The organism is Enterobacter sp. RHBSTW-00593 (assembly GCF_013784105.1).
Lineage (GTDB): Bacteria > Pseudomonadota > Gammaproteobacteria > Enterobacterales > Enterobacteriaceae > Enterobacter > Enterobacter ludwigii.
The window spans coordinates 4,074,232-4,131,220 of record NZ_CP056393.1 but is presented as its reverse complement, the minus strand read 5'-3'; the positions used below and the strand labels follow the sequence as shown (position 1 = coordinate 4,131,220).

Sequence of the window (56,989 nt, the reverse complement as noted above, 5' to 3'; positions counted from 1 at the left end):
ATTATCAAACCCGTCGCGGCGATAGTGGTACGGAATGTCCCGCCCGTTTTCGCCGTCATTTAATATCATCTTGCCGTCGGTGGCGTAGATGGCGAAGGCCAGCGCGTCGTCATCCAGACGACCGTGCTTCGCTTTTTTGGGGATCTCACGCATCCGTTCGGGGGCCCGGATCTCATCCAGATCCATGGTCAACAGCCGTTTGGCAAACAGCATCTGCTGCGTATCGAACAGCTTATCCAGCGTGTGGGTGGTCTGCTGCCAGGCGACCAGGCTTGCGGCAAACCACGCCGTCAGCGACAGCACTAAAAAGAGGAGCGTCAGGCGCAGCTTCAGGCTCAGGCGTTGGGTCAGTTTCATGCGTCACCCAGGGTATAGCCGATACCGTGCACGGTGCGGATAAATTCGCTGCCCAGTTTACGACGAAGATGGTGGACGTGGACTTCAACGGCGTTGCTGGAGACGTCGTCGTCCCAGGTGTAGAGCTTTTCCTCGATCAGCTTGCGCGGCAGCACGCGGCCCGCGTTACGCATCAGCAGCTCCAGCAGGGCGAACTCTTTCGGCTTGAGCGTCAGCGTTTCGCCGTCCAGCGTGGCCACGAGACTGGTGGGATCGAGCGTGACCTTTCCGTGGTGCAACTCGCTGCGGGTCTGGCCGTGGCTTCGGCGCACCAGCGCCTCAAGGCGGGCAGCCACTTCGATCAGTGCAAAGGGCTTGCACAGGTAATCATCCGCCCCCAGACGCAGCCCTTCGACACGCTGGTTCAACGCATCCCGCGCCGTCAGAATCAATACCGGCTCGCGGCGTCCGCTTTCGCGCCAGGCGCGCAGAATCTCCAGTCCGTCGATTTCCGGCAGCGTCAGATCCAGCACTACGGCATCATACGGTGCAGAATGAAGCGCGGTCTGGCCGGTTTTTCCGTCGGTGAACCAGTCCACGCTAAAGCCCATTTTGCTTAACCCCGCTTTGATGCCATCGCCGATCAGCTTGTCGTCTTCAACCAGTAAAATGCGCATGTTCCCTCCTTGATAACGTCAGTAAACCCTCTGCATCAGCCTGCTGTACAGTAATAATAAATAAATTTTTCCCTTAAGAAGTTGTTAAGGTTTACCCTGTTAAATGGACTGCGAAACCACATTAAAGGGAGAGTTAATATGAAAAAATTCGCTGCGATTGCCGCCTTCATGATGATGACCACTGCCCCTGTTTTTGCTGCACAGGGCGGATTTAACGGCCCCTCTGCCGCACAAACCCAGGCCCAGACGCAGGCGGGCGGTTTTGTCGATAATGACGCGAACCTCACCACCGCGGTGAAAGTGAAGGACATGAAGGACGACAGCTGGGTGAAGCTGCGCGGGAACATCACTCAGCGCCTGTCTGATGACCGCTACACCTTCCGCGATGAGACCGGTACGGTTAACGTGGAGATTGACCACAAGCGCTGGAACGGCGTGACCGTAACCCCGCAGGATAAGGTGGAAATCCAGGGTAAAGTTGATAAAGAGTGGAACGATTTTGAAATCGACGTGAAGCAGGTTATCAAACTGAACAAATAACCCCGAAAGGGCCGCGGATGCGGCCCTTTTTCTTTGTGACTCAACACGCCAGATAAGGTAGTATCTGCGGCAATATTGCCTGAAACCTTTCGGTTTCTGAGTTGAGGAATCACACATAATGAGCGATATGGCAGAGCGCCTCGCGCTACATGAATTCACGGAAAACGCCTACCTGAACTACTCCATGTACGTCATCATGGACAGGGCGTTGCCGTTTATCGGGGATGGCCTGAAGCCCGTTCAGCGCCGCATCGTCTATGCGATGTCCGAGCTGGGGCTGAATGCGACCGCCAAGTTCAAAAAATCCGCCCGTACCGTCGGTGACGTACTGGGTAAATACCATCCGCACGGCGACAGCGCCTGTTATGAAGCGATGGTGCTGATGGCACAGCCGTTCTCTTACCGTTATCCGCTGGTGGATGGTCAGGGGAACTGGGGGGCGCCGGACGATCCGAAATCCTTCGCAGCGATGCGTTATACCGAATCCCGTCTCTCCCGCTATGCTGAAGTGCTGCTGGGCGAGCTGGGTCAGGGAACCGTGGACTGGGTGCCAAACTTCGACGGTACGATGCAGGAGCCGAAAATGCTGCCTGCGCGTCTGCCGAACATCCTGCTGAACGGCACTACCGGTATCGCGGTGGGTATGGCGACGGACATTCCGCCGCACAACCTGCGTGAAGTGGCGAAAGCCGCCATCACCCTGATTGAACAGCCGAAAACCACGCTGGACGATCTGCTGGATATCGTGCAGGGGCCGGACTACCCGACCGAGGCCGAAATCATCACCTCGCGCGCGGAAATCCGCAAAATCTACCAGAACGGCCGCGGCTCCGTGCGCATGCGTGCGGTGTGGACCAAAGAGGACGGCGCAGTGGTCATCACCGCGCTGCCGCACCAGGTCTCCGGCGCGAAAGTGCTGGAACAGATTGCCTCCCAGATGCGCAATAAAAAGCTGCCGATGGTGGATGACCTGCGCGACGAATCCGACCACGAAAACCCGACGCGTCTGGTGATCGTGCCGCGTTCCAACCGCGTGGACATGGAGCAGGTGATGAACCACCTGTTTGCCACCACCGATCTGGAAAAAAGCTACCGCATCAACCTGAACATGATCGGCCTCGACGGTCGTCCGGCAGTGAAAAACCTGCTGGAGATCCTGAGCGAATGGCTGACGTTCCGCCGCGATACCGTTCGCCGCCGTCTGAACTATCGACTGGAAAAAGTGCTTAAACGCCTGCACATCCTTGAAGGTTTGCTGGTGGCGTTCCTCAATATCGACGAAGTTATTGAGATAATCCGTTCCGAGGACGAGCCGAAGCCGGCGCTGATGTCGCGCTTTGGCATCAGTGAAACCCAGGCCGAAGCGATCCTTGAACTGAAACTGCGTCATCTCGCCAAACTCGAAGAGATGAAGATCCGCGGTGAGCAGAACGAACTGGAAAAAGAGCGCGATCAGCTGCAGGCGATCCTCGCGTCCGAACGCAAGATGAACAACCTGCTCAAGAAAGAGCTGCAGGCTGACGCCGATGCATTCGGTGACGACCGTCGTTCTCCGCTGCATGAGCGCGAAGAAGCGAAGGCGATGAATGAGCACGACATGCAGCCATCTGAGCCGGTCACCATTGTGCTGTCTCAGAGCGGCTGGGTGCGCAGTGCTAAAGGTCACGATATCGACGCGCCAGGGTTGAGCTACAAGGCGGGCGATAGCTTTAAGGCCGCCGTGAAAGGTAAGAGCAACCAGCCGGTCGCCTTTATCGACTCGACGGGGCGCAGCTACGCCATCGACCCGATCACGCTGCCTTCTGCCCGCGGACAGGGCGAACCGCTTACCGGTAAGCTGACGCTGCCGCCGGGTGCGACGGTTGACCATATGCTGATGGAAGCCGATGACCAGAAACTGCTGCTGGCGTCTGACGCGGGGTACGGCTTTATCTGTACCTTTAACGATCTTGTTTCCCGCAACCGTGCCGGTAAGGCGCTGATCAGCCTGCCTGACAACGCGCATGTGATGCCGCCGCTGGTGGTGGAAAACGATAGCGATATGCTGCTGGCGATCACTGCCGCCGGACGTATGCTGATGTTCCCGGTCAGCGACCTGCCGGAATTGTCAAAAGGCAAGGGCAACAAGATCATCAGCATCCCGTCAGCGGAAGCGGCGAAAGGGGTAGATGGTCTGGCGCACCTCTTTATTCTGCCGCCGCAGAGCACGCTGACCATTCATGTCGGCAAACGTAAAATCAAGCTTCGACCGGAAGAGTTGCAGAAAGTGGTGGGCGAGCGCGGTCGACGCGGCTCGTTGATGCGCGGCCTGCAGCGTATTGACCGCGTGGAGATTGACTCTCCTGCGCGCAGTACCGCGGGCGACAGCGAAGAGTAACGCCGTTATCTCCCCCTCTGTTCCGGAGGGGGAATTTCAATAAAATTTCCCGTAAAATCGTTGTTAATTCGTGCGTTGCGATTAACAATACGCGCTCGTAATAAAGTCCTTACCTGGCCACAGGTGAAGTATAATTGTCAGCTGTCAGGGCTTCAGAGGTCGCTATGCTATTCATTGTTCGTTTAATTCTTACCATTATTTACTGCATTCTGGTCTGTATTTTCGGCTCTATTTATTGCCTGTTCAGTCCGCGCAATCCGAAACATGTCGCCACCTTTGGCCATATGTTCGGCCGCCTTGCGCCGCTGTTTGGCCTGAAGGTTGAAAAACGCCTGCCGGAAGGGGCTGAGAACTTCGGTAACGCCATCTTTATCGCTAACCATCAGAACAACTACGATATGGTGACGGCCTCCAACATTGTTCTGCCACCGACCGTGACCGTGGGCAAAAAGAGCCTGCTGTGGATCCCTTTTTTCGGCCAGCTGTACTGGCTGACCGGTAACCTGCTGATTGACCGTAACAACCGCGCGAAAGCGCACAGCACTATTGCTGAAGTGGTTAATCACTTCAAAAAGCGCAGGATCTCAATCTGGATGTTCCCGGAAGGGACGCGCAGCCGTGGTCGTGGCCTGCTGCCGTTCAAAACCGGTGCGTTTCATGCTGCAATTGCGGCAGGTGTTCCAATTATTCCTGTGTGTGTTTCCAATACTTCTAATAAGATTAATCTTAACCGCCTGAATAACGGGCTGGTGATTGTCGAAATGCTGCCGCCGGTGGATACCAGCAAATACGGTAAAGATCAGGTTCGCGAGCTGGCAGCACACTGCCGTGAACTGATGGCTCAGCATATTGCGCTGCTCGACAAAGAAGTCGCAGAGAGAGAAGCCGCCGGTAAGAAGTAAGCCGGCGTTAAAAGGGAAAACGAATTCCCGCGTTGTTAGTCGTTTCAGATGGAGCTTATATGTCATTCAGTCGGCGTCAGTTTATTCAGGCTTCCGGGATCGCCCTTTGTGCGGGTGCGCTGCCGCTGACAGCCAACGCCGCCGGGCAGCAACAGCCGCTGCCCATTCCGCCGTTAATAGAATCCCGTCGCGGGCAGCCGCTTTTCCTGACGCTACAGCGCAGCCACTGGTCCTTTACCCAGGGCACGCGTGCGCCGGTGTGGGGCATTAACGGGCGTTACCTTGGGCCGACCATACGCGTGTGGAATGGCGATGACGTTAAGCTGATCTACAGTAACCGTACGACAGAAAATGTCGCCATGACCATCAGTGGTTTACAGGTGCCTGGCCCGCTGCTTGGCGGCGCGGCGCGCATGATGTCGCCTAACGCTGACTGGGCGCCCGTTCTGCCGATTCGTCAGAGCGCGGCGACGCTCTGGTATCATGCCAATACCCCTAACCGCACGGCCCAGCAGGTGTATAACGGCCTGGCCGGTATGTGGCTGGTGGAAGATGAAATCAGTAAATCCCTGCCAATCCCGAACCACTATGGCGTGGATGATTTTCCGGTCATTATTCAGGACAAACGGCTGGATAATTTCGGTACGCCGGAATACAGCGAGCCGGGCAGCGGTGGCTTCGTTGGCGATACGCTGCTGGTTAACGGCGCGCAAAGTCCGTATGTCGAAGTGTCGCGCGGATGGGTACGTCTGCGTCTGCTGAACGCCTCTAACTCGCGCCGCTACCAGCTGCAAATGAGCGATGGCCGTGCGCTACACGTCATCTCCGGCGACCAGGGCTTTTTACCGGCCCCGGTTTCCGTGAAGCAGCTGGCGCTGTCGCCAGGTGAACGCCGCGAAATCCTTATTGATATGACCAACGGTGATGAGGTGTCGATCACCTGTGGCGAAGCGGCCAGCATTGTGGACCGCATTCGCGGTTTCTTTGAGCCGTCGAGTATCCTGGTCTCCACCCTGGTGCTGACCCTGCGTCCTACCGGCCTGCTGCCGCTGGTGACCGACAGCCTGCCGATGCGCCTGCTACCGCAGGAGATCATGAGCGGTTCGCCGGTGCGCAGCCGCGATATCAGCCTGGGCGACGATCCGGGGATCAACGGCACGCTGTGGGACGTTAACCGTATCGATATTACCGCGCAGCAGGGTACCTGGGAGCGCTGGACGGTTCGCTCGGACATGCCGCAGTCGTTCCATATCGAAGGGGTGAGTTTCCTGATCCGCAACGTCAATGGCGCGATGCCGTTCCCCGAAGACAGGGGCTGGAAGGATACCGTCTGGGTGGATGGGCAGGTCGAACTGCTGGTCTACTACGGACAGCCTTCGTGGCCGCACTTCCCGTTCCTGTTCCACAGCCAGACGCTGGAGATGATGGACAGGGGTTCCGTCGGCCAGATGCTGGTCAACCCGGCACCCTAAACCACGATACGATTCCCGGTTCGCCGGGAATTTTTATGCCCGCCAGAAAAAGCGTGAGCACAGGATCAGTACCGGATAAATTTCCAGACGCCCCATAATCATCGCCGCACACATCAACAGCTTGGCCTCGTCTTTTAACGTCCCGAAGGTTGATGCCGTTTCGCCGAACCCCAGCCCCATATTGTTAATGCAGGCCGCAACGGTGGCAAATGACGTGAACAGATCGTATCCCAGCAGGTTCAGCGCCCAGACGAAAAAGCCCGTTATCATCACGTAGAGAAAAAAGAAGCTCCACACCGAGCGCAGAACGCGTTCATTCACGACGCTTTTGCCGACCTTAATACTCAGCAGCGCGCGCGGATGCGCGAGTTGATTCATCTCCTGAATACACTGTTTAAACATGATGAGAAAACGCAGCGCTTTGATCCCGCCGCAGGTAGAGCCGACGCAGCCGCCAAAAAAGCTGGCGCTCAACAGCAGGAAAATGGTGTGGGGAGGCCAGTGAGCGTAATCGGCCGTCGAAAGACCATTGTCGGTCATCATGGAGCTGGCCAGAAAGAAGGCATGTACCAGGCTGTCGGTACCGTTGTACATCCCCGCGTGCCACACCTGCCAGGCGGTGATGGCGATAATGACGGTGGCGGCACCGAGAAAGAATTTCACCTCCGGGCTGCGCCGAATCGGTTTCAGCGTGCGGCGCGCGATGACGACATACCAGAGGGTAAAGTTAAACGCGGAAAGCAGTGAAAAAGCCCCGGCGACAAGCTCAATCGCGTGGCTGTCGTAAAACCCGATGCTCTCACTTCGGGTTGAAAACCCACCCAATGAGACGGTGGAAAGCCCGTGACAGACGGCGTCAAAAAAGGGCATGCCCGCCAGCCAGTACGCCAGCGTGCAGACCAGTCCCAGCGCCAGATAGGTTACCCACAGCGTACGCGCGGTATCGGCGAGTCGGGGCGTCAGGCGCTCCTCCTTGAACGGCCCAGGCATTTCCGACTGATACAGCTTCATGCCACCGATACCGAGCAGCGGCAGGACCGCGACGGCCAGTACGATGACCCCTAATCCGCCAATGAAATTGAGCTGAGCGCGGTAATAAAGGTACGACTTCGGCAGGGCACTGACGTCTCCAATCACCGTCGCCCCGGTGGTGGTGATCCCTGAGACCCCTTCAAAGAGCGCATCGGAAAAGGAGAGTTGCAGACCGTCATCCATCCATAACGGCATGGCGCTAATCAATGAAAACAGCAGCCAGAACAGAACGATAATCACGAAACCGTCACGGGTGCGCAGCTGTATACCGGAATGACGTGTTGCCCGCCAGGTGAGTCCGCCAAGGGTAAAAAAGGTCAAAAAGGTGGTTAAAAAAGCAAAGTAGGTTCGCTCTTTATTCAGCAGGGCGATAACCATCGGCGGCAGCATGGACAGGCTGTACAGAAGAACCAGAAAACCGCAGAGGTGAAGCACAACCCGCAGCTGGGACACATGTAACGAATCGTTGAACTTCACAAAGAAACTCCGTGCCAGAATGCATCCCGGTAACTGATTACCGCAAGATATAGTGGATATTATGATCCAAAATTAACAGTGCGCTGTATTTTAACGGCTTCCAGGATTTTCTGTTTACTTCTTGCATCCTTTTCTTCAAATCCGGCGGACTAACAGCGTATAATCCCGCTCCTTTTGTCTATTTTTTCTTCGGAAGCACTATGAGCGCAATTTCCCTGATCCAGCCGGATCGTGACCTCTTCTCCTGGCCCCAGTACTGGGCGGCCTGCTTTGGACCGGCACCGTTCCTGCCGATGTCCCGGGAAGAGATGGACCAACTGGGCTGGGACAGCTGCGATATCATTCTGGTGACGGGCGATGCCTATGTCGACCACCCGAGCTTTGGCATGGCTATCTGTGGCCGTATGCTTGAAGCGCAGGGCTTCCGGGTGGGGATCATTGCCCAGCCTGACTGGAACAGCAAAGACGACTTTATGCGTCTGGGGAAACCCAACCTGTTCTTCGGCGTGACCGCAGGCAACATGGACTCGATGATCAACCGCTATACCGCCGACCGTAAGCTGCGTCATGACGATGCCTACACGCCGGATAACGTCGCGGGTAAACGTCCTGACCGCGCGACGCTGGTCTACACCCAACGCTGCAAAGAAGCCTGGAAAGACGTGCCGGTTATCCTGGGCGGCATCGAGGCGAGTTTGCGCCGTACCGCGCACTATGACTACTGGTCAGACACCGTGCGCCGTTCGGTGCTGGTGGATTCCAAAGCCGATATGCTGATTTACGGTAACGGCGAACGTCCGCTGGTGGAAGTGGCGCACCGTCTCTCACAGGGTGAGCCGGTGAGCAGCATCCGCGACGTGCGCAACACGGCTATCATGGTGAAAGAGGCGCTGCCGGGCTGGAGCGGGGTGGATTCCCGTATCATTGATATGCCGGGTAAAATCGACCCGATCCCGCACCCGTACGGCGACGATCTGCCGTGTGCGGATAACAAACCGGTAGAGCCAAAGAAAGCCGAAACGAAAGCTATCGTTGTTCAGCCGCCGCGCCCGAAACCGTGGGAAAAAACCTACGTGCTGCTGCCTTCCTTTGAGAAGGTCAAAGCCGATAAAGTGCTCTACGCACATGCGTCCCGTATTTTGCACCACGAAACCAACCCGGGCTGCGCGCGTGCGCTGATGCAAAAGCACGGCGAGCGCTTTATCTGGATCAACCCGCCGGCAATCCCGCTTTCCACCGAAGAGATGGACAGCGTCTTCGCGCTGCCGTACAAACGCGTGCCGCATCCGGCATACGGCGAGCGCCGAATCCCGGCGTATGAGATGATCCGTTTCTCAATAAACATCATGCGCGGCTGCTTCGGCGGCTGCTCTTTCTGTTCCATTACCGAGCATGAAGGGCGCATTATTCAGAGTCGCTCCGAAGATTCGATCATCAATGAGATCGAAGCCATTCGCGATACCGTGCCTGGCTTCACCGGGGTGATCTCCGATCTGGGCGGTCCGACTGCCAACATGTACATGCTGCGCTGTAAGTCACCGCGCGCGGAACAGACCTGCCGTCGTCTGTCGTGCGTGTACCCGGATATCTGTCAGCACATGGATACCAACCATGAACCGACGATCAACCTTTATCGTCGTGCGCGTGACCTGAAAGGGATCAAGAAGATCCTGATCGCCTCCGGGGTACGTTACGATATCGCCGTGGAAGATCCGCGCTACATCAAAGAGCTGGCGACGCATCACGTGGGTGGCTACCTGAAGATTGCCCCTGAGCATACCGAAGAAGGCCCGCTGTCCAAGATGATGAAGCCGGGTATGGGCAGCTACGATCGCTTTAAAGAGCTGTTTGACACCTACTCGAAGCAGGCGGGTAAAGAGCAGTATCTGATCCCATACTTCATCTCCGCGCACCCTGGCACGCGCGATGAGGACATGGTGAACCTGGCGCTGTGGCTGAAACAGCGTCGCTTCCGTCTGGATCAGGTGCAGAACTTCTATCCATCACCGCTCGCAAACTCAACGACCATGTATTACACCGGCAAGAACCCGCTGGGTAAAATTGGCTATAAGAGTGAAGATGTGGTGGTGCCGAAAGGGGATAAACAGCGCCGTCTGCATAAAGCACTGCTGCGCTACCACGATCCGGCTAACTGGCCGCTGATCCGTCAGGCGCTGGAAGATATGGGTAAAAAGCATCTGATCGGCTCGCGCCGCGACTGCCTGGTGCCTGCGCCTACGCTTGACGAGATGCGTGAAGCGCGCCGCCAGAACCGCCACACGCGCCCGGCATTGACCAAGCACACGCCGATTGTGCATCAGCGTTCAAACGGTAACGCCAGTGCGAAGAAACCCGTGAAACGTAAAGCGTAAAAAATAAAAACCCCGGCGAGCCGGGGTTTTTTTATTCACCCGCCAAACTGATCGGGATCCGGACCTAAACGCTTGCCCTTGTCCAGCTTCGCAATTTCACTCAGTTCATCTTTATCCAGGCGGAAATCCCAGACGTCGAAGTTCTCAGCGATACGCGATGGCGTGACCGATTTCGGGATCACCACCAGGCCGTTATCCAGATGCCAGCGAATAACGATTTGCGCCGGCGTCTTGCCGTATTTATCCGCGAGATCGCGAATAATTTTCTGGTCGAACACCCCTTCACCGCCCTGTGCCAGCGGGCTCCAGGACTCGGTCTGGATCTTGTGCGTGGCGTTCCAGGCGTGAAGCTGACGCTGCTGCATCAGCGGGTGCAGCTCAATCTGGTTGATAACTGGCGCGACACCCGTCTCGTCAATCAGGCGCTGCAGGTGGTGAACCTGGAAATTACACACGCCGATGCTTTTCACCAGCCCTGCCTGCTGCAGCTCAATCATCCCTTTCCAGGCGTCAACATAGTGATCGATAGCCGGGACTGGCCAGTGCATCAGATAGAGATCGACGAAATCGAGCTGGAGTTTGTCCAGACTCTCCTGCAGGGCTTCGCGGGGGCGTTTTTGATCGTCGTTCCACAGTTTGGTGGTGATGAAAAGGTCGTCGCGGGGCATGCCAGCGCTGGCCAGTGCCTTACCCACGCCGTCCTCATTTTTGTACGCGGCGGCGGTATCAATCGACCGATAGCCGACTTCCAGTGCTTTATGAATGGCGGAGACGACCTCGTCGTTACCGGCTTTCCATACACCTAGCCCCAGTTGGGGCATCACGTTGCCATCCTGCAGCTTGATTACGGTTTGGTTTGCCATTTTTCCTCCTTCAGGTGCTCATCGTCGGAGGGAACCCCCGACGATGTGATGTGCATTAAGTCTGGACGAAATGTCAAAAAACGAAAGTCGGGATGTCAAAAACGCTTAGCGTGCCGCTTCGTAGATACGACGGCTCACTTCCAGCGTAATGTCGCCGTGCTCGCCCAACTGGGTCATACCGTGTTCTTCAAGTTTCGCCAGCAGGGCAGGGATGGAGCTGCCATCCAGACCATAGCCGGACAGACGCGTTGGCACGCCCAGACCTTCAAAGAAGCTGCGGGTTGCTTCGATAGCCGCGTCGATACGCGCATCGTCAGAACCTTCGGTGATGTTCCACACGCGCTCAGCGTATTGCAGCAATTTAGCGCGTTTGGTATCACGTTTTTCGTTCCACAGTGCAGGCAGGACGACGGCCAGCGTTTGTGCGTGATCCAGACCGTGCATGGCCGTCAGTTCGTGGCCCAGCATATGGGTTGCCCAGTCCTGCGGCACGCCGGCACCGATCAGACCGTTCAGCGCCTGGGTTGCCGCCCACATCACGTTGGCGCGCACATCGTAGTTTTCCGGCTCTTTCAGCGCTGTCGGACCGTCTTCAATCAGCGTCAGCAGAATGCCTTCCGCGAAGCGATCCTGAATTTTGGCATCTACCGGGTAGGTAACGTACTGCTCAACGGTGTGCACAAACGCATCGACCACACCGTTCGCGACCTGACGTGCAGGCAGGGTGTAGGTGTAAACCGGATCGAGGATGGCGAATACAGGCTGAACGTGATCGTTCATAAAGGCCTGCTTATCACCCGTGGTTTTACGGGAGATAACGGCACCTTTGTTGGATTCAGAACCGGTCGCAGGCAGGGTCAGCACGGAACCCATTGGGATCGCGCTTTTGATATCGCTGCCGCGGGTTTCCAGAATGTGCCACGGGTCAATACCGTCCGCGTAGTGCGCCGCAGCGGCGATGAATTTGGTGCCATCCAGGACGGAGCCGCCGCCGACTGCCAGCAGGAAGGTGACTTTTTCATCACGGGCGATCTTGACCGCGTTCATCAGTGTTTCATAAGACGGATTAGGCTCGATACCGCCGAACTCACGCACGTCCAGACCTTCCAGCGCGCTGTAAACCTGATCCAGTACGCCGGTTTTTTTCACGCTGCCGCCACCGTAGGTGATCAGTACGCGGGCGTCAGCGGGGATCTGTGCGCGCAGGTCGGCGATAGCGCCTTTACCAAACAGAATGCGGGTTGGGGTGTGGAGATTAAAATTATTCATTGCTCGTTCCCTTATGTGGGTGAAAAACCGTGGTGGCGCTGAAGGCTACCTGATGCTGCACATTGTGGCCGTCCGGGGCTATCCTCTCAATGCACATTCCTGCCGATGTCTTGCCCATTTCTACAGAGCGCTGGAGAAAACACGGTAAACTGCGCACACTGTTAACGTCGGAAACCGTAGCCGGAGTAACGTAAAATGAACCGTGAAGCGATCTGCCTCCAGCTTACTGCGCAGATTAAAAGACTGATTGATAAAGAAAATGGCGTCGGTGACATGTTGCCTGACATTCGTCTTCTGTATGGGACGCAGCCAGGGACACGCACACCGGTCATGTACCAGCCGGGCATCGTTTTTCTCTTTTCAGGCCATAAAATTGGCTATATCAATGAGCGCGTGTTCCGGTATGACACCAATGAATATCTGCTGCTCACAGTACCTTTACCCTTCGAATGTGAAACTTTCGCGACAGAAGCGGTACCGCTGGCGGGCATTCGTTTAAATGTCGATATCCTTCAGCTGCAGGAGCTGCTGATGGAGATTGGCGAGGACGCATTGTTCCGGCCGTCGATGCCCGCGAGCGGGATTAACTCCGCGACGTTATCCGAGGAGATCCTCTGCGCCATTGAGCGTCTGCTCGACGTTATGGAACGGCCACTGGATGCACGCATCCTGGGCAAACAGATTATCCGCGAAATTCTTTACCATGTGCTGCTGGGGCCGGGCGGTGGGGCATTACTCGCGCTGGTCAGCCGCCAGACACACTTCAGCCTGATTAGCCGCGTGCTCAAGCGTATCGAAAGCCAGTACACGGAAAACCTGAGCGTTGACCAGCTGGCGGCGGAAGCAAACATGAGCGTCTCGGCGTTTCATCATAATTTTAAGTCGGTGACCAGCACCTCGCCGCTGCAGTATCTCAAAACCTATCGGCTGCATAAGGCTCGTATGCTGATGATCCACGATGGCATGAAGGCCAGCGCGGCGGCGATGCGGGTGGGCTATGAAAGTGCGTCGCAGTTTAGTCGGGAGTTTAAGCGTTACTTCGGCGTCACGCCGGGGGAAGATGCGTCGCGCATCAGAATGATGCAGGGGACCTGAGGGGAGAGTCCAGCCGGGTAAGCGTAACGTCACCCGGCTTTTTTATATCACGCGCTGCAGTATTTCTTCTTAATCACGACCGCAATCGTCCCGAGCAGTCCCGCGACCAGCAGGAAAAGCGGGAGAATCATCAGGAAGGTCATTACCTGGTCTTCGTGGTGTTTCACAAAGGGGATCATATTCAGCGCGTAGCCAAGCGTGGTCACCACGCCTACCCACAGCAGGGCGCTCAACCAGTTGAAGAACTGGAAGCGGCGGTTTGACAGCCCGGAAATGCCTGCCATGGTCGGCAGCAGCGTGCGAACAAACGCCAGAAAACGCCCGGCCAGCAGCGCCAGCAGACCGTGGCGGTCAAACATGCAGGTCGCACGTTGATGATATTTATGCGGTAACTGCGCCAGCCAGCCTTTCACGACGCGCGTATTGCCGAGCCAGCGGCCCTGCAGATAGCTCAGCCAGCAACCGAGGCTGGCAGCGGAGGTAAGTATGACCATCGTCGGCGTGAAGTCCATGACGCCTTTACCGATTAACGCCCCGGCCAGTAAAAGCAGGCTGTCACCGGGTAAAAATGAGGCTGGCAGTAATCCATTTTCCAGAAACAGGGTTGCGAACATCACGAAATAGACGATACCTACAACGTGAGGGTCCGCCAGCGCGGCAAAATCGTGTTGCCAGAGCGCCGCAATAATATCTTGAATAACAGCCATGGACTTTCCTGTGGAACAGCAGATGCAGATATAGCGCTATTGTACTCCCTAATTCGCCCGTGGGGTTTGATCGCGGGCGCAACTAATGCAGACTTTTCTGGTGGCAGTGTTCACAAAAGCGTCCAGGGAGTACATTTTCAGCATGCACTCTACACGATACGTTCAAACCCTGCCGCTAAATCCGCAATTAAATCGTCAACATCTTCTAAACCAATATGCAGTCGGATCAGCGTGCCGCTGAAATCCACTTCTCCACCGGGGCGCAGGGCCGCAATTTGCTCCGGCTGGTTAGGCAGGATCAGGGATTCAAACCCGCCCCAGGAGTAAGCCATGCTGAAAAGGGTAAAATGATCCAGGTAGTTCGCCAGTTCGTCGTTACTGAGCCGTTTTTTAAGAACAAATGAGAACAACCCGCTACTGCCCGTAAAGTCACGTTGCCAGAATTCATGGCCTTTGCTGCCCGGAAGCGCCGGATGATTAACGCGCTCGACCTGCGGGTGCCGGGCCAGCCATTCGGCCACCTTCAGACTGCTTTCATGGTGCTGACGCAGGCGCACTCCCAGCGTACGGATACCGCGGCTGGTCATATAGGCCGTATCCGCATCCACCATCTGGCCCATCAGGTAGGCATTCTCCCGAAGTTGATCCCAGCAGCGCGCGTTGGATACCGCAGTACCGATCATGCCATCAGAGTGGCCAATCAGATATTTGGTCGCTGCCTGAATAGAGATATCAATGTCGAATTCCAGCGCCCTGAACAGCACGCCCGCCGCCCAGGTGTTGTCGATCATGATGATTGCCTCGGGGGCTTTGCTGCGCACTGCTTTCACAATAGCCGGGACGTCGTGCACTTCCATGGTGATAGAGCCTGGGGATTCCAGAAACACAATGCGCGTGTTCGGCTGGATAAGTTCAGCGATACCTACGCCAATCAGCGGATCGAACCAGCCGGTGGTCACGCCGAGCTTGCTGAGGATTTTGGTGCAAAAATCCTGGCTTGGTTCATAAGCGGTATTGGTCATCAGGATATGGTCGCCCTGTTCCACAAACGCCAGAATGGTATTGGCGACTGCCGCCGCACCACAGGGGAACAGGGCGCAGCCCACGCCGCCTTCCAGTTCGCACATGGCTTCCTGAAGTGAAAAATGGGTTAGCGTGCCACGACGGCCATAGAACAGCCCGCCTTTGGCGCGGTTGCGCGTGGCGATTTTTTTATCCTCGACGGTATCAAATACCAGTGAGGAGGCGCGTTGAATCACGCTGTTGACCGATCCCTGAGTGTATTTTTTGCTGCGTCCTGCCTGTACCAGCGTGGTATCAAGATGCTTCTTTATCATGTTCGCTAACCCTGTTTTTATACGTCTGGACGTCCAGACTACCACGATTGTAAAAATCTGCACCCGGGGGCTTATCGAATAAGCAGAAAATATTAGCAAAAATACGCATAAGAAATTTTTACTGCGTAAGCGCAAGGAAAGTGAACGAAAATTACGGCAGTATGTAAATACTAATGAGAACTACTATCAATTCGACGACGTTTTGATATTATTACGGTCAGATTTTGTGATTTGCGTCCTGGAGATACAGAGTGGGTAATAATTTGATGCAGACGGATCTCTCCGTCTGGGGCATGTATCATCATGCTGACATCGTGGTTAAGATTGTGATGATCGGCCTGGTTCTGGCGTCCGTGATCACCTGGGCTATCTTCTTCAGTAAGAGCGTCGAACTGCTGTCGCAGAAGCGTCGCCTCAAGCGGGAACAACAGCAACTGGCTGAAGCCCGCTCCCTGGATCAGGCCTTAGACATGACCTCATCCTTCCATGGAAAAAGCCTGACCAGCCTGTTAGTCAACGAAGCACAGAACGAGCTGGAACTCTCCGCAGGCAGTGAAGATAACGAAGGCATTAAAGAACGTACCGGCTTCCGCCTGGAGCGTCGCGTTGCTGCCGTTGGCCGCCATATGGGCCGCGGTAACGGTTATCTGGCCACTATCGGCGCGATCTCACCGTTCATCGGTCTGTTCGGTACGGTCTGGGGCATCATGAACAGCTTTATCGGCATTGCGCAGACGCAGACCACCAACCTGGCGGTGGTTGCGCCAGGGATTGCTGAAGCGCTGCTGGCGACTGCAATCGGTCTGGTCGCGGCCATTCCGGCGGTCGTCATCTATAACATCTTCGCGCGTATGATTGGCAACTATAAAGCCACGCTCGGTGACGTCGCCGCGCAGGTGCTGCTGCTGCAAAGCCGCGATCTTGACCTCAATGCCAGCTCCGTTAAACCGGTGCATGCGGCGTCTAAACTGCGCGTAGGTTGATTGTATGGCGATGCGTCTTAACGAAAATCTGGACGATAACGGCGAAATGCATGAAATCAACGTGACGCCGTTTATCGACGTCATGCTGGTTCTGCTGATTATCTTCATGGTGGCTGCGCCGCTGGCGACGGTCGACGTGAAGGTGAATCTGCCTGCCTCTTCCAGCCAGCCGCAGCCGCGTCCTGAGAAACCTGTTTATTTGTCGGTGAAAGCGGATAAATCGATGTTCCTCGGCAACGACCCGGTGACGGATCAGTCTGTTATCCCGGCGCTGGATCAGCTCACCGGCGGCAAGAAAGACACCACGGTCTTCTTCCGCGCGGATAAAACCGTCGATTACGAAACCATGATGAAGGTAATGGACACGCTGCATCAGGCGGGTTACCTCAAGATTGGGCTGGTCGGCGAAGAGAAAGCGGCCGCGAAATAACAAAGAAGCTGGCGAAAGCCGGCTTTTTTTATGCGTGTCGGGCGATCAGTTTTTTGTCTCAGTGGACGCAGGCGCAGGCGCGTGGGACGCCAGCGCGTCTTCATCAAGCGCAACGCAGGTGACGTTTGACGTGCGGTACTCGCCGTCGGACAGTTTGCGCGTCAGACGCAGAGTGGCCACTTCTCTGGCGAGCAGATACTGATAATGGGCCTCCAGACGCCCGAGAAGCTTCTCTTTCAGCTCAGGCCGCTGTTCGATGAGGGTATTCATCACCGCGCCGTATATCTCTTCCTTCACCTGCAGAGGATAAATCTCGCGGCGATTATGCCATTTCAGGCGTACCAGCGTCGCCGGGATCGATACCAGGTCCTGAGTTATTCGCGTCATCTCGGCATTTTTTGTGTTTCGCAGTGCATCGAGATTTTGCTTTAAGATAAATTCATCACTTTTTTTGTTATCTAAAGCCAAATAAACGTCGTTATCTTTAATTTCTTTCACGTTACTCTTCCCCCAGGTTATAAAAAATAGGGTTGTTGGTTTCACGCGTAATTAGATTAAGCCAAATTTCATTGCCGGCTTCGTTTATTTCTTTGGTTTTTTCCGCGATTATTTGACTTAGTTTCTGGGCATCTATTTCACCTTCGGCCTGCAGGTCATTCAGCAGGTGGACAAAGGCTTCTATTTTAACGGCGCGAAATAACCGGTCCTTTATATGACGGTCGTGCTCTTCCAGTAACATATTACGGGATTTACCGGTGCGAGAAACGCCTATTAATATGTCAGACTCGTAATCAGAGAGCTTTCTTTTCTCCTGAGTGAAATTAGCCTCTTTTTCTGCTTCCGTCGTTTGCTGTTCCACAGGCGCAATGTGGTACTTAGCCGGGACGAGGTAGTCGGGCAGCATTTTAATTTCCTTTAATTACAACAGGGTGGGGTTGGTAAAGGCGTGAGATTCGTTGACAATATCATGAGGCAATTTTAAAATCAAAAAAAATGGAGCCTACCCATGAACAGCATTTTTTTTACGGTCATCACATTACTATTACTGACCGCTGGTGTTCTTTTATTGATGCAGGAGTTCAATAAAACGCAAGTGTCGAAAGACGCCAGTGAACCTCCGCTACCTGAACTGATGACAAAAGAGGAAGGTGAAGACCATTTCTCCGTATTGATGAACTCGGTTACACCGGTTTGGTACTGGCGGGTGAACCATGAATATATCGACTTTTTGCACGCGACAATTAAGCGAATGAAAATGTCGGAAATTAATGACACGCCTGGGTTGTTTGAAGCGCAGCGCCGCTGCAGCGACCTGAATTCCGCGGTGTATAAATATTATGACAATATCAAAAAGCGTTGCCTTAACGGTGAGAAGGTCTCCTGTTCCGATCTGGACGTATTAAACCTGCGCCAGTGTTTTCGTGAGTTCAGCCTGGAGGCGTATCCGGAACTGGTGGTGCTGGTCTGGCCGGAGTACGCGCGCCCGGACGTTAATCCTGACAATGTCTGAACGTACAACGAGTGAGTTGTTGCAAACAGTCAGCGCCGTTGAGATATACTGGGCGCTGGTTTCGTTTGCAGACAGGACTTTATGGAACGCTTCTTTGAAAACGCGATGTACGCCTCTCGCTGGATACTGGCACCCGTCTATTTTGGCCTTTCGCTGGCGCTGATTGCGCTGACGATTAAGTTTTTCCAGGAAATCTTGCATGTTCTGCCGAACATCTTTTCCATTGCCGAAGCAGATTTGATTCTGGTTCTGCTCTCGCTGGTGGATATGACGCTGGTGGGCGGATTACTGGTGATGGTGATGTTCTCCGGCTATGAGAACTTTGTCTCTCAGCTCGATATCGACGAGCGCAAAGAGAAGCTCAACTGGCTGGGCAAAATGGATGCCTCGTCGCTGAAGAATAAAGTGGCCGCGTCGATTGTGGCGATCTCATCTATCCACCTGTTACGCGTATTCATGGACGCCAAGAATGTCCCGGACAACAAACTGATGTGGTATGTGATTATCCATCTGACGTTTGTGCTGTCTGCGTTCGTGATGGGGTATCTGGATAAGATCAGTAAGAAGTAATTTTCCCCCCCTCTTCCCAGGGGAGAGGGGGAGCGTGAGCGCGACAGACCGCGCTATTTATCCGACGATGCCTGCCACAAATTCAATTCCCCATCCGCAACATGCTGGTCAATCCTTTTCAGCTCATCGTCGCTAAAGTGCAGGTTATTCAGGGCCTGCACGTTCTCTTCGATCTGCTCCGGACGGCTCGCACCAATCAGTACGGATGTCACGCGTTCATCCTTCAGCAGCCAGCTCAGTGCCATTTGCGCCATCGTCTGACCACGGGCCTGTGCCATCTCATTCAGTAAACGCAGGCTGTTCAGGTTGGCTTCAGTCAGCATGTTTTCCGTCAGACCGCGCACCTTCTTGCCTTCACGCTGCATACGAGAATCTTCAGGAATACCGTTCAGGTATTTTCCGGTCAGCAGACCCTGCGCCAGCGGCGTAAACGCAATGCAACCCGCCCCGTTTTTCTCAAGCGTATCCAGCAGGCCGGTGTGATCGACCCAGCGGTTGAGCAGGTTGTAAGATGGCTGGTGGATAAGCAGCGGGATCTTCCACTCACGCAACAGGTCCGCCATTTTCTGGGTGCGCTCCGTGGAGTAGGAGGAGATACCGACATACAGCGCTTTACCGCTCTGCACGGCCTGGGCCAGCGCAGCGGCGGTCTCTTCCATCGGCGTATTTTCATCCACGCGGTGAGAATAGAAAATATCCACATACTCCAGCCCCATGCGCTTGAGGCTCTGATCGAGACTGGCGAGCAGGTATTTGCGCGACCCGCCCGACCCATACGGCCCCGGCCACATGTCATAGCCTGCTTTGGTTGAGATGATCAGTTCATCGCGATACGCGGCAAAATCTTCCCGCAGCAGACGACCCATGTTTTCTTCCGCGCTTCCCGCCGGCGGGCCGTAGTTGTTGGCAAGATCGAAATGGGTAATGCCGAGGTCGAAGGCTTTATGCAACAGCACCCGCTGAGAGTCGAGAGGCTGTACGTGACCGAAACTATGCCACAGACCAAGCGACAGCGCCGGCAGGCGCAGGCCGCTTTTTCCACAGTAGCGGTACTGCATATTTTCGTAGCGGGCGGGGTAAGGGTGCCAGGACATGATGTCTCCTTTCTTGTCGATGAATTTTCGAAACAACGTTTTCATTCTGTGCTTATCAAATCACAAATCCTGTTGATAAGCGATGACATGCCTGACCACCCTGAATGATTAAAGCCCGGCAGCATCAGACTGACCGGGCGTTCACTCGTCAGAAGCTGTAGCTCATCCCCGCCTGCACGCTGGCATCGTTGTCCACGTCACCGGTGCCGACATACACCCCAGTATTAAGCGTGAAGTTATGCGCTATCGTTGCATTGATGCCTGCTCCGAAGATCCCCATCGTGTTGTTATGGCCGGAGGTGGTGTGGTAATCCGCCGCCTGAATATCAGTATCGTCGCTGAACTCTTTCTGGAAGCGTGCGTCGATCCACGGCATCATCTGCACGTTCTTGCTCAGATCGCGAAGCGTTGTGGTGAGTCTCAACCCGACCCCACTGTTCCAGGAAGAGACCTGACTGTCGGCGAAGGCCACTTCACTGTCGGAGAAGCCGTTTGCTTTGGTTTGATCCCAGCCTAAGGTGGCGTAAGGCTGCAGCAGGGTTTCACCTGGCAGCAACACGTTCACACCGGTACGCGCCTGCGCCATATACAGGGTGCCATCCGTCGAACCGTGCAGTGCTTCGGTCATGCCGCTGGTATTCCCCGTCACGTTATTCGCAGACAGGGTGTACCGCATATCGCCATAGCTGAAGCTACCGTCGGCAAACATACCCCATGTTCTGCCGTTAAGCGCCTGCTGCCAGCCACCGTACAGGCTGTAGTAATTTCCGTAGACGCTGTCATTAAAGCTATCAGCGCCGTCATGGGTATCCTGCACGCGGCTGCGTGTCCATGCCAGTGCAATACCGCCAGTGACGCTATCACCGTTGTCCAGATGCGCCGTCCAGTCCACGCCACCCTGAGCGCCCTGGGTGATGCTCTTATAGTCAACATCATTGCTGAAATTGCCATTCTGATAGAGGAAATCACCCCAGACCTGCGCACCTTCCTCCTGCTTGCCGAGCAGGTTAGCCAGATGCACCTGATTCATATGGTTGCTGATATCATCAGCCACCTGATGTCCGGCCTGCTCGGCAGCGTCCAGACCGGCAACAAGGCCCTGAACGTCGCTCGCGAGGCTGCCCTTCTGGCTGTTAAATTCGATATTCCACGACTGCGTATTATCGGCGGTAAGGCGTGTCTGCGGCGCGGTATCTGCGGCCACAATATTCAGACTGTTGTCATAGTTATAAGCGCCGCTACGGTTTTCAACATTCTGTTGGCCATTTGTGAAGGTGGCCGCCGCATAATTTTGCGGGGTGCTGGTGCCTGAAGTGGTGAACGTACCCAGAATCACGTTCTGCTGATTTTGTGCCGAGGGAGTAATGCTGTTGACGACAACGGCGTTATTAACCCCGGTGATATTGCCGAAATCAACAAAGCTGTCGGTGCTCATATTTACCATCGCATTACTGCCGGTGGTAGTAGCGACAAGCGTTGAGCCATTTTGCAAACTCCAGCTGGTGGCATCGTTAATTTTATCAATGGCGATGCTGTTATTGCTGGTCGTGTTCACCGTCTCGAACTGACTAATTTCACCAGAAACAGAACTGCCGGCATCCATTGACAGCGTGTCGCTACCGTCACCGCCATCAACATTGCCGTTAACATGAGAATTATTGGTCAGCACGACCGTATCATCGCCCGCACCGGTTGTAATATCACCATTTACGGTGGCATCGTTTTGCAGCGTGATGGTGGTATTGCCGCTGTTTTGACCGGTATTTACCGCACCATTAATGGTGCTGTTATCCACCAGAACAGAATTCGCTGAACTGCCGTTCAGGGTAATATTGCCATTCACAACGCTCTTATTAGTAAACGTAAGTGATGTCGACCCCTTTTCATTAATAACGCCAATATCGCCAGTGACGGTACTGTTATTCAGGGCCAGGGAAACGGCCTGGGTGCCGTACATGGCGATGGCTAGATCGCCCACGCCATCCAGGTTGATGTCACTGAACGGCTTATACTCGCTGAGTTTTTCGGCCAGGTCGCCCATGTTCTGCGCGATTTCACTCTGCGAGGCATCGACGGTGGCTCCGGTCAGCGTAATGCGGGTATTTGATTGATCGCTCCCTGCATAAATACCGCCCTTATCCATTGTACTGTTGCTAAGGGTAATATTCTGTTCGCCAGCGCCGGCGCTTACAATGCTGCCATGCAGCGCGCTCCCGTTCTCAATATTGACTGTGTGGTAGCCTTTATCCAGTGGATCGAGATAAATCGCTGAGCCCATCATATAGGTTTTATTACCCTGGTAATTGCCTGTGCTGTTTTCACCGTTCAGCGTCGCGCCATCAACCGTCACGGTGGTATTGGTGGTCGCGCCTCCGCTACCGACTTCAATCATATCGGCCGTAGCGCCGTTATTCAGGGTGATATTCGCGGTACCGCCGTTGCTTCCCTGGATATAGTGGCCTGACATATCCGTTCCGGATACCGTTAATGACTGCGTGTCGCCATCACCTCGATGACCATCCATGAAAATATTATTCGCCGTGGCGTCGGCCATAACCGCATTTGTTACACCGGGATTTTGATAAAAGCTGTCATCGGTATATTTCGTTAATCCACAGGTTTGCGTCGTCACGCCATCCTCACACGGTGTCGCTGTCGTCATTGCTGCCTGGGTACCGAAAGAGGTTAAAGCCATTAAGACACACTGCGAAAGCAATGTGCGGTTCATAAATTTACGCATCTGAAACTCCGTTAATAAAAAATCGTCGACATCCTTGTAAAGGAATTTATTTAATTTAAGGAATTTCTCATAAGTAAAGGATGTAATGAAATTTAAAAGATAAGGAGTAAGTTATTGGGGTATTTAAATCAGGAAATCTGATAATTAGGTGTTAATATATTTGTGTGATAAATAAAACTGAATAGTTACCCTGCAAATTAAGCGGGTTTTCGCGAAAGGGTAGCGCTATTGATTGACGCAACCTGTTGATGAGGTACTCCTCAGGAGGTATGGCCGTTAATTTAATGCGCTGCAGTTTTACATTTATTTATCCACTGACAAAGTAAAACACATTCTTAGCAGGGTAATTTTCCCCTTCGAAAATGTTTCTTTTTTCTGAATGAACGCAGGGGCAGTAAAAATTTTAATAAAAATAATGCGTGAAAGGTGATGAATTTGCTCATTCCTGCCGATAACGAGGGTAAGACTCGCCTCTGGGCGAATTCACCCTCACGGCAAGGAAGACTTATGAATATGTTGCGTAATTTCACGATCCGTTTCGTCATGCTGACGATTCTCGGGATCTTTTGTTTAATGTGGGCGGGCGTGGGGCTTTACAGCACCTGGTCTCTGTCACGGGTATCAGAGGGCAATGAGGTGGATCGCCAGCTGGTCAAACAGATGACCATACTCAGTCAGGGTAACGATCAGTATTTTCGCTTTGTAACCCGGTTGAGTCGCGCGATGGAAGTGAAAGCCGCGGGTGGCACACCGGACCTGGCCCCTGCCCAGCAGGCGCTGGACAATATGGGGAAGAAACTGGCTGAGATGAAGGCAATCTCACCAGGACCGATGGATGAGCAAGTTTCAGCTCAGGTGATCGGTAGCTGGCAGGCTTTGCTTGAGCAGGGCGTAACGCCGCAAATGCAGCAGGCGAAGCAGTCCTCTCTGGAGGGCTACCGTCAGCAGGCGAATAACATCACCCCTCCGCTGAGTCGTGCGTTTGGTGCTGCTGCGGAGAACTTTAACAACGCGGCCGCCCGGGCACTCGACAGCACCCGAGTCGTCGTAGACAGCCTGACCAGCATGACCCGCACGGTGATTATCACCGCCACGATTATTGGCCTGTTAATACTGCTCTTCACCGACCGTTACCTGGTGGCGATGCTGGTAAAACCGCTGGCTCGCATTCGCCAGCAGTTCCGCCAGATTGCCCAGGGCGATCTCAGTCAGCCGATTGAACCGTTCGGTCGCAACTGCGTGGGGCAACTGGTTCCCCTGCTGAGCGCGATGCAGGATAGCCTGCGAGAAGCGGTGAGCTCTATTCGCTCCGGCAGCGAGAATATCTGGCGCGGCGCGACGGAGATCTCCAGCGGTAATAACGATCTCTCGTCCCGTACCGAAGAGCAGGCCGCCGCACTGGAAGAGACGGCGGCCAGCATGGAACAGCTGACCGCCACCGTGAAGCTGAACGCGGAAAGCGCGCGTCAGGCCAGCCAACTGGCGGATGTGGCGTCAACAACGGCCAGCCGCGGCGGCTCGCTGGTGGAAGAGGTGGTGACCACCATGAGCGGTATTTCTGAGAGCTCGAAGAAGATTGCTGAAATCACCAATGTGATCAATAGCATTGCCTTCCAGACCAATATCCTGGCGCTCAACGCTGCCGTGGAAGCGGCGCGCGCGGGCGAGCAGGGACGTGGGTTTGCCGTCGTGGCCGGCGAGGTGCGTAACCTGGCAAGCCGCAGCGCCAACGCGGCAAAAGAAATTGAGGGATTGATTACCGATTCCGTTTCCCGCGTTGAGCAGGGCGCAAAGCTGGTGGGCGACACGGGCACCACCATGGATGCCATTTTGCGTGATGTGACGGAAGTGACGACCATCATGAAGCAAATCGCGTCTGCGTCTGAGGAGCAAAGTAAGGGGATTTCGCAGGTGGGTATTGCTATCACGCAAATGGATGGCGTGACACAGCAAAACGCCTCGCTTGTGGAAGAGGTCTCGGCAGCGGCCTCCGCGCTTGAACGTCAGACCGAAGAGCTTCAGCGGTCGGTGCAGAAATTCCGCCTCTCGGCATAAACACTGCTAAAAGGCCGCCGTGTGCGGCCTTTTTTTTTCGATTAAATGCAGGCGAGCCAAACGGAGCGCCGCCCGCCGCTTATCAGTGGGTGGCTTCACCAATCAGTGCGCCAGAGCCGGCACCGACGGCGGCCCCTTTCAGTACGCTGTTGCCTGTTACCGCCGCAGCACCTGCACCCACCACGGCACCCACCGCACCGCCTTTACGCGCAGCTTTACCTTTGTCGCCGTTTTTGAACATCGCACCGGTACCCGCGCCAACGACCGCACCGCCTACCGTGGATTTCAAATCTTTGCCCGTGGCTGCGCCAATTGCCGCACCGGCCACTGCACCGGCGGCGGTTTTATCTATCGCCATACCAGAAGTGGAAAAGATCAGGGTGCTGATAATCAGCGCTGTTTTCATCAATTTCATAACAAATCCTTTGTGACTGCTGTCGGTTGAGTCCGCTTTTCTCGTCATCTGACCTGAGAAAAACGTCCGCATAGTGCCAGTAATACCGGCTCAACCCTTAAGCAAATCATGCCCCTGGCAGGGATCCCTGTTGCCGGGCGGTGGTCCGCCCGGCAGAGCATTACGCCTGACGCTTGTCTTCCGTATTGGTCTCGAAGTCGCTCGCCGCGTGGCGTTCGTGGAGCTGCTCGTTGAGCTCGCCGCTGGTGCGGTTAACGATACGCCCGCGCTTCACGGCAGGGCGGTGTGCCACATCTTTCGCCCAGCGCTGAACGTTGGTGTACTTCTCAGCGTCGAGGAACTCGGCGGCGTTATACACGCTACCCAGTGCCACGCAGCCGAACCACGGCCAGACCGCCATATCGGCGATGGTGTACTCTTCACCGGCCACGTAGCGGCTACGCGCCAGCTGTTTATCCAGCACGTCGAACAGGCGTTTGGCTTCCATCGTGAAGCGGTCAATCGCGTACTCAATCTTCACCGGTGCGTAGTTATAGAAGTGGCCGAAACCGCCGCCGAGGAACGGGGCCGCGCCCTGCAGCCAGAACAGCCAGTTCAGGGTTTCCGTACGTCCCGCCGGATCTTTTGGCAGGAAATGGCCGAACTTCTCTGCCAGATAGAGCAGGATGCTGCCGGATTCAAATACGCGCGTGGGCGGTGTCGTGGAGTGGTCACGCAGCGCCGGTATTTTCGAGTTCGGGTTCACTTCAACAAAGCCGCTGGAGAACTGGTCGCCTTCACCAATGCGAATCAACCATGCATCGTACTCGGCACCCGTCACGCCAAGCGCCAGAAGCTCTTCCAGCATAATCGTCACTTTCTGCCCGTTTGGTGTGCCCAGAGAATAGAGCTGCAGCGGATGCGAGCCCACGGGTAACTCTTTCTCATGCGTCGCACCGGAGATCGGACGGTTAATATTGGCGAATGCGCCGCCGCCGTTCTTTTTCCATTCCCACACTTTGGGTGGCTGATAGGTATTTTCGTCTGACATGTTGGCCTGCCTTTTTTGTGATGTGTTGAGGGAGTGTAGCAGGAGTTCATAGGAGGGTTTAGCGAACTGAGCGCAATACATTTCCCCTTCGCGCCACGCTACACAGACAGCGGAACGGGTGTATGATAAATCCCACCTCTGTCAGGTTAATTACAACGTGCAGACGACGACAACCCTTTCAACATTGCCGCCTGCCCGTTTTAGGTTGGATACATGCGTAAAGGAAAGTTAAGCAGTGACGCGCCATTCGGGACGTTATTAGGTTATGCGCCGGGTGGCGTGGCGATTTACTCTTCAAACTACGGCAGTCTCGATCCGCGTCGTTATCCGGAAGACGCGGATTTTCGCAGCTATATTGGCAATGAATACATGGGCCACAAGTGGCAGTGTGTTGAGTTCGCCCGCCGTTTTCTGTTCCTCAATTATGGATGTGTTTTCACCGACGTCGGTATGGCGTGGGAGATCTTCTCTCTGCGCTTTTTGCGCCAGGTCGTGAACGATAACATCCTGCCGCTTCAGGCCTTTGCCAATGGGGCGAAACGCGCGCCGCAGGCCGGGGCGTTGCTTATCTGGCAAAAGGGCGGGGAGTTTCATGAGACCGGCCACGTTGCTGTGATCACGCAACTGTTGGACGATAAGGTGCGCATTGCCGAGCAGAACGTTATTCACTCTCCGCTCCCGCTCGGGCAGCAGTGGACGCGCGAGCTGCGAATGACCGTTGAGAACGGTACTTACACGCTGCATGACACCTTTAACGATACCGAAATTCTCGGCTGGATGATCCAGACGGACGACACGGAGCACAGCATCCCGCAGCCGGAACTCGACGGTGAACTGCTCAAAATCAGCGGTGCGCGGCTGAAGAATAAACGTCAGTTGGACGGGAAATGGCTCAACGAAAACGACGCCCTGCAGCAGGCATATGTCCGCGCAAACGGCCACTTTATCAATAAAGATCCCTGCCAGTATTTTACCATCACCGAAAGTGCCGAGCAGGAGCTGATCAAAGCGACCAATGAACTGCACCTGATGTACCTGCACGCGACCGACAAAGTGCTGAAGGACGATAACTTACTGGCGCTTTTTGACATCCCTAAAATCCTCTGGCCGCGTCTGCGCCTCTCATGGCAGTGGCGTCGTCACCATATGATCACCGGTCGTATGGATTTCTGTATGGATGAGCGTGGCATCAAGGTTTACGAATACAACGCCGATTCTGCCTCCTGCCACACGGAAGGGGGATTAATCCTCGAAGAGTGGGTGAAGAACGGTTATCGCGGTAACGGCCACAATCCGGCGGAAGGTTTGCTGGAAGAACTTACCGGCGCGTGGAAGCACAGCCATGCGCGTCCGTTCGTGCACATCATGCAGGACAATGACGTCGAAGAGGATTATCACGCGCTCTTTATTCAGCGCTCTCTGCTGCAGGCCGGGTTTGAAACCAAAATTCTGCATGGACTTAACGCTCTCAGCTGGGATGCAGCCGGGCAACTGATTGACGATGAAGGCCGTCACGTTAACTGCGTGTGGAAAACCTGGGCGTGGGAGACGGCGATAGAGCAGATCCGCGAGGTGAGCGAAACCGAATACGCCGCCGTGCCGATCCGCACCGGGCATCCGGCAGGTGACGTACGGCTGATTGACGTCCTGCTGCGTCCGGAAGTGTTGGTGTTCGAACCGCTGTGGACGGTTATTCCCGGCAACAAGGCGATCCTCCCGGTGCTCTGGCAGCTGTTCCCGAATCACCGTTATCTGCTCGATACCGATTTCGAGGTTAACGACCTGTTGAAACAGACCGGTTACGCCATCAAACCGATTGCCGGACGCTGCGGCAGCAATATCGATCTGATTAGCGCCGGGGATGAAGTGCTGGACAAGTCGAGCGGTAAGTTTGTCGATCGCAGAAATATCTACCAACAGCTGTGGTGCCTGCCGAAGGTGGATGGCAAGCATATCCAGGTCTGTACGTTTACCGTGGGCGGTAACTACGGCGGCACCTGTCTGCGCGGGGATGATTCGCTGGTGGTGAAGAAAGAGAGCGACATCGAACCGTTGATTGTGGTGAAAGACAAGTAAGCTGTTCCGGCTGTCAACACACACCCGCAAGTGTTCCTTGCGGGTGATTTTCGTTTTCTGGCGGCTCAGGGATGCTCGTCGTGCTGCTGACTTATCTTCAGGTCAATGATGCGGCCGATCTGGTCATGATAGACCGTCAGCAAATTGTACTGACTCATCTCTGAAATGATTTGCGGGGGGACGTTAAAGCTTCTCGCCAGCTCATCGTGACGCCAGGTATCGGGACGCCGCCGCCTTACCTGAGCGCGACGGCGATTGTACTGATACCACAGAATGAGCAACCAGCCGTTAAGCGCGGCGATCAGCAAATAGATCAGCACCGTATTAAACGAGGCAATAATAATGCCCCAGCGGTAGTTGCTCTCCTCGGTTACCTGCATCCACAGATTGGCATAGAGGAAAAACAGAAAACCTCCCCATGCCAGCAGCGTCAGTACCGCATCAAAAAGACGGGGCAATAGCCGATGTTCAGTCAGAATTAGCGTATTTTCGTTCATTGAATGCTTCCTTTTCCCCGGTCCGGACTGATCCAGCGCGCACGTGCACGCTGGCGTTTAAGCATGACTTTTGGAAAGGCGACGAGGGTGGTGAACAGACCAATCATCCAGTACACCATCGGGAACCAGATCACCCAGAAAAGCGAACTCGCCACGTTTCTTTCATAGCGTCGCTCGATATACAAACTGACGAGGAATTGCATCAGACACATGACCCCCAGAAGCAACCCGGTAAATTCAGGAGGAAACAGACTCTCGACGGTAAGGTTTGTGGGTAACGTAATGATATGGCTGACAATGAAAAGCAACACGGTCACCGCATAGGCGAATGCCCACAGCGTTGACAACGCGTACTCTAAAAACAGCGGCCACATGCGATGATGTTCCCAGCGCACGATCTTGCGAAGGTTAACCAGAAAGACCTCTGCACCGCCCTGAGCCCAGCGTAAACGCTGTTTCCACAGACCTTTTAACGTCTCTGGCATCAGGATCCAGCACAGCGCCCGCGGCTCAAAAAAGATATCCCAGTGTCGAAGCTGAAGCTTCCAGCTGATGTCGATATCTTCGGTGATCATATCCGGGCTCCAGTACCCCACATCTGCCAGCGCCTGTCGGCGAAAGGCCGCAATAACCCCGGAGACGGTAAAGACCCTGCCGTAGATCCGCTGCGTCCGTTTGATGAGACCAATAATCGACGAGAACTCGCCTACCTGAATACGGCCAATCAGCGTTGATCGTGTGCGAATACGCGGATTCCCGGTGACGGCCCCGACGTGGGGATACTTAATCAGCGGCTCTACCAGATAGGCTGCGGTATCACGATCGAGCAGGGCGTCGCCATCAATACAGACCAGCAGATCGCCGCGCGCCGCCGCCGCACCGGCCTTAAGCGCCACCGCCTTTCCCTGATTTTCTGCGAGGTGAATGACGCGCAGGCGCGGCTGTTCCTGCGCCAGCTGCTGCAGCACCTCTGCGGTGTTGTCGGAAGAACCATCGTTGATCGCGATAACTTCGATATGGGGGTAGCGCTGATCCAGCGCGGCGCTAATGGTCTCCCGGGCATTTCTTTCCTCGTTGAAACACGGGATCAGGATTGAAATTAACGGATCGCCGTCTAACGTGGGAGCGGGCGTCTGCTTATCCCATGACCAGTGCCGTTCAAGCTGAAACCAGAAATAGAGCCCCCCGGTTATCCAGAGCACGGACATGAACAGTGGCCAGAAGAAGACAAAATCCAGAATCAGTTCTCCGGTAAAGAGGGCAGCCACGCCCAGAGGCAACCCGAATACCAGGCATAAAATAGAGAATGCGATAATGCGATCAGTCATTGTCAGGGTACCAGTACGAAGAGAATTCAGGCCTGATGCGTGAAATATCAGGTTGGTTGTTGATGAAATCGTCGGGGTAGTAACCATAATTTTTGATGCCGTTCAGCTGGAGAACGCGCATCCACTGCGCCAGACGCGTGTCGGGCACGGCACGTTGAGGTTTCTGCTCCCAGTCCCGGGCCTGTAGCTCGAAAATGGTTTTATTGAGCGCACCGGGCCGTGCGGCAACGGCGGCGATCAACCGCGTGAGCCAGGCATCGCTTTCCTCGGCCGGAACGGATTCCATCAGCGGCATAGCCATCGGAACCGTCCAGTCGTAGGTCATCAGAAAATCATCCAGATTTTGTGCAAACCACGCTTCGCTCTCGGGCTGCAGGATGGGCAGGGCGAACATATTCCGCGCAGTTTTAATCTGCGGGCCGCGTATGTTTTTCACCGCCTGGCTAAGGCTGCGGGTAAAGCCGATGAGCGTCTGACTTTTAAAGCGACTCCAGGCATGAAGGGCGGCCGGATCGTGTTGCATCGCGGCGATGCTGCGGTTATTCCAGGCGCGCAGGGCATCCGGGCCGGCATCTTCAAAGTCTGTCAGCACCGCATCGTCGTGAAATAAGATCCCATTGAAGCTGGCGTAGCGGGCAAGATCTTCATAGATTTCCGTGACCTGCTGACGAACCTCGGGGTTCCACGGGGAGAGGCGGATGTAGGGGTCGGTAGCCTCGTGCAATTGGCCCGTTTGACGATCCCAGCGCTGTACCCGCGGGAGTGCGGGTGAGAGATCGAAAGAGAGCACCGGCATCCACGCATAGACTTTTACGCCTGCACGGGTTTGCAGTTGCCAGGCGACAAAATTAAACAGATCGGCGCGCACCGGAAGCCGGCTGTTAGGGAAGTAGAGCGCTTTGATCGTGCCATCGCCCAGCGGATCGGAAAACGCCTGCAGGAAAACATGACTGATTTTCATGTCGTAAACCCGCTGGACAAGTTTATTGATGTTGTTGGTTTGCTGGGCCGGATCGGGATCGTAGACATAATCGAGATCGACATGCATGACGCGCACGGGATCGGCCTCCTGAATCTGGCTGACCGTGCTGGCAAAGGATTTGAGCGAGGGATTTCCGGAAATCAAAAGACGCGGAATATTGCCGAGATCGCGCACATCCGCCAGCCCATCCTCAAGGGTAAAGGCCAGCTGATAACCCTGCTTTCTGGCGATGGCGAGCGATGTGCCGTTCGCGGCGCCATAGGGCCAGACCCAGGCGCGGGGCGCTTTTCCCGTCACCCGGGTAATTTTGTCGGTAACTTTGCGCACGTCATCAGCGATCCGCTGGTTGAACTGCCGATCGGTTTCATAACGCCCCGTCGCTTTATCGTAAAAGCGGTTGGCGATGGCGGGTTCACGGCTTCCCTGTGGGTTAGCCGGTATGCCGTAATGCGAAGCCCAGGTATGCGAGCCAATCTCAACCAACGGAGACTGGCTTAGCTCCCGCACCATATCCCAGGTTGCAAAGCGCTCGCGGGGTGTCATCAGTCCGCCGAAATTGACCTGCTGATTCGCTGGCGTATCTACCCAACTGCCCACCGGTGCCCACAGCGCAGGGACGTTCCAGGCCTGAAGGAGTGGCCAGACGCGGGTGTAGAAACTGCTGTAGCCATCATCAAAACTGAGTAAATAGGCTCTGGGCGGCAGCGTTTTTTTGCCCTCATGCGCATCCAGAATATCCTGCACGCTAATGGCGTGATAACCGTGATGCACAAGCCAGCCGATCTGCTCGTTTAGGGCGCTGGTTCGAACGGACAGGTAGCGCTGATCGGCTGCATCATCTTCAACGTCATGGTAGGCCAGAACCAGAAAATGGTTCTTTGGCCAGGGCTTACTCGCCTCAGGCTGTGGCCGTTCCTGGGGGGGCGTAAACGAGAGGGCCTGAGCGCAGACGCTCGCGCTGAGGCATAACCAGCCGATAATTATCAGGCTCACAGAAAAACGTTTGTTCAGCATATTCATCCTTAAAAGCGTAAATTCGCATCAAACGTGACGGAGAGATTGCTTTCTCGTTTACCGTCGAAAGGGCGCTTGTCCCAGTTCAGCATCACGCCGCTATCAATGACGTTGTTCCATTGAATGCGCTGCCCGTAACCCAGCAGGGCGATGGCACCAGCGGGCTGATTTTTCTGCCAGTATTCCCCGCCGCCGAGAACGACCTGCTGGCTCCAGAGCGTGTCGTAATGGCGGTACATCTGATGATCGACGGACAGGGCCGCCGTTACGGAGAGATCCCGCTCCGGGTTGTAATAGAGCGTGTCCCGCAGGGTGTTGGTACTCGCTGAAATACCCGGTTCGAGATCCAGCGTCAGGGTGGGTGTCTGCCACAGCCGCTCTTTACCCGTAAGGGCGAACTCCTGGCGGCGGTTATGGTCGGAAAAGTGGCTGGCAGAGGCGTTAAACTGGTACTCACGGCGTTCGTTTTGATACCAGCGGACCCAGCCTTCTCCCCGGTTTGCGCTGACGCCATTACGCAGTGCCCGTAAAGGCGTCGTGCGTGAAAGACGTTCAAGGTTTCCGCCCACCTGCCAGCTATCGTTCAGGCTGTACGCCGCCGAGAGGCGAGCACCGGGCTTGTTTGCACCGTGATAATGGTTACCGGAGAGTTCTGCTTCGACCAGAAGGTCGCGAGGCCGCCATTCGACGCCGGCAAACAGGTGGCGGCTGCTGCCTTTGCCTTCGTCGAAATTGCCCTGCGCAAATCGGGTTCCACCAAACAGCCGCCAGTTATCCGCGATGGGCGGACCGTAGAGCGTGGCATCCCAGCTCAGATCGTGTGTGCCGCTGACGGGGTTATCAGAGTGCAGTCCTTTGCCCGCGTTCAAACGCATTTCGGACAGATGATGGACGTCTCTGAGCCTGTCCAGACGTCGGGCGCTCCCGTCGACAGGCGCGCGGGCGATAACGTCATCGGCCAGTAAATCCATCTGTCGCCACTCCTGCAGATCCATTGCGACGTAGGCCTGCTGCCGTTCCAGCTCGATATTGGATGGCTCCAGCGTCTCGGCCATTTTGAGCTTTTGCTCCGCCGCCCGCGGCAGACCCCGCGCCTGAAGTAAGGTGGCGTAATCAATCTGTAATCCCTGATTTCCCGGCGCTGACGCAGCCAGACGTTGCGCCAGCTTTTCGGCTTGCGGAAGGGCATTGGTCATCAGCAAATAGTTAAAGGTGAGCGACTGCCCGATGAGCCATTGATCGTTGGGTTGCGGGGTTGGCGAACCGAAATCGTAGCGGGTCCAGGGCGTGTTACGGGTTATCTTCTCAACATACTGGCGAGCGGCCTGATACTGCCCGGTATCCAGCCAGGCGTAGAAAAGCGCATGATCGTCGTCCTGCGGATCCGGCGCATAGTCTGGATAACGTTTGAGAAGCGAGAGGGCGGCATCGGCATTTTTCTCCTCCAGATACGCGGAGATAACCCAGCCAATTGCCCAGGTCGGCACGGGATGCTGAGCCGACGTTAACGCCTGATATTCCCTGATGACCTGTGGATAATCACCGTGGGCGTAAAGCGCGCCAAGCCGATCGACACGGGCCCGGATAACGTCCTCCGCTGCCTGAGGTTCGTTTTGCCAGCGGGACAGCAGCTCGTCATAGCGGTTCAGCGCCGCTTGCGCGAGCTGCAAACGCTCTGTTTCAGTACGGGCAGGCACATCGGCGAGGCGTACCATTTCGGCGGCGGCGTTGAGTGCCAGGCGGCGACGTTGCGCGGGGGGCAGCGTCACCGTTTGTGAAAGCCGCAGGGCAGGCGTGTCGGCCCGGTTGTCTGTTAACGCATCAATCAACTCAGTACGAAGGGCGTCATCCGCTGGCGCACTATTCAACGCGCGGATGTCTGCCAAAAGCCGCTCCTGGTTTTTTCCCTGGCGTGAATAGACATAAGAGAGCGTCTGAAGGTGAGCCAGAGAGGGCTTTTCCGCCACCCGTTGCCGGGCTTCCTGCAGAGCCAGTGTATCCATGCGGGCGTCGGCGAGGGTTTTGATGTAGCCGATGCGATAATCGTCGTTATCCGGTGCAAGGTTACACGCCTCCTTCCAGAGCATTAACGCAGGTTGCCACGCCTTTTGGTTTCGCCTTGCCTGAGCAGCAGCAGCCACGCCACGGGCAGGAAGAGCCATATAGACCTTGTAACGCAGCCAGACCTGAATAACGTCGTCATCACGACCCGCCCAGGACGCCACCTGCAACCAGTCCGCAACCTGCTCAGGCGTCAGGGCATGTTGCTGCTGATAACGCTGAAGATATTGCAGAAAAGGTGCGTAATTACCGTTACGCGCCTGCTGAATCTGTTGTTCATATACTGATTCTGCTGCCTGAACCAGAAAGGGGAAAAGTAATAACAGAAACAATAAAGCGGGAGTGCGGTAAAAGAATAACGTATTGAAGCGAAGTGATCTTTCCATATCTATTTGCCATTTGTTTATCATAAATCCATTGCATAACACGGCCGCCTTTAAGCACGGGGTTAAAGGCCATAAATGAGAACGTTTAATCTGAATGCAGTTACGTTATGGGGTACTTACTTAAAGGTAATTATGGGTCCTTATGGTCAGGGCTAAGTGGCTGGTAATGTACACCCGATATGTTGGCAGATAAATATGTTGAAAAGCAGGGTGGTTGTTTTGAGATAATTCTGTAATGAGCTATCCTAAGCGATTATTTTGAAATGAGTTTATATTTGTAAGTTTATGATTTTGTTGATTTTTATTTATATTGTGACAAATTTGTTTATATTTTTAATGTGCCTTATTGGTGTGAATTAAAGTACTTTCCGGTGCATGTTTGGGAAGTTTCATGACAAAAATTCTTAATATCCATAAAAGTGACTTTTCTGAGATTGTTTTTTACTTATAATTAATGGCAGCCATTGAATGATAGTCTATGGGAAGACGTATCAATGAATGTGCGAATTGAGGGTCAATCAAAGCCAGAATACATTTATCGTTAATATAAAAGCGCTATAAAACGAAGGCGGACTTCTTTCCGAAGGGTCGTTCTTGCTTTAATCTAAAAGGGATGGTTAGTGGCAACTTCAATAGTGTTAGTGACACAGGATCGCTACCTTGTCAGGGGGATGAGGATATTTTTTCCGGATATAATCCTGCTGGACTCCATTGACAGAAAGATATTTGATAACGGCGCAGATGAATATTCTGTATTGATTGATAGCCGTGCACCGCTGCGTTTATATGATTACCTGATACGCCATCCGGCCAGAACGAAAAAAACAATCTGCTGCGTTATGCTCGATATGCGGCATCGCGAGGAGAATCTGCTCAGCATGAAGTTGTTTATGAACACGTCGCTCACGGCACCCGATATGGCGTCGTTATTCAACCTGGTGCTCAACATGAAGGGCAAACGTCTGACAACAAAGTGGCTGCTGAACTTACGGCTGAGCACGCATGAAGCCATTATGCTGCGGTTGCTCAGGGCTGGCATGGCGATGGAAGAGGTGGCACAGGAACTGAATACGTCGATTAAAAGCCTCTACCGCAAACGGACCGCGCTCTCAGAACGGCTGGGGGCAGAGAACTTCAACGAGGCTTGTTTGTTTATCTTTAAAAATAAACTGCTGGATTCGGATGGGAACGATCCCTAGCTTAGCTTTACCCCAAAAGCAAAAACCCGCCACGAGGGCGGGTTTTCTGAAGAGTGGTGCCCGGACTCGGAATCGAACCAAGGACACGGGGATTTTCAATCCCCTGCTCTACCGACTGAGCTATCCGGGCAACGGGGCGCATTAAACCTGATATGCCCTCTGCCGTCAACGAAATTTGTTGTTTTCGTAACGGACTGCACACTCTCTCACCAGTTCGCCGTAATCTTAAGCAAAAAAGTGCGTCCAGAGCGCGGATAGCGGCATTGCAATCAACAGCGCGGGCAGCATATTCACCACTGCAAACATCTTAATTCCGCATATCCGCAGCCCTGTCGCCAGCAGCAGCAGGCCACCGACGGCGGTGAAGTCGGCCATCATCGCCGGCGTGGTGAGCGGAAGGATCAGTGTGGCGCAGGTAGCGAGGGCCAGCTGGATAAGCAGCATGGGCACGCAAATCGCGGCGACGGCGATGCCGAGGGTCGTGGCGAAAATGGTGGCCGTGAAGAAATCAAGAAACGCCTTCGCAATCAATATGCTGGGGTCGCCAGTCATGCCTTCCTGCATTGAACCGAAAATGCCTGTGCCGCTGGCGCAAAAAAGAATAATTATCGCGACGTAGTTCTGAATAAACGACTCGTGAGTGCCGTTTTTCGCCTTGCCCGGGTGGGCAATCAGGTTTTTGGCTTTGCTGACCGCATTGTTAATACCCTTTTCCAGATAGCAGAACTCGCCAATGAGCGCGCCGAGCAGGGTAGCAAGCACCATCACCGGCAGGTTGGCGCACTTAATCACCAGCAAAATGCCGATACCTAACGAGGCCAGGCCGAATATTGAGGGCATGGAAGAGCGAATACGCTCCGGCAACCGCTGACTTAATACGGCGCCAAGTACGCCGCCCAGCAATACGGCACCGGCATTGATAAAGGGTCCGATAACCACCGTGAACTCCTGTTAGTTAATCATGGGTATTGCAGGATTATGACACGCCAGGGGCCTGTTAAGCTTAGGTTTAGGCGGGTTAACACATACTGATTGCTTCTTGCACCTCAAAATAAAAGGTGACATGATTGCGCGAAATTTCTCCTTCCTGTGTACGGAGCCGCCAATGATGATGTTGTCTGTCGCTGCGCGAACGCTCACCCGTATCGATATTATCTACTCCTGTCTCACCGTTCGGTGAGGGTAACTGCACTTATGAAAACCATGAAAATCGCCGTCAGCCGCGAGCTGGTCTCTACTGTGTCTACGCACCGCGAAAAGGTGACGCTGGATAACACTGATTTTACGGATGTGGCGGCAGTCGTCATTACCCCCACGGAAAGTTGCAGCGGCATTCTGGCATTGCTTAAACGCACGGGCTTTCAGCTTCCGGTGTTTATTTACTCGCAAGAGCCGTCTGACGTTCCTGATGGCGCAACGGCAGTGATATCAGGTAAAGCTCAGGAGTTTCTGGAACTGGAGACGGCGGCCAGCCGGTATGAAGAGAATCTGTTGCCGCCATTTTTTGACACCCTGAGCCAGTACGTGGCGATGGGCAACAGTACTTTTGCCTGTCCGGGACACCAGCACGGTGCATTTTTTAAAAAACACCCTGCGGGACGGCAGTTCTATGAATTCTTCGGTGAGAACGTATTTCGCGCCGATATGTGCAATGCCGATGTGAAACTGGGCGATCTGCTGATCCACGAAGGCTCCGCCAAGCATGCCCAGAAGTTCGCAGCAAAAGTCTTTAATGCTGATAAAACCTACTTTGTGCTGAACGGCACTTCCGCTGCAAATAAGGTGGTCACCAATGCGCTGCTGACCCGCGGCGACCTGGTGCTGTTCGATCGCAACAACCATAAGTCCAACCACCACGGTGCGCTGATCCAGGCGGGTGCTACGCCGGTTTATCTCGAAGCAGCGCGTAACCCGTTTGGTTTTATTGGCGGGATTGACGCGCAGTGTTTTGACGACGCGTACCTGCGAAATCAGATCCGTGAAGTTGCGCCGGAAAAGGCCATGGAGAAACGCCCGTTTCGTCTGGCGATCATTCAGCTTGGCACCTACGATGGCACGATCTACAACGCCCGTCAGGTGATCGACAAGATCGGCCATCTTTGTGACTACATCCTGTTTGATTCGGCCTGGGTGGGCTACGAGCAGTTTATTCCGATGATGGCGGAAACCTCTCCGCTGTTACTGGATCTGAACGAGAACGATCCGGGCATTTTCGTGACGCAGTCGGTGCATAAACAGCAGGCCGGGTTCTCGCAGACTTCGCAGATCCATAAAAAGGATAATCACATTCGCGGCCAGGCGCGTTTCTGTCCGCACAAGCGCCTCAACAATGCGTTCATGCTCCATGCCTCGACCAGTCCGTTCTATCCGCTGTTCGCGGCTCTCGATGTGAACGCGAAAATCCATGAAGGGGAGAGCGGGCGCCGGCTTTGGGCGGAGTGTGTTGAGCTGGGCATTGAGGCCCGCAAGGCGATCATTGCCAACTGCCATATGATCAAACCGTTTATTCCGCCAATGGTGGCCGGGCGTCCGTGGCAGGATCATCCCACACACGCCATCGCCAGCGAGCGCCGCTTCTTCAGCTTTGAGCCGGGGGCTAAATGGCACGGGTTTGAAGGCTATGCCAGCGAGCAGTATTTCGTCGATCCGTGCAAGCTGCTGCTGACCACGCCGGGTATTGATGCGGAAACCGGGGAATATACCGAGTTCGGCATTCCGGCGACCATTCTTGCGCACTACCTGCGTGAAAACGGCATTGTGCCGGAGAAGTGCGATCTCAACTCGATCCTCTTCCTGCTGACGCCTGCCGAAAGCAGTGAGAAGCTGGGGCTGCTGGTGGCGATGCTGGGTCAGTTTGAACAGCATATTGAAGACGATACGCCGCTCGCTGACGTCCTGCCGACCATCTACCAGAAATACCCGGTACGGTATCGCGATTACACCCTTCGCCAGCTCTGCCAGGAGATGCACGATCTCTACGTGAGCTTTGACGTGAAAGATCTGCAGAAGGCAATGTTCCGTAAAGAGAGTTTGCCAGAACGGGCGATGAATCCGCAGGATGCGAATCAGGCGTATATTCGCGGGAAGGTGGAGTTGGTGCGCATCCGTGATGCCGGCGGACGCATTGCCGCCGAGGGCGCGCTGCCGTATCCCCCTGGCGTACTGTGCGTGGTGCCGGGTGAAATCTGGGGTGGGGCGGTACAGCGTTACTTCCTGGCGCTGGAGGAGGGCATCAACCTGCTGCCAGGCTTCTCGCCGGAACTGCAGGGCGTTTACAGCGAAAAGGATCCCGATGGGATTAAGCGACTGTACGGGTATGTATTGTCATAGTCGCCGTCATCCGTAACCCCGGCCCTCTCCCCAAAGAGAGGGTCAGGGCTCACACCGCACTTCTCTTATACATCCTCCGTGGATGCCCAATCTTCCCGTACAACATCTCTACGCTCAGAAACCCCGCCTCCACGCAGTGCTCCAGATAGCGTCGGGTGGTGGTTTTACTTAATCCTGTCTCCTGCACGACCTCGTCGACGGAAAAACAGTGTGTCGCCTTGTCGTTAAACAACGCCTGCACCCGTGCCAGCGTATTCTCCTCAATACCTTTGCTGCCGTTATCCAGACGGTAGTTTTTCGCCTGCAGCTGGTAGAGCGAGTCGACGTTCTGCTGGTCGACAATCTTCCAGACCCGCTGTTGTTCGGCAAACTGCACAAAGCGTTCAAGCGACTGGCTGAGGCGTTTCCAGGAGACCGGCTTCAGGATGTAATCAAAGGCGCCATTCCGGATGGCCTGGCTGCAGGTGTCCATGTCGCTGGCAGCAGTAATGAAAATCACCGAACAGTTGGCGCGGGTGAGCATGGGGTCATTGATCAGTGTGATCCCTTTACCGTCCGGCAGATAGTTATCCAGCAGCATAAGCTGCGGCTGTTTGCTTTCAAGCTGGACCTGGGCGGCAGCGAGAGACGAGGCGATCCCTACCAGCCTCAGGCGCGGATGTTTACCGATAAGTTCCGCGTGCAGTTGCGCCAGTTCGTTCTCGTCTTCAACAATCAATACGTCGATAAGTTCATGTTGCATAGTCGGTATCTTCCAGTTGCTGGGCGGGACGCCGGGCGGGAATAAACAGTGAGAAAATGGCGCCGCGCGGGGTGTTATCGGCAATTTCTATCGCGCCGCCAGCCTGCGTGACATAGCTTTCGATCAGATACAGGCCAATCCCGTGATCGCCGCGTGTTTTGGTGGTGATGCCGCGTTCAAATATCCTGTCACGGATCTCCGGTTTGATGCCAACGCCCTGGTCGGCCACTTCGATAATCAGCTCCTGCTCGCTCAGTTTGATCAGCACTTCGACCGGTGCATGGGGAAGCGGTGAGCGCTGCGTCGCTTCGATGGCGTTATCCAGCAGGTTGCCGATGATTGAGATCAGCTCTTCTTCAGCCAGCGACGGGAACGGCCTGTCCAGCCGGCAGGCCGGGTCAAAACTGAGCTCGACCCCTTTCTCCCGCGCGCGGGCGGCTTTACCCAGCAGTAGGCCACACAGGGTCGGGGAGCTGAAGCGGGAAGAGATAAAGTCCAGCAGCTCCTGAGCGTGTTCCGACTGCGCCTGAATATAGCCAATCGCCTCTTCATAGCGGCCCATGTGCAGCAGGCCGGACAGAGTGGTCATGCGGTTCAACTGCTCATGACGCATGATGCGCAGGTTATCGACATAGCGTTTAACCTGGCTGAGCTGGGCGCTAAGCGAGTCAATTTCATTCCGATCGCGGAAGGTGATCACCCAGCCCTGCAGCGAATCCTCAAGCATGATGCGCACCCGGCTGGCAATCACCGTGAGGGTGTTAAAACGGCAAATTTCATCATGGGTATCTTTCGCCAGCATCGTCTGCGTCGAGAAGAACGGGACAGGGTCGATAACCTGGCTAATCAGCTGCCCGCGCAGTTCACGGGCTGGCTGGCTCAGGCCAAGCAGCTTGCGCGCCGCCTGGTTGATCACCTCGATGCGCAGCTCATCATCAATGGCGATCACCCCTTCATAGATAGACTCCATCATCGCTTTTTGCTGGCGCACCAGCAGGCCGATTTCCCGTGGCTCCAGGGAGAAGATCTGCTTCTTGATACTGCGGGTAAAGAACCAGGAGAAGATAAAGAGCGCAATCAACAGCAGCACGGCGGCCAGCAGGATATTGACCACTTTGCTGACGGTAATGGTATCAAGGTAGCTGGTGAGATAACCCACCGAGACAATCCCCACCACTTGCCCCGCATCGTTGAAGATGGGCGCTTTGCTGCGCAGCGAAATACCCAACCCCCCTTTGCGGATGGTGGTGGTGCTTTTTCCCTGCAGGACCTCCTCATTGTCTCCACCGATAAGCGTCTTGCCCACTCTGTCGGCAAAGACCGAATGAAAAAGATGCAGACCTTTATTATCCCCAATCACAATAAAGCTGGCATCACTGTGAGCGGCAATTTTCTGCATAAAATCATGGATGGCTTTGATATCTTTTTGTTCAACCTCATCACGTAATGAGGGAATAAGTGCGATCTCTTCCGCCTGTATTTTGGCACGTGCACTCATTTCCTGATAAAGCTGCTTGCCGACATCGACGTAATAATATCCTCCCAGTAACGCAAAAAGTACTGAGAAAAAGGCGACCAGCGAAATAAACAGCTTAATCTGAAACGATACTTTCATAACTATCACGCGAGGTAGCAGCAAAGATTGCCAATATATCATCTTTTTTCGCGCGGATACCCGGTTTGCCGAAAACTTGTGATCCCTTGCACAGCAGGCCCTGTAAAAGAATTTTCCGAATAGCCTATGCGCCTGAAGCCGTCTGGAGAAATGTTATTTGATTGTTCGTTTTAGAAAAGAAACCATAAAAACCACGGCAATAAATAAGGCGTAAATCACATTAAATAAAAGAAACCATTAAAACCATAGCTGCCATAAAAACTTCGCTTTTAATATGCCATCCCTCACATAAAGTAAGCCTTTGTGACTCTAAGCTGAACGCACAAAATAACTAAGGGGCTTATTATGAGCACAACTGACGATTCTTTCTCTGTTACCCACGACCCGATTGATATTCAGCGACCATCACTCAAAGAGCGCTGGTGGCATATTATGGATACGTGGAAAATCGGAATTATCCCTCTGCCACTGTTTGTCCTGGCCGGCGCGCTGATTGCCATTGATTGCCTCGGCGGCAAACTGCCCAGCGATATCGTGGTGATGGTCGCCACGCTCGCGTTCTTCGGCTTTGCCTGCGGTGAGTTTGGCAAGCGCCTGCCGATTGTCGGTAAACTCGGCGCGGCGGCGATTTGCGCCACCTTTATTCCTTCGGCACTGGTCTATTACGGTCTGCTGCCGGATGTGGTGGTGGAGTCCACCACGAAGTTCTACAAATCCACCAACATTCTGTATCTCTACATCTGCTGCATCATTGTCGGCAGCATCATGAGCATGAACCGCACCGTGCTGATTCAGGGCTTCCTGCGCATCTTCTTCCCGATGCTGTGCGGCGAAATTGTCGGCATGATTGTTGGCATGGGCGTAGGGATAGCGCTGGGCCTTGAGCCATTCCAGATCTTCTTCTTTATCATTCTGCCGATCATGGCGGGCGGTGTTGGGGAAGGGGCGATTCCACTCTCCATCGGCTATGCCACCCTGCTGCATATGGACCAGGGCGTGGCGCTCGGTCGCGTTCTGCCTATGGTTATGCTCGGCGGTCTGACGGCAATCATCATCTCCGGCTGCCTCAATCAGCTCGGTAAACGTTACCCGCACCTGACCGGCGAAGGCCAGCTGATGCCTAACCGTGCGAATACCGATGAAACCACCGCACAGCCTGCGTTCTCCGGTAAAGCAGACGTCACCACGATCGCTTCTGGCGCACTGCTGGCCGTTCTGCTCTACATGCTGGGGATGCTCGGCCACAAGCTGATTGGCCTGCCTGCGCCGGTTGGCATGCTGTTTATGGCGGTGCTGGTCAAGCTTTGTAATGGTGCTTCTCCACGTCTGCTGGAAGGCTCTCAGGTGGTGTATAAATTCTTCCAGACATCAGTAACTTACCCCATTCTCTTCGCCGTGGGCGTGGCCATTACCCCCTGGCATGAACTGGTCGCCGCATTCACGCTGACCAACCTGCTGGTGATTGTCAGCACCGTCTCCGCGCTGGTGGCGACCGGTTTCTTCGTTGGCAAAAAGATTGGCATGCACCCGATTGATGTCGCCATCGTCTCCTGCTGCCAGAGCGGCCAGGGCGGTACCGGTGACGTGGCGATTCTGACTGCAGGCAACCGTATGAGCCTGATGCCCTTCGCCCAGATTGCTACCCGTATTGGCGGCGCGATTAACGTCTCCATCTCTCTGCTGATACTGGGCAACTTCCTCGTTTAAGTTTTCAGGAAAGAACAATGAAACTCGCAAGCTTTTTATACCAGGGAACACGCAGCTACGGCATCGTTCAGGCCGAAGGTGTGATTGATTTAGGTCGCCGTCTCGGCGACCGCTACAGCGACCTCAAAGCGCTGCTGCAGGGCAACGGGCTGGCCGAGGCCACCCGTTATCTCAACGACGCCGTGGATGTCCCTCTGAATGCCATCACCTTCTTACCGGTGATTGAGCAGCCGGAAAAAATCCTCTGCGTGGGCATGAACTACGCCGACAAACGCAAAGAGTTTGACCAGCACAACCCGGCGCCGACGCTGTTTGTCCGCTTCCCGGATTCGCAGACCGGCCACAACGAACCGGTGCTGAAGCCGCGTCACTCCAGTGAATTCGACTACGAAGGAGAGCTGGCGGTCATCATCGGCAAAGCCGGAGAGAACATCAGCCGTGATGAGGCGTTGCGCCATGTGGCGGGTTACAGCTGCTATATGGACGGCTCCGCCCGCGACTGGCAGCACACCTGGTTTACGGCGGGCAAGAACTGGCGTCAGACCGGAGCGTTTGGCCCGTGGATGGCGACGGCTGATGAGATCCCGGACCCGCACCAGTTGGCGATCCGCACCTGGCTTAACGGCCGTATGGTGCAGGAAGACAACACCAGCAGCATGATCCACAAGGTCGCGGAGCTTATCGAATACATCAGCACCTTTACCCGCCTCAGCCCGGGCGATGTGATCATCACCGGCTCCCCTGGCGGCGTGGGCAAAAAGCGCAACCCGCCGCTGTTCATGAAAGAGGGCGATCGCATTGAGGTGGAGATCGAGCATATCGGTCATCTGAGCAATGTGATCATGGAAGCGCCCGCCACCGGGCTTGCGGCAGCACACTGAGTAAAACGGCATGAACAGTCAACCCACTATTGATTTTCGCCACACCCTTGTGGCGAAACACCCGGAACGCTTAAGCCAGATCCGTTACCTGCTGGCAGACAGCGGCCTTGGCCTGGACAACGACATCACGCTGTTTGTCGAAGCCTGGTCCGGCACGCAGCTGGTGGGTTGTGCCGGGCTTGCCGCTAACGTCATCAAGTGCGTGGCGGTAAACGAGCAGCTTCGTGGGGAGAACCTCAGCGCACGGTTGCTGGCAGAGGTGGAAAATGCGGCGCTGGAGCGCGGCCATTTTCACCTCTTCCTCTGCACCCGTCCGTGCAACAAGGAGCGCTTTGGCCGCAGCGGCTTCTGGCCGATTGCCCAGAGCGGGAACAACGCGGTGCTGATGGAGAACACCCCGCAGGGGATCCAGCGCTACTGTCGCGCGCTCAAGTGTCAGCGCAAGGCCGGGAAGAAGATTGGCGCGATCGTGATGAATGCGAATCCGTTTACCCTCGGCCACCGGCATCTGGTCGAGCAGGCCGCGGGGCAGTGCGATGCGCTGCACCTGTTTGTGGTGCGCGAGGATGCCTCGTTCTTCCCGTTCAGCGCCCGGCTAGAGATGGTACGGGCGGGCGTGGCGCATCTGCCGAACGTGATTGTGCATGAAGGATCGCAGTACATCATCTCCCGCGCCACGTTCCCGGCCTACTTCCTGAAAGAGACCGGCAAAGTACAGCAGGCGTGGAGCGAAATCGATGTGCTGATCTTTCGGGACTTCATCGCCCCGGCGCTGGGTATTACGCATCGCTTTATCGGCTCGGAGCCGTTTTGCGATATCACCCGTCAGTACAACCAGACGCTGCACGACCTGCTGGCCTCGCAGATTGACGTGGTGGAAATGCCGCGCATCAAGGTCACCGGCAACGCTATTTCCGCGTCGGAAGTCCGCCGCTTGCTTAAGACACAGCAGTTTTCCCGGATCCGGGAGATTGTCCCGGACTCCACCTTCGCGCACCTCGAAACGCATTACCGTGCGAGTGCGGAAGTCGCATAACTATCAGGAATTTATCATGAAAATTGTAAGGGAGGCGCTGGCCGGTACGCAGGAGTCCAGCGACCTGATGGTAAAAATTGCCCCCGCTCAGGGTGAGCTGGAAATTATCATCCACAGTGAAGTGATTAAGCAGTTTGGCGAACATATTCGCCAGGTCGTTAACGACACATTGCGCGCCATGAACGTGCACCAGGGATTAATTATTGTTGAAGACAAAGGGGCGCTGGACTGTGTGATTCGCGCCCGCCTGCAAAGCGCGCTCCTGCGCGCGGCCGATGAGCCGACACTCAACTGGGGAGCGCTGAAATGAGCAAACTCCGCCGCAGTATGCTGTTCCTGCCGGGCGCAAACGCCGCCATGCTCTCTACGGCATTTATCTACCGCCCGGACTCCATCATGTTTGACCTTGAAGACGCCGTCGCCCTGCGCGAGAAGGATACCGCGCGCATGCTGGTGTTTCATGCCCTGCAGCACCCGATGTATCAGGATATCGAAACCGTGGTGCGCATTAACCCGCTGAGCACGCCGTTTGGCTTGCTGGATCTGGAAGCCGCCGTGCGGGCAGGGGTGGACGTGATTCGATTGCCGAAAACCGACACCCCGGAGGATATCGATGAGCTGGAAGGGCATCTGGCGCGTATCGAGCGTGAATGCGGGCGCGAGCCGGGCTCGACCCGCGTCATGGCGGCTATTGAATCGGCGATTGGAGTGATTAACGCCGTGGCCATTGCCCGCAGTTCTCCGCGCTTAATTGGGATCGCGCTGGCCGCCTTTGACTATGTGATGGACATGCAGACGGAACGCGGGGATGGCACTGAGCTATTTTATGCCCGCTGTGCCGTGCTGCACGCCGCCCGCGCCGCGGGTATCGACGCTTTCGACGTGGTGTGGTCGGACGTTAACGATGAAGCTGGCTTCCTGCGCGAGGTCGATTTGATCCGCAAGATGGGCTTTAACGGTAAATCGCTGATTAACCCACGTCAGATTGATCTGTTACATAACGCCTATGCCCCAACCCAGCAGGAAGTGGATCACGCGAAACGGGTGATTGAAGCGGCAGAAGAGGGGGAGCGTAACGGCCTGGGCGTCGTGTCGCTCAACGGCAAAATGGTCGATGCCCCTATTATTAACCACGCGCAGATGGTGCTGGAACGCGCGGCGGCCTCCGGCGTGCGTCGTTAAGGATTACACAATGAATCAGACAGAACTTCTCCATGTGAATTTCCCCCATCTGCGGGACTTAAAACCGTTTGATACCGCCCACAGCGCAACGCCATGGCTGAACAGCCCTGACGAAAAACACACCCGTAAGCTCTGTGCTTCGGTCGAAGAGGCGGTGTTACGCAGCGGGTTACAGGACGGGATGACCGTCTCCTTCCACCACGCGTTTCGCGAAGGCGACCGGGTGATCAATACCGTCGTGGCACTGCTTGCGCGTATGGGCTTTAAAAACCTGACGCTGGCTTCCAGCTCGCTGATGACCTGTAACGACGCGCTGATCGAACACATCGAAAGCGGCGTTATCACCCGGATTTACACCTCCGGTATGCGGGGCAAGCTGGCGGACGCTATCTCACACGGGTTGATGGCCGAGCCGGTACAAATTCACTCCCACGGCGGGCGCGTGAAGCTGTTGCAGGACGGCGAACTGAATATCGACGTGGCGTTTCTTGGCGTGCCGTGCAGCGATGAATTTGGCAACGCCAACGGCACGCACGGGAAATCGTGCTGCGGCTCGCTTGGCTATGCAATGGTGGATGCGCATTTCGCCCGCAAGGTGGTGCTGCTGACCGAAGCGCTGGTGCCGTTCCCGAATATGCCCGCCAGCCTGGTGCAGGATCAGGTGGATTACATTGTGCAGGTGGAGAGCGTGGGTGACCCGGCGAAAATCAGCGTCGGTGCGGCTCGCGTGACCAGTAATCCGCGTGAGCTGATGATTGCCCGCTACGCGGCGGATGTGATTGAACATTCAGGCTATTTCAAACCCGGTTTTTCCATGCAGACCGGCTCCGGTGCGGCGGCTACCGCCTGTACCCGCTTTATGGAGGAGAAAATGGAGCGCAGCGGCGTGAAGGCGCGCTTCGCGCTCGGGGGCATTACCGGCAGCCTGGTGGATCTGCACGAGAAAGGCCTGATCGAAAAGCTGCTCGATACCCAGTGTTTCGACGGCCAGGCCGCGGCCTCGCTGGCACGAAATCCGAATCATGTGGAGATCTCCACCAACGTTTATGCCAACCCCGGCAGCAAGGCAGCAAGCTGCGACCAGCTTGATGTGGTGATCCTCAGCGCCCTGGAAATTGACGTCGATTTTAACGTCAATGTTATTACCGGCTCTGACGGCGTAATGCGTGGGGCATCCGGCGGACATTGTGATGTGGCCGCGGCGGCGAACCTGACCATCGTAGTCGCCCCCCTGCTGCGTAGCCGTATTCCAACCGTCGTGAAGCGGGTGACCACCCGGCTGACGCCCGGGGAGAGCATCGACGTGCTGGTTACCGATCACGGCATCGCGGTTAACCCGGCACGCCCGGAAATCCGCGAACGACTGCTTGCCGCAGGTCTCAACGTTGTCGATATCAACGCGCTTTTCGAGCGGGCGATATCACTGACCGGCGTACCAAAACCCATTGAGTTTACCGACAAAATCGTCGGTGTGATCCGCTACCGCGACGGCAGCGTCATCGACACCGTTCGACAGGTGAAGGAGTAATGATGACTGTAGCGACACCCGTGCGGGCGGGTGTCAGCCTGGAGGAGCTGCTGGCGGCGAAAGAGCGCCGTGCAGCACGCCAGACTGACTGGCTCACGCACTATCAACAACCGGTGATTTCTCTCACGCTCGTCACCCCCGGGGAGATCAAAGACAGCCTGCGCTATCGCAATACGATGGGCGTGGCATTGCAGATGTGCGACCAGCTGCTGTGGGAAAACCGCTGGCAGGTGCTGGATCGCCAGGTGCTGTGGCTGCCCACCGGGCCAGAAGCAATCTGGTGCGTGGCGCATCCGGCGGCGGAAATCAAAGCGCACTGTACGGATCTGGAGCAGACTCACCCGCTCGGGAGGCTGTGGGATTTGGATGTGATCTGCCCGGCACAGGGGCATGTGGGGCGCCAGTCTTTAGGGGCACACCTCCGGCGCTGTCTGGTATGTGATGAGCCTGCCCACGCCTGTTCCCGTTCGCGTAAGCATCCTGTAGAGCAGGTGGTGGCTCGCGTGGAGAAGATGATCGATGACTGGTTTGCTCGCGACTAACCCGCAGCCATGCGATGTGCCAGGGCTCGCCGAAGAGGCGTTATGGCAGGAGCTGGCGTTGACGCCAAAGCCGGGTCTGGTGGATAAGCTCAACAACGGTGCACACCGCGATATGGACCATGCGCTGTTTGCCCGCAGTATTGCGGCCATCACTCCGTGGTTTGCGCGCTTTGCAGAGCTGGGTCATACCCATGCGGATAAACCCGCGGCGGAACAATTACGGATCATTCGCCCGATGGGCATTGCCTGTGAACAGGCAATGTACGCTGCAACGTGCGGGGTGAACACGCATAAAGGCGGCATTTTTGCCCTTGGTTTGCTGTGCTTTGCCGCCGGACGAGTGAAACACGCCACGGCTGAGAGCCTCTGTAATGAGGTGAGTCACCTCTGTCGCGGGCTGGTGGCGCGTGAGCTGGCAGCGCGCAGTGGACATGCGACGGCAGGGGAGCGGCAGTTTCAGCGGTATGGGTTAACCGGCGCGCGGGGCGAAGCGGAAAGCGGTTTTGCTACGGTGCGTGCAGCGCTGGCGCAATGGAACGGGCACGCGCTGCATGACCTGCTGCTGCGCCTGATGGCGATGAATCAGGACAGTAACCTGGTGTCGCGCGGCGGTATGGAAGGGCTGCGTTATGTGCAGGGTTATGCGCGGTCTTTACTGACGAGTGGCTGGGATCGTGATGCATTAATACAGATGGACAATGCGCTCATTGAACGGAATTTAAGCCCGGGGGGCAGTGCGGATTTATTGTCGGTAGGATGGGTGCTGGCGAAATTACCCCTCTCCTGAAAGGAGAGGGGTAATCATTAATGCGCGATAGGCTGCGCAGCGTGCGGTTCGCGTACGTGCTTGTACTTGAACAGTGCGATAAACGCGAAGAACAGTACCAACGAGTACGCGGCGAAGATAAGCCACACGGGCTGCCAGTTGGTGATGCCGTTAGTGGTGTACATCTCAACCACTTTACCGCTCACCACACCGCCCAGAATACAGCCGAAGCCGTTGGTCATCATCAGGAACATACCCTGAGCACTGGCGCGAATTTCAGGTTTCACCTCTTTTTCCACAAACACCGAACCAGAGATGTTGAAGAAGTCGAAGGCGCAGCCGTAAACAATCATCGACAGAACCAGTAGCACGGTACCGAACGGGCTTGGGTCGCCGTAGGCAAACAGACCGAAGCGCAACATCCATGCAGCGATACTGATCAGCATGACGTTCTTGATGCCGTAGCGGCTCAGGAAGAACGGGATGGTCAGGATGAACAGCGTCTCAGAGATCTGAGAGATGGACATCATCACTGACGCATGTTCAACGATAAAGCTGCCAGAGAACAGCGGGTTATTGTCGAAGCTGTGCAGGAAGGTGTTGCCGAACATGTTGGTGATCTGCAGTTCCGCACCCAGCAGCATGGAGAAGATAAAGAAGATCGCCATGCGTTTGTTTTTAAACAGCGCAAAGGCGTCCAGACCGAGCATGGTGCTCCAGCTCTGGTTTTTCTGCTGGTTAGACACCGGAATATGCGGCAGGGTCAGGGTGAACAGCGCCAGCACCACGGAGAGTGCCGCCCCGATGTAGAGCTGCATATGGCTCAGTTCGAAGCCTGCGAAGCTCACGCCCCACATTGCCATGATAAAGCCGATGGTGCCCCAGATACGGATTGGCGGGAAATCGGTGACGATTTCCATACCGGCAGATTTCAGGCGGTAGTAGGAGATGGTGTTGATCAGGCCAAGCGTTGGCATGTAGGCCAGCGAGTTAAACAGGATCACCATGAACATCGCCCCCGGCGTGGTGACCTGGGCTGCCATAAACAGCGTCCCCGCCCCCACCAGATGGCAAAGCATGTACAGCCATTTCGCACTTAACCATTTATCCGCCACGATACCCAGCAGCGTTGGCATAAAGACAGCCGCAATGCCGAGCGAGCTGTAGACGGCACCGATAGACGCACCATCGAACTTGAGCGTCACAAACATATAGGAGCCGAGTGTAGTCAGCCAGCTACCCCACAGGCAGAACTGCAGAAACGACAATATTTTAAGCTGCAGCTTAAGGTTCATGTTACTTTCCTCACAAGTGAGCGGGAGATATGTTGTTATAGGAACATTCAGGGTTGTTATTTGATGCAATTCTATCAGCAGGCGAGGTTATGTTTTGTTACCTCCCGCAAAAAAATGCAATCCACATTAATTTGCAGTTTGGATTGTGATGCAAATAACATTTTCGTATGGGTGGGAGCGGGGAGGGTGCGGTCTGATGCCCTCACCCTGGCCCTCTCCCACAGGAAGAGGGCAGGGTAAAGGGTTTAGCGTCGACGGTAGTTTTTTTGCGCCGTGTTCACTTTATACAGATAACGACGGGATTCCGCAGACGGGTGTCGGGTGGTGAGCGTGGAATAGACATCCCCCGGCGCCATACTGTTGATGATATTCGCCGCCTGCACTTTGTCACTCGAGAAGACGCGCAGGACGCTGCCCGCACCGCCGTTATACGCGGTGATCACCGCATAGCGACGTGATGTCGGGTTATCAATTCCCCCCAGGTAGACATTGTTGAGCATCGCCAGGTAGGCGGTACCGGTATCAATGTTGCTTTGCGGATCGAACAGATAACTGCGGCTCGGCGTACCGGATTTACCCTGAGCGCGGAAGACGTCTTTACCTGCGCTGTGCTGCACGACCTGCATCAGTCCCAGCGCGTCGGAACGGCTTACCGCGTACGGGTTAAACGACGATTCGGTCTGCATGATCGCCAGGATCAGCGACTCATCCACGCCGTACTTACGCGAGGCCTGACGCACCATGCCAATGTACTTATGCGCACGTTTGTCGAGGTGGTTCGGCACGAGGTTAATGGTGACGCTGTAGATGATCTTCAGGCCGTTAGAGCGGCTTTTCAGGCGCGTCTGCAGCAGATAATCGGCAAATTTTGTGGCACGTCCTTCCCAGCGAATGGCCTGTCCGGTCTGATCGACAACCTGGCCGTACAGGAACGGTTCTTTGGAGATGGTGATGTCATCGGCGTCGGAGTAGAGATCGATTGAGCCTGGATCATCACCCATCAGCAAGGTTTTCACGATCGCCTGACGTAACCGTGCGGCAGGTTCGGTGCCTGCGATGGTTTCAACCGTGATAGTCCCCTCATCAAAGTTGATGTGGCTACGGGTCTGATAGGCGTCGGTGTACTTAACGTAGTCCTTAGGTCCGGCAATAAGAACTTCGTTAAATCCCCATATATTTTCGATGTTATGGGCAAACTGCCCCATCAAAATGTCAAAACCGTTGGTGTCCTTTATCCAGGCTTCGTTGTAATCATCGCCTTTTTTGGAAGAACAAGAGACAAGCAACGGCGCAACAAGGGCTAGCGCTAAAAATTTTTTCATCATTCCGGGAGTGCGTGTTGTGTTTGCTTGTACGGCGGAGTTGCCCCCGCACGCTGTTATTGTTCCGGTGGCGTATAGCCTTCGATGTGGACGTCTTTGCCTTCGAACAGGAAGTTCACCATCTCCTGCTCAAGCAGTTTGCGGTGCTCCGGGTTCATCATGCTGAGTTTCTTCTCGTTGATCAGCATGGTCTGTTTTTTCTGCCACTGTCCCCAGGCTTCTTTGGAAATTTCGTTATAGATGCGCTTACCCAGTTCGCCCGGGTAAAGCTGGAAATCCTGGCCTTCAGCGTCACGCTGCAGGAAAGTACAAAAAATAGTTCTGGCCATACTCATTCCTCTGTTGGTGGCTGATGCTAAACCATTGCACCGGCACGTAATTGCTGTAACAGGCGCTCCACGGGAGCCGCCAGCCCGACTGATGGCGGTTGCGCTAAGTTATACCAGAGAGCCGTTCCTTCATCCATGCAGGCGGTGATTGAGGACACGGGAAGCCACATCGGTACAATATCCAGATGGAAATGGCTAAAGGTATGACGAAACGCGGTCAGCTGCGTCAGGTTATCGGCAGCGATGCCGCGCTGTTTAAGCCATTCCCGTAACAATTCTTCATCTTCAAACTGTGGGAAGCAGTATAGACCACCCCACAGGCCGCTCGGCGGCCGCTGCGCCAGAAAGACGCCATCGCCATGCTGCATCAACAGCATGTAGCCGGTGCGCTCTGGCAGCGTCTGCTTTGGCTTTTTGCCCGGATACTGCGCCCATGCGTGGTTCGCATAAGCCACGCAGAGATTATTGACCGGGCAAAGTTCGCATTTCGGTTTTGATCGCGTGCAGACCATGGCCCCCAGGTCCATCATCGCCTGGTTAAAGCGCTCCACGCCTTTTGCCGGGGTAACCGCTTCGCTGATCTCCCACAGCCGTTTTTCGACCTCTTTTTTTCCCGGCCAGCCGTCAACGGCATAGCATCGTGCGAGGACGCGCTTCACGTTGCCGTCGAGGATCGGGAAATGCTTGCCTAAAGACAGGGAGAGGATCGCGCCTGCGGTTGAACGTCCGACGCCGGGCAAATCGGCCACTTCATCGAAGGTTTCCGGAAATGTGCCGTGGTGTCGGGTCGCCACCTGCTGCGCGGCTTTATGCAAATTGCGCGCACGGGCGTAGTAACCGAGACCGGTCCACAGGTGCAGCACCTCGTCTAAGGGCGCATTGGCCAGGTCGGTCACCGTTGGGAAACGTGCCATAAAGCGCTCGAAGTAAGGAATCACCGTGGCGACCTGCGTTTGTTGCAACATCACTTCGGAGAGCCATACTTTGTAAGGCGTTTTTTCAATTTGCCAGGGCAGGGTTTTACGCCCGTATTTGTCGTACCAGTCCAGCACCTGGGCTGAAAATTGAGAGGCTTGCATGGTCATCGATTCGCATAATCAGGGACGCCGATTGCAGCACAGCGTCAATCTGCTGTAAACCGGATCTTTCCCATGCTTGCATAGAAGCCTTAACTTTGGATAATGCCCGTTTCCCGAACATTCTCACAAGCAGACAACTCTTTTATGAAAAACGACGTCATTTCACCGGAATTTGATGAAAACGGTCGCCCGCTGCGCCGTATTCGCAGCTTTGTCCGCCGTCAGGGTCGCCTGACCAAAGGGCAGCAACATGCGCTGGACAACTACTGGCCGGTGATGGGCGTTGAGTTCAGCGAGCAGCCTCTGGACTTTACCGAGCTGTTTGGCCGCGACGCGCCGGTAACACTGGAGATTGGCTTCGGTATGGGGTCTTCACTGGTTACCATGGCCCACGCGCGCCCGGAGCAAAATTTCCTCGGCATTGAGGTGCACTCACCAGGCGTAGGCGCATGTCTGGCAACGGCTCATGAAGAGGGCGTTGAGAACCTGCGCGTTATGTGTCACGACGCGGTTGAAGTGCTGCACAAAATGATTCCTGACAATTCTTTGACCATGGTTCAGCTCTTTTTCCCTGACCCGTGGCACAAAGCACGGCATAATAAACGCCGTATCGTTCAGGCGCCGTTTGCTGAGCTGGTAAAAAGTAAGCTGAAACTGGGCGGTGTCTTCCATATGGCGACCGACTGGGAACCTTATGCGGAACATATGCTGGAAGTCATGTCGTCTCTGGACGGGTATAAAAACCAGTCTGCAAGCAACGACTATGTACCGCGTCCGGATTCACGTCCGGTGACAAAATTTGAACAGCGTGGCCATCGTCTTGGTCACGGCGTATGGGACTTAATGTTCGAGAGGGTGAAATAATGGCAAAGAATCGTAGCCGTCGTCTGCGTAAAAAAATGCACATCGAAGAATTCCAGGAAGTGGGCTTCTCCGTTGCGTGGCGTTTCCCGGAAGGCACCAGCGTAGACCAGATCGATCAGGACGTAGATGCGTTCATTAATGAAGTGATCGAGCCAAACAAGCTGGCCTTTGATGGTAGCGGTTACCTGGCATGGGAAGGTCTGATCTGCACCCAGGAAGTCGGTAAATGCACCGAAGAACATCAGGCGCTTGTGCGCAAATGGCTTGAAGACCACAAACTGGAAGATGTCCGCGTCAGCGAACTTTTTGACGTTTGGTGGGACTAATTAAGCAGTAAGGGGCCAGCATTAGCTGGCCCATTTTGTCTGAGGGAGTGTTTAAGATGCGCAAAACGTTGCTGGCTGTTGCCTTAATGGCAACCGGATTCACCGCTCATGCGGAGTATAAATGTAGCGTCACCCCGCGTGATGACGTGGTGTTAAGCCCGCAAACCGTACAGGTCAAAGGCGAGAACGGTCATCTGGTGATTACGCCGGACGGGAACGTCACATTTAACGGTAAACAGTACAACCTGACCCCCGCTCAGCGTGAGCAGGCGAAAGACTACCAGGCCGATTTGCGTACCGCGCTGCCGTGGATTGATGAAGGTGCCCTGACGCGCGTAGAGAAGAGCCGCGTCGCGCTGGATAAGATCATCACCAAAGAGGTGGGAGAGAGCAGTAACATGCGCACCCGCCTGACGAAGCTCGACAAACAGCTGAAAGAGCAGATGAACCGCATTATTGAGCATCGCGCCGACGGCCTGACGTTCCATTACAAGGCAATCGATCAGGTTCGTGCCGACGGTCAGCAGCTGGTGAACCAGGCAATGGGTGGCATCCTGCAGGACAGTATTAACGAGATGGGGGCTAAAGCGGTGCTGAAAGGCGGCGGTAACCCACTGCAGGGCGTGCTCGGTAGTTTGGGTGGGCTGCAGACCTCGATTCAGAACGAGTGGAAGAACCAGGAAGACGATTTCCAGCAGTTCGGCAAAGACGTCTGTAAACGCGTGGTGTCGCTGGAAGATAGCCGCAAGGCGCTGGTGGGAACGCTGAAGTAATTTCCCCTCACCCTAACCCTCTCCCCAAAGGGGCGAGGGGATGGTTTGCGCCCTCTCCCTTTCAGGGAGAGGGCCGGGGTGAGGGTTGCAGCATTTGCAGTGTTTCAAGGATCTTTTCTAACACCGCTTCTTCGTTATTCCAGAGTTCGTTGTTCCAAAATCGAATGACATACCAGCCTTTCTCGTTAAGCCAGCACGTTCTTTGACGATCGTATTCCTGCTTTTCATCATGTTGCCCGCCATCCAGTTCAATAGCCAGATGAGCCGCGCAGCAGACGAAATCCAGAATGTAGTGATCTACAGGATGTTGTCGACGAAATTTATAATTTTCGAAACGGCGGCTGCGCAGTAGATACCAAAGCCGTCTTTCTTCTTTTGTCAGCTCCCGTCTGAGCTGTTTTGCATAAGTACGAGTAATATCCATCCCCACACTCTGCCAGCCTTTTCCTCAGCCGGCAGAATGGGGTGCAAAATCCTGAATCAGCCTTCAGGAATCTTCTGCGAGGAACAACTCAAGCAGGGAGTTTAAAAACAGTTTGCCGTGCTCGGTGATCTGCCAGTAATCCTCACACTCGGTGAGATATCCCTGCGCCAGCGCCTCGTCAATCTGCGGACGAATCGTGGCTTCCGGCAATCCGGTATAACGCGCAAACTCCGCACGTGGTGCGGGTTCCAGCAAGCGGAAGCGGTTCATAAAGAACTCAAACGGTTTATCCGCCGCCTCAACATCATGCTGACGTTCAAGGTAGCGGCCTTCCATGTAACCACGCGGATGACGCGTTTTGGCGGTACGCAGGATGCGCCCGTCAGGGAAGGTTATTTTACCGTGTGCGCCACAGCCAATCCCCAGATAATCACCAAAGCGCCAGTAGTTCAGGTTGTGCTGACACTGGTAACCCGGCTTCGCGTATGCGGAGGTTTCGTATTGCTGATAACCTGCCGCGGTCAAAAGCTGATGACCTTGCTCAAAGATATCCCACAGGGCGTCATCATCCGGCAGCACCGGCGGACGGGAACCAAACAGCGTGTTTGGCTCAATAGTCAGCTGATACCAGGAGAGATGCGGTGGGTTAAGCGCGATCGCCTGACGCAGATCGTCCAGCGCTTCCTCCAGCGACTGGTCCGGCAGGCCGTGCATCAAATCCAGGTTAAAGCTGCGCAGGCCTAAGCCAGTGGCCAGGTTTGCCGCGCGCTTTGCCTCTTCCGGGCCGTGAATGCGTCCCAGACGTTTCAGCTTCGGCTCGCTAAAGCTCTGTACACCAATCGAGATGCGGTTCACGCCTGCACGTTGATAATCGACAAAACGGTCGGCTTCAACGGTGCCGGGGTTGGCTTCCATTGTTATTTCAGCATCCGCGGCCAGGTTCAGGCGCGCACGCACGCCGTCCAGCAGCGTTTGCATCGCCGGGCCAGAAAGCAGGCTCGGCGTACCGCCACCAATGAAAATGGTCTTAACTTCACGTCCCTGTGCGTAAGGTACATCGGCATCCAGGTCGGCCAGCAGATGCGCAACGTAGTCATCATGCGGCACTTCACCTTTCAGCGCGTGCGAGTTGAAATCGCAGTACGGGCATTTCTGCACGCACCACGGGATGTGAATATAAAGACTCAGAGGCGGCAAATTAGCCATTACGCAGTGCTTCCAGTAACAGTTTCAGGGCGCGTCCACGGTGGGAAATCGCGCTTTTCTCTTCGCGGGACAGTTCCGCAGCGGTTTTGCCCTCAGACGGGACAAAGAAAATCGGGTCGTAGCCAAAGCCACCACTGCCTGCCGCTTCACGGGTAATCACACCCGGCCAGCTGCCGTGGCAGACGACTGGCGTAGGGTCTTCGGCATGACGCAGAT

At 55.1% G+C, this 56,989-nt stretch carries 52 protein-coding genes and 1 tRNA gene (2 of these 53 running past the window's edge); 25 read left to right on the top strand and 28 right to left on the bottom strand.

Translation table 11 applies throughout. From position 1 onward, the window contains the following. Positions 1-357, bottom strand: partial view of a quorum sensing histidine kinase QseC gene (gene qseC / locus HV242_RS19765; RefSeq protein WP_032680289.1) — the beginning only. It extends 993 nt beyond the left edge of the window; the window shows 357 of its 1,350 coding nt (coding positions 1-357); it begins with the start codon at positions 355-357; the stop codon falls past the left edge of the window. Continuing rightward, complete coding sequence (qseB, locus tag HV242_RS19760) at positions 354-1,013, bottom strand: quorum sensing response regulator transcription factor QseB (RefSeq protein ID WP_040018828.1); 660 nt, start codon at positions 1,011-1,013, stop codon at positions 354-356. Before qseB ends, qseC begins: the two co-directional genes overlap by 4 nt. Positions 1,014-1,151: 138 nt before the next feature. Between qseB and HV242_RS19755 the strand changes: the two genes are divergently transcribed. The 4 genes from HV242_RS19755 (at position 1,152) to ftsP (ending at position 6,304) form a co-directional block, all read left to right on the top strand. Next, a complete protein-coding gene (locus tag HV242_RS19755) occupies positions 1,152-1,553 on the top strand; it encodes a YgiW/YdeI family stress tolerance OB fold protein (protein ID WP_050737300.1) in 402 nt (133 codons plus the stop codon). 118 nt (positions 1,554-1,671) lie between these two features. Further along, on the top strand, positions 1,672-3,930 hold the full coding sequence (gene parC, locus HV242_RS19750) for a DNA topoisomerase IV subunit A (protein WP_014171622.1): 2,259 nt from the start codon (positions 1,672-1,674) through the stop codon (positions 3,928-3,930). 164 nt (positions 3,931-4,094) lie between these two features. Further along, positions 4,095-4,832, top strand: coding sequence for a 1-acylglycerol-3-phosphate O-acyltransferase (gene plsC, locus HV242_RS19745; protein WP_020883654.1), 738 nt, complete (start codon positions 4,095-4,097; stop codon positions 4,830-4,832). Between the two features lie 59 nt (positions 4,833-4,891). Beyond that, positions 4,892-6,304, top strand: coding sequence for a cell division protein FtsP (gene ftsP, locus HV242_RS19740; protein WP_020883655.1), 1,413 nt, complete (start codon positions 4,892-4,894; stop codon positions 6,302-6,304). 33 nt (positions 6,305-6,337) lie between these two features. Here the strand turns inward: ftsP and HV242_RS19735 are convergent, their stop codons facing one another. Beyond that, positions 6,338-7,813 (bottom strand): TrkH family potassium uptake protein, encoded by a 1,476-nt coding sequence (locus HV242_RS19735; RefSeq protein WP_014171619.1) that lies wholly within the window; start codon positions 7,811-7,813, stop codon positions 6,338-6,340. A gap of 200 nt (positions 7,814-8,013) precedes the next feature. On the opposite strand from HV242_RS19735, the gene HV242_RS19730 reads away from it, so the two are divergent. After that, on the top strand, positions 8,014-10,185 hold the full coding sequence (locus tag HV242_RS19730) for a YgiQ family radical SAM protein (RefSeq protein ID WP_050737299.1): 2,172 nt from the start codon (positions 8,014-8,016) through the stop codon (positions 10,183-10,185). A gap of 35 nt (positions 10,186-10,220) precedes the next feature. On the opposite strand, the gene dkgA is transcribed toward HV242_RS19730, so the two are convergent. After that, the gene (dkgA, locus tag HV242_RS19725; RefSeq protein ID WP_020883657.1) at positions 10,221-11,048 is read right to left on the bottom strand and encodes a 2,5-didehydrogluconate reductase DkgA; all 828 of its coding nucleotides are present in this window, start codon (positions 11,046-11,048) and stop codon (positions 10,221-10,223) included. A 105-nt stretch (positions 11,049-11,153) separates the two neighbouring features. Beyond that, positions 11,154-12,317, bottom strand: coding sequence for an alcohol dehydrogenase (gene yqhD, locus HV242_RS19720; protein WP_020883658.1), 1,164 nt, complete (start codon positions 12,315-12,317; stop codon positions 11,154-11,156). A gap of 195 nt (positions 12,318-12,512) precedes the next feature. On the opposite strand from yqhD, the gene HV242_RS19715 reads away from it, so the two are divergent. Continuing rightward, the gene (locus tag HV242_RS19715; protein WP_020883659.1) at positions 12,513-13,412 is read left to right on the top strand and encodes an AraC family transcriptional regulator; all 900 of its coding nucleotides are present in this window, start codon (positions 12,513-12,515) and stop codon (positions 13,410-13,412) included. Between the two features lie 47 nt (positions 13,413-13,459). On the opposite strand, the gene yghB is transcribed toward HV242_RS19715, so the two are convergent. Further along, the gene (gene yghB / locus HV242_RS19710; protein ID WP_014171613.1) at positions 13,460-14,119 is read right to left on the bottom strand and encodes a DedA family general envelope maintenance protein YghB; all 660 of its coding nucleotides are present in this window, start codon (positions 14,117-14,119) and stop codon (positions 13,460-13,462) included. Between the two features lie 149 nt (positions 14,120-14,268). Then, positions 14,269-15,456, bottom strand: coding sequence for a cystathionine beta-lyase (gene metC / locus HV242_RS19705; protein ID WP_050737298.1), 1,188 nt, complete (start codon positions 15,454-15,456; stop codon positions 14,269-14,271). Between the two features lie 251 nt (positions 15,457-15,707). On the opposite strand from metC, the gene exbB reads away from it, so the two are divergent. Beyond that, on the top strand, positions 15,708-16,439 hold the full coding sequence (gene exbB, locus HV242_RS19700) for a tol-pal system-associated acyl-CoA thioesterase (RefSeq protein WP_050737297.1): 732 nt from the start codon (positions 15,708-15,710) through the stop codon (positions 16,437-16,439). 4 nt (positions 16,440-16,443) lie between these two features. Further along, complete coding sequence (gene exbD / locus HV242_RS19695) at positions 16,444-16,869, top strand: TonB system transport protein ExbD (protein ID WP_014171610.1); 426 nt, start codon at positions 16,444-16,446, stop codon at positions 16,867-16,869. A 45-nt stretch (positions 16,870-16,914) separates the two neighbouring features. Here exbD and HV242_RS19690 read toward each other — a convergent pair whose 3' ends face one another. Both HV242_RS19690 and HV242_RS19685 read right to left on the bottom strand, forming a co-directional pair. Continuing rightward, positions 16,915-17,367, bottom strand: coding sequence for a hypothetical protein (locus HV242_RS19690; protein WP_050737296.1), 453 nt, complete (start codon positions 17,365-17,367; stop codon positions 16,915-16,917). A gap of 1 nt (position 17,368) precedes the next feature. Then, positions 17,369-17,773 (bottom strand): hypothetical protein, encoded by a 405-nt coding sequence (locus HV242_RS19685; protein ID WP_050737295.1) that lies wholly within the window; start codon positions 17,771-17,773, stop codon positions 17,369-17,371. 102 nt (positions 17,774-17,875) lie between these two features. Here HV242_RS19685 and HV242_RS19680 point away from each other — a divergent pair, with 102 nt between their 5' ends. Together HV242_RS19680 and HV242_RS19675 are read left to right on the top strand one after the other, a co-directional pair. Further along, a complete protein-coding gene (locus tag HV242_RS19680) occupies positions 17,876-18,379 on the top strand; it encodes an ESA_00282 family adhesion-associated protein (RefSeq protein WP_020883663.1) in 504 nt (167 codons plus the stop codon). A gap of 81 nt (positions 18,380-18,460) precedes the next feature. Further along, positions 18,461-18,949, top strand: coding sequence for a TIGR00645 family protein (locus HV242_RS19675; protein WP_014171606.1), 489 nt, complete (start codon positions 18,461-18,463; stop codon positions 18,947-18,949). Positions 18,950-19,002: 53 nt separating this feature from the next. On the opposite strand, the gene HV242_RS19670 is transcribed toward HV242_RS19675, so the two are convergent. Both HV242_RS19670 and HV242_RS19665 read right to left on the bottom strand, forming a co-directional pair. Beyond that, positions 19,003-20,043, bottom strand: a complete 1,041-nt coding sequence (locus HV242_RS19670) for an aldo/keto reductase (protein ID WP_050737294.1) — start codon at positions 20,041-20,043, stop codon at positions 19,003-19,005. A gap of 148 nt (positions 20,044-20,191) precedes the next feature. Further along, positions 20,192-22,783 (bottom strand): autotransporter family protein, encoded by a 2,592-nt coding sequence (locus HV242_RS19665; RefSeq protein WP_050737293.1) that lies wholly within the window; start codon positions 22,781-22,783, stop codon positions 20,192-20,194. 507 nt (positions 22,784-23,290) lie between these two features. On the opposite strand from HV242_RS19665, the gene HV242_RS19660 reads away from it, so the two are divergent. Beyond that, positions 23,291-24,838 carry a methyl-accepting chemotaxis protein gene (locus HV242_RS19660; protein WP_032678967.1) on the top strand — a complete coding sequence of 516 codons (1,548 nt, stop codon included), beginning with the start codon at positions 23,291-23,293 and terminating at the stop codon, positions 24,836-24,838. An 82-nt stretch (positions 24,839-24,920) separates the two neighbouring features. On the opposite strand, the gene HV242_RS19655 is transcribed toward HV242_RS19660, so the two are convergent. Beyond that, complete coding sequence (locus HV242_RS19655; protein ID WP_020883667.1) at positions 24,921-25,253, bottom strand: glycine zipper domain-containing protein; 333 nt, start codon at positions 25,251-25,253, stop codon at positions 24,921-24,923. Between the two features lie 160 nt (positions 25,254-25,413). Beyond that, entirely contained in the window at positions 25,414-26,283 is an 870-nt protein-coding gene (yghU, locus tag HV242_RS19650; RefSeq protein WP_020883668.1) for a glutathione-dependent disulfide-bond oxidoreductase, read from the bottom strand. A 213-nt stretch (positions 26,284-26,496) separates the two neighbouring features. Here yghU and gss point away from each other — a divergent pair, with 213 nt between their 5' ends. Then, positions 26,497-28,359 (top strand): bifunctional glutathionylspermidine amidase/synthase, encoded by a 1,863-nt coding sequence (gene gss / locus HV242_RS19645; RefSeq protein WP_050737292.1) that lies wholly within the window; start codon positions 26,497-26,499, stop codon positions 28,357-28,359. 65 nt (positions 28,360-28,424) lie between these two features. Here gss and pgaD read toward each other — a convergent pair whose 3' ends face one another. Genes pgaD through pgaA form a run of 4 tightly spaced genes read right to left on the bottom strand, consistent with a single transcriptional unit; the run spans position 28,425 to position 34,627 of the window. Further along, positions 28,425-28,856 (bottom strand): poly-beta-1,6-N-acetyl-D-glucosamine biosynthesis protein PgaD, encoded by a 432-nt coding sequence (pgaD, locus tag HV242_RS19640; RefSeq protein ID WP_020883670.1) that lies wholly within the window; start codon positions 28,854-28,856, stop codon positions 28,425-28,427. Beyond that, positions 28,853-30,184, bottom strand: coding sequence for a poly-beta-1,6-N-acetyl-D-glucosamine synthase (gene pgaC / locus HV242_RS19635; RefSeq protein ID WP_032678962.1), 1,332 nt, complete (start codon positions 30,182-30,184; stop codon positions 28,853-28,855). Before pgaC ends, pgaD begins: the two co-directional genes overlap by 4 nt. Continuing rightward, the gene (pgaB, locus tag HV242_RS19630) at positions 30,177-32,180 is read right to left on the bottom strand and encodes a poly-beta-1,6-N-acetyl-D-glucosamine N-deacetylase PgaB (RefSeq protein ID WP_050737291.1); all 2,004 of its coding nucleotides are present in this window, start codon (positions 32,178-32,180) and stop codon (positions 30,177-30,179) included. Before pgaB ends, pgaC begins: the two co-directional genes overlap by 8 nt. An 8-nt stretch (positions 32,181-32,188) precedes the next feature. Next, positions 32,189-34,627, bottom strand: coding sequence for a poly-beta-1,6 N-acetyl-D-glucosamine export porin PgaA (pgaA, locus tag HV242_RS19625; RefSeq protein ID WP_050737290.1), 2,439 nt, complete (start codon positions 34,625-34,627; stop codon positions 32,189-32,191). 671 nt (positions 34,628-35,298) lie between these two features. On the opposite strand from pgaA, the gene HV242_RS19620 reads away from it, so the two are divergent. Beyond that, complete coding sequence (locus tag HV242_RS19620; protein WP_044857798.1) at positions 35,299-35,826, top strand: helix-turn-helix transcriptional regulator; 528 nt, start codon at positions 35,299-35,301, stop codon at positions 35,824-35,826. A gap of 54 nt (positions 35,827-35,880) precedes the next feature. On the opposite strand, the gene HV242_RS19615 is transcribed toward HV242_RS19620, so the two are convergent. Further along, positions 35,881-35,956: transfer RNA gene (locus tag HV242_RS19615), tRNA-Phe, on the bottom strand. Positions 35,957-36,051: 95 nt separating this feature from the next. Then, positions 36,052-36,765: a DUF554 domain-containing protein gene (locus tag HV242_RS19610; protein ID WP_025203244.1), complete on the bottom strand. Its 714-nt coding sequence runs from the start codon at positions 36,763-36,765 to the stop codon at positions 36,052-36,054. Between the two features lie 255 nt (positions 36,766-37,020). On the opposite strand from HV242_RS19610, the gene HV242_RS19605 reads away from it, so the two are divergent. Continuing rightward, positions 37,021-39,156, top strand: a complete 2,136-nt coding sequence (locus tag HV242_RS19605) for an ornithine decarboxylase (protein WP_050737289.1) — start codon at positions 37,021-37,023, stop codon at positions 39,154-39,156. Positions 39,157-39,205: 49 nt separating this feature from the next. Here HV242_RS19605 and HV242_RS19600 read toward each other — a convergent pair whose 3' ends face one another. Together HV242_RS19600 and HV242_RS19595 are read right to left on the bottom strand one after the other, a co-directional pair. Continuing rightward, complete coding sequence (locus HV242_RS19600) at positions 39,206-39,898, bottom strand: response regulator (RefSeq protein ID WP_014171591.1); 693 nt, start codon at positions 39,896-39,898, stop codon at positions 39,206-39,208. Then, a complete protein-coding gene (locus HV242_RS19595; protein WP_025203246.1) occupies positions 39,888-41,513 on the bottom strand; it encodes an ATP-binding protein in 1,626 nt (541 codons plus the stop codon). The genes HV242_RS19600 and HV242_RS19595 overlap by 11 nt, the downstream gene beginning before the upstream one ends. Before the next feature lie 345 nt (positions 41,514-41,858). On the opposite strand from HV242_RS19595, the gene HV242_RS19590 reads away from it, so the two are divergent. Genes HV242_RS19590 through citG form a run of 8 tightly spaced genes read left to right on the top strand, consistent with a single transcriptional unit; the run spans position 41,859 to position 49,176 of the window. Then, a complete protein-coding gene (locus tag HV242_RS19590; protein WP_014171589.1) occupies positions 41,859-43,220 on the top strand; it encodes a 2-hydroxycarboxylate transporter family protein in 1,362 nt (453 codons plus the stop codon). Between the two features lie 17 nt (positions 43,221-43,237). Beyond that, positions 43,238-44,101 carry a fumarylacetoacetate hydrolase family protein gene (locus HV242_RS19585; RefSeq protein WP_014171588.1) on the top strand — a complete coding sequence of 288 codons (864 nt, stop codon included), beginning with the start codon at positions 43,238-43,240 and terminating at the stop codon, positions 44,099-44,101. Positions 44,102-44,111: 10 nt separating this feature from the next. After that, positions 44,112-45,137, top strand: a complete 1,026-nt coding sequence (citC, locus tag HV242_RS19580; protein ID WP_014171587.1) for a [citrate (pro-3S)-lyase] ligase — start codon at positions 44,112-44,114, stop codon at positions 45,135-45,137. 16 nt (positions 45,138-45,153) lie between these two features. Then, the gene (citD, locus tag HV242_RS19575) at positions 45,154-45,447 is read left to right on the top strand and encodes a citrate lyase acyl carrier protein (protein ID WP_020883681.1); all 294 of its coding nucleotides are present in this window, start codon (positions 45,154-45,156) and stop codon (positions 45,445-45,447) included. Then, positions 45,444-46,319, top strand: coding sequence for a citrate (pro-3S)-lyase subunit beta (gene citE, locus HV242_RS19570; protein ID WP_014171585.1), 876 nt, complete (start codon positions 45,444-45,446; stop codon positions 46,317-46,319). Before citD ends, citE begins: the two co-directional genes overlap by 4 nt. Positions 46,320-46,329: 10 nt before the next feature. Continuing rightward, positions 46,330-47,847, top strand: coding sequence for a citrate lyase subunit alpha (citF, locus tag HV242_RS19565; RefSeq protein ID WP_050737288.1), 1,518 nt, complete (start codon positions 46,330-46,332; stop codon positions 47,845-47,847). A 2-nt stretch (positions 47,848-47,849) separates the two neighbouring features. After that, the gene (gene citX, locus HV242_RS19560) at positions 47,850-48,389 is read left to right on the top strand and encodes a citrate lyase holo-[acyl-carrier protein] synthase (RefSeq protein WP_032680312.1); all 540 of its coding nucleotides are present in this window, start codon (positions 47,850-47,852) and stop codon (positions 48,387-48,389) included. Beyond that, a complete protein-coding gene (gene citG, locus HV242_RS19555; RefSeq protein ID WP_050737287.1) occupies positions 48,367-49,176 on the top strand; it encodes a triphosphoribosyl-dephospho-CoA synthase CitG in 810 nt (269 codons plus the stop codon). Before citX ends, citG begins: the two co-directional genes overlap by 23 nt. A gap of 17 nt (positions 49,177-49,193) precedes the next feature. Here citG and HV242_RS19550 read toward each other — a convergent pair whose 3' ends face one another. The 4 genes from HV242_RS19550 to mutY all read right to left on the bottom strand — a co-directional run bounded on the left by HV242_RS19550 (position 49,194) and on the right by mutY (position 53,180). Beyond that, positions 49,194-50,450, bottom strand: coding sequence for a nucleoside permease (locus HV242_RS19550; protein WP_020883685.1), 1,257 nt, complete (start codon positions 50,448-50,450; stop codon positions 49,194-49,196). 245 nt (positions 50,451-50,695) lie between these two features. Continuing rightward, positions 50,696-51,772 (bottom strand): membrane-bound lytic murein transglycosylase MltC, encoded by a 1,077-nt coding sequence (gene mltC / locus HV242_RS19545; RefSeq protein WP_025203253.1) that lies wholly within the window; start codon positions 51,770-51,772, stop codon positions 50,696-50,698. A 56-nt stretch (positions 51,773-51,828) separates the two neighbouring features. After that, the gene (locus HV242_RS19540; protein ID WP_032678953.1) at positions 51,829-52,101 is read right to left on the bottom strand and encodes an oxidative damage protection protein; all 273 of its coding nucleotides are present in this window, start codon (positions 52,099-52,101) and stop codon (positions 51,829-51,831) included. A gap of 26 nt (positions 52,102-52,127) precedes the next feature. Further along, a complete protein-coding gene (mutY, locus tag HV242_RS19535; RefSeq protein WP_169809773.1) occupies positions 52,128-53,180 on the bottom strand; it encodes an A/G-specific adenine glycosylase in 1,053 nt (350 codons plus the stop codon). Positions 53,181-53,324: 144 nt separating this feature from the next. Here mutY and trmB point away from each other — a divergent pair, with 144 nt between their 5' ends. Genes trmB through HV242_RS19520 form a run of 3 tightly spaced genes read left to right on the top strand, consistent with a single transcriptional unit; the run spans position 53,325 to position 55,143 of the window. Beyond that, positions 53,325-54,044 carry a tRNA (guanosine(46)-N7)-methyltransferase TrmB gene (gene trmB / locus HV242_RS19530; protein WP_020883687.1) on the top strand — a complete coding sequence of 240 codons (720 nt, stop codon included), beginning with the start codon at positions 53,325-53,327 and terminating at the stop codon, positions 54,042-54,044. Further along, positions 54,044-54,370, top strand: a complete 327-nt coding sequence (locus tag HV242_RS19525) for a YggL family protein (RefSeq protein ID WP_020883688.1) — start codon at positions 54,044-54,046, stop codon at positions 54,368-54,370. Before trmB ends, HV242_RS19525 begins: the two co-directional genes overlap by 1 nt. 56 nt (positions 54,371-54,426) lie before the next feature. Then, a complete protein-coding gene (locus HV242_RS19520) occupies positions 54,427-55,143 on the top strand; it encodes a YggN family protein (protein WP_040018846.1) in 717 nt (238 codons plus the stop codon). 61 nt (positions 55,144-55,204) lie between these two features. On the opposite strand, the gene HV242_RS19515 is transcribed toward HV242_RS19520, so the two are convergent. From HV242_RS19515 to HV242_RS19505, 3 genes are all read right to left on the bottom strand, one after another. Further along, positions 55,205-55,567, bottom strand: a complete 363-nt coding sequence (locus tag HV242_RS19515) for an endonuclease domain-containing protein (protein WP_050737286.1) — start codon at positions 55,565-55,567, stop codon at positions 55,205-55,207. 63 nt (positions 55,568-55,630) lie between these two features. Next, positions 55,631-56,773 carry a radical SAM family heme chaperone HemW gene (hemW, locus tag HV242_RS19510; protein WP_063858432.1) on the bottom strand — a complete coding sequence of 381 codons (1,143 nt, stop codon included), beginning with the start codon at positions 56,771-56,773 and terminating at the stop codon, positions 55,631-55,633. Then, positions 56,766-56,989, bottom strand: partial view of an XTP/dITP diphosphatase gene (locus HV242_RS19505; RefSeq protein ID WP_050737284.1) — the 3' portion only. 370 nt of this gene lie beyond the right edge of the window; only the last 224 of its 594 coding nucleotides appear in the window; its start codon lies off the right edge, out of view — the gene reads right to left on this strand; the stop codon is at positions 56,766-56,768. The genes hemW and HV242_RS19505 overlap by 8 nt, the downstream gene beginning before the upstream one ends.

Excerpts from the sequence above, each read along its gene's own strand:
- HV242_RS19660 (WP_032678967.1), top strand. The coding sequence starts at position 23,291 with ATGAATATGTTGCGTAATTTCACGATCCGTTTCGTCATGCTGACGATT.
- HV242_RS19515 (WP_050737286.1), bottom strand. The coding sequence starts at position 55,567 with ATGGATATTACTCGTACTTATGCAAAACAGCTCAGACGGGAGCTGACA.
- metC (WP_050737298.1), bottom strand. The coding sequence starts at position 15,456 with ATGATAAAGAAGCATCTTGATACCACGCTGGTACAGGCAGGACGCAGC.
- citE (WP_014171585.1), top strand. The coding sequence starts at position 45,444 with ATGAGCAAACTCCGCCGCAGTATGCTGTTCCTGCCGGGCGCAAACGCC.
- mutY (WP_169809773.1), bottom strand. The coding sequence starts at position 53,180 with ATGCAAGCCTCTCAATTTTCAGCCCAGGTGCTGGACTGGTACGACAAA.
- HV242_RS19620 (WP_044857798.1), top strand. The coding sequence starts at position 35,299 with ATGAGGATATTTTTTCCGGATATAATCCTGCTGGACTCCATTGACAGA.
- pgaC (WP_032678962.1), bottom strand. The coding sequence starts at position 30,184 with ATGACTGATCGCATTATCGCATTCTCTATTTTATGCCTGGTATTCGGG.
- HV242_RS19675 (WP_014171606.1), top strand. The coding sequence starts at position 18,461 with ATGGAACGCTTCTTTGAAAACGCGATGTACGCCTCTCGCTGGATACTG.
- gss (WP_050737292.1), top strand. The coding sequence starts at position 26,497 with ATGCGTAAAGGAAAGTTAAGCAGTGACGCGCCATTCGGGACGTTATTA.
- yghU (WP_020883668.1), bottom strand. The coding sequence starts at position 26,283 with ATGTCAGACGAAAATACCTATCAGCCACCCAAAGTGTGGGAATGGAAA.
- HV242_RS19585 (WP_014171588.1), top strand. The coding sequence starts at position 43,238 with ATGAAACTCGCAAGCTTTTTATACCAGGGAACACGCAGCTACGGCATC.
- pgaA (WP_050737290.1), bottom strand. The coding sequence starts at position 34,627 with ATGGAAAGATCACTTCGCTTCAATACGTTATTCTTTTACCGCACTCCC.
- HV242_RS19755 (WP_050737300.1), top strand. The coding sequence starts at position 1,152 with ATGAAAAAATTCGCTGCGATTGCCGCCTTCATGATGATGACCACTGCC.
- HV242_RS19685 (WP_050737295.1), bottom strand. The coding sequence starts at position 17,773 with ATGCTGCCCGACTACCTCGTCCCGGCTAAGTACCACATTGCGCCTGTG.
- HV242_RS19670 (WP_050737294.1), bottom strand. The coding sequence starts at position 20,043 with ATGTCCTGGCACCCTTACCCCGCCCGCTACGAAAATATGCAGTACCGC.
- HV242_RS19715 (WP_020883659.1), top strand. The coding sequence starts at position 12,513 with ATGAACCGTGAAGCGATCTGCCTCCAGCTTACTGCGCAGATTAAAAGA.
- HV242_RS19680 (WP_020883663.1), top strand. The coding sequence starts at position 17,876 with ATGAACAGCATTTTTTTTACGGTCATCACATTACTATTACTGACCGCT.
- citD (WP_020883681.1), top strand. The coding sequence starts at position 45,154 with ATGAAAATTGTAAGGGAGGCGCTGGCCGGTACGCAGGAGTCCAGCGAC.
- HV242_RS19605 (WP_050737289.1), top strand. The coding sequence starts at position 37,021 with ATGAAAACCATGAAAATCGCCGTCAGCCGCGAGCTGGTCTCTACTGTG.
- hemW (WP_063858432.1), bottom strand. The coding sequence starts at position 56,773 with ATGGCTAATTTGCCGCCTCTGAGTCTTTATATTCACATCCCGTGGTGC.
- qseB (WP_040018828.1), bottom strand. The coding sequence starts at position 1,013 with ATGCGCATTTTACTGGTTGAAGACGACAAGCTGATCGGCGATGGCATC.
- citF (WP_050737288.1), top strand. The coding sequence starts at position 46,330 with ATGAATCAGACAGAACTTCTCCATGTGAATTTCCCCCATCTGCGGGAC.
- HV242_RS19730 (WP_050737299.1), top strand. The coding sequence starts at position 8,014 with ATGAGCGCAATTTCCCTGATCCAGCCGGATCGTGACCTCTTCTCCTGG.
- pgaD (WP_020883670.1), bottom strand. The coding sequence starts at position 28,856 with ATGAACGAAAATACGCTAATTCTGACTGAACATCGGCTATTGCCCCGT.
- pgaB (WP_050737291.1), bottom strand. The coding sequence starts at position 32,180 with ATGCTGAACAAACGTTTTTCTGTGAGCCTGATAATTATCGGCTGGTTA.
- HV242_RS19595 (WP_025203246.1), bottom strand. The coding sequence starts at position 41,513 with ATGAAAGTATCGTTTCAGATTAAGCTGTTTATTTCGCTGGTCGCCTTT.
- HV242_RS19550 (WP_020883685.1), bottom strand. The coding sequence starts at position 50,450 with ATGAACCTTAAGCTGCAGCTTAAAATATTGTCGTTTCTGCAGTTCTGC.
- mltC (WP_025203253.1), bottom strand. The coding sequence starts at position 51,772 with ATGAAAAAATTTTTAGCGCTAGCCCTTGTTGCGCCGTTGCTTGTCTCT.
- parC (WP_014171622.1), top strand. The coding sequence starts at position 1,672 with ATGAGCGATATGGCAGAGCGCCTCGCGCTACATGAATTCACGGAAAAC.
- ftsP (WP_020883655.1), top strand. The coding sequence starts at position 4,892 with ATGTCATTCAGTCGGCGTCAGTTTATTCAGGCTTCCGGGATCGCCCTT.
- trmB (WP_020883687.1), top strand. The coding sequence starts at position 53,325 with ATGAAAAACGACGTCATTTCACCGGAATTTGATGAAAACGGTCGCCCG.
- plsC (WP_020883654.1), top strand. The coding sequence starts at position 4,095 with ATGCTATTCATTGTTCGTTTAATTCTTACCATTATTTACTGCATTCTG.
- exbD (WP_014171610.1), top strand. The coding sequence starts at position 16,444 with ATGGCGATGCGTCTTAACGAAAATCTGGACGATAACGGCGAAATGCAT.
- HV242_RS19520 (WP_040018846.1), top strand. The coding sequence starts at position 54,427 with ATGCGCAAAACGTTGCTGGCTGTTGCCTTAATGGCAACCGGATTCACC.
- citC (WP_014171587.1), top strand. The coding sequence starts at position 44,112 with ATGAACAGTCAACCCACTATTGATTTTCGCCACACCCTTGTGGCGAAA.
- dkgA (WP_020883657.1), bottom strand. The coding sequence starts at position 11,048 with ATGGCAAACCAAACCGTAATCAAGCTGCAGGATGGCAACGTGATGCCC.
- citG (WP_050737287.1), top strand. The coding sequence starts at position 48,367 with ATGACTGGTTTGCTCGCGACTAACCCGCAGCCATGCGATGTGCCAGGG.
- HV242_RS19590 (WP_014171589.1), top strand. The coding sequence starts at position 41,859 with ATGAGCACAACTGACGATTCTTTCTCTGTTACCCACGACCCGATTGAT.
- HV242_RS19540 (WP_032678953.1), bottom strand. The coding sequence starts at position 52,101 with ATGGCCAGAACTATTTTTTGTACTTTCCTGCAGCGTGACGCTGAAGGC.
- HV242_RS19655 (WP_020883667.1), bottom strand. The coding sequence starts at position 25,253 with ATGAAATTGATGAAAACAGCGCTGATTATCAGCACCCTGATCTTTTCC.
- HV242_RS19665 (WP_050737293.1), bottom strand. The coding sequence starts at position 22,783 with ATGCGTAAATTTATGAACCGCACATTGCTTTCGCAGTGTGTCTTAATG.
- HV242_RS19525 (WP_020883688.1), top strand. The coding sequence starts at position 54,044 with ATGGCAAAGAATCGTAGCCGTCGTCTGCGTAAAAAAATGCACATCGAA.
- citX (WP_032680312.1), top strand. The coding sequence starts at position 47,850 with ATGACTGTAGCGACACCCGTGCGGGCGGGTGTCAGCCTGGAGGAGCTG.
- HV242_RS19600 (WP_014171591.1), bottom strand. The coding sequence starts at position 39,898 with ATGCAACATGAACTTATCGACGTATTGATTGTTGAAGACGAGAACGAA.
- yqhD (WP_020883658.1), bottom strand. The coding sequence starts at position 12,317 with ATGAATAATTTTAATCTCCACACCCCAACCCGCATTCTGTTTGGTAAA.
- yghB (WP_014171613.1), bottom strand. The coding sequence starts at position 14,119 with ATGGCTGTTATTCAAGATATTATTGCGGCGCTCTGGCAACACGATTTT.